Raw genomic sequence first — 57,671 nt, forward strand, 5'->3', positions numbered from 1 at the left:
TACCCGCTGGGACAATTTTTATTATTTATTCTTTAAAAGAAAGAGTATTTCCGTTTTTTCACCAAATAGTACTTGATTACCAGAAGCATGAATAGAAAAATGCATTTCCTGCCTTCGCCTTTCCTTATATAAAACAGGTAATTTGAAATCACTTAATGGTACAACAAACACATCACTCTCTCCCGGTGAAAGGGTTTTACCGAAATAATCCCTTGATTCTCCCCCAACGCCATCACTGGTCCAAACGCTGAGATAGGGATCTTCCCAAGTTTTATTACTTTTATTTTCCACAGTAACCCGTACTTTCCAACCAGCAGGATAGTTTTCTGACCAGTTTTTCCATAGATCAGGCGGAAAATCATATGTTGTTCCCCAATTATTTATTGGAATGTCAAAGTTATCTGTCCATTCACCCAATCGCTCACCATTCATATAATACTTGGCATAAACAGCATTCCCCGTTTTCTCTTCTACGTTCTGGTTTGTATTGGCTATAGGAGCCTTGGTGGTATCATCCGTGATTTTATGCTCCGGTTGCTGGTTCTCGGCTTTGGTACCCTGCTGGGCCGCAGGTATTTTATCCTTTTTCTCATCCAGAATAGGTGCTTTAAGCTGCTCTTTCCCTTCTTGGATTATTTCCTCCACCGCCGGTGGAATGACCCTCTCCTGATGTACATGCTGTCGATACGTCCATAATCCACCCACGACAAGTAATACCGCAAGTATAGCACCAAAAAATTTAAGGACCTTATGCTGATTATGGTAAATCAAGGCATTTTTCAGGTCATTAACGGATTGGTAGCGTTGTTTTACATCCACTGCCACGCATTTATTCAATATGGGTGCTAACCAACCATGATAATTCTCTCCCAGCATTTCCTGAAAGGTAATTCCCAAAGAGTAGATATCACTGCGCTGGTCCGTCTGACCATATCCGTACTGCTCTGGCGGTGCATATCCCTTGGTGCCCAACAAACGGGTATCTTCCTTCTGTTCTTCCTTTACTGTACGGGCTGCATCAAAATCGATTAGACGCAAAAATTCCTGCCCACCAATATTTTGCACAATAATATTGGACGGCTTTATATCCCGATGAATAATACCTTGCTTGTGAAGCAATGCAAGCCCATCACAGAGCTGTAACAACAGCTCCCGGGCAGTGTATTCTGTCAGATATTGTTTGTTTGCCAACAGCTCATCAAAGGAGTCTCCATTAATAAATTCTTCCACTACAACAGTGGATTGATCATCCTCAGCACAATAAATAATCTCTGGCCATATGGATTTTTCCATATTTTTTAAGGTTAAATATGGCAAATTGGCCAGCCTTATTTTCTTAATGACTACAAAATTCCCATAGCTATCTGCTGCCAGCCATACCTCGGCTTTATCTGTCCGGTGAAGCAGGCGCACCTTCTCATACTTACTGGAAATATATTCCTCCGCCAGCTGTACAGCATCCTTATTTTGTTCAGTACCCATGCTTTCACCTTGCTTTCTATGCTAAAATGTATTATCATACCGTCATGGTTATTATATAACATCCATTTGACTGGAGGAACTATGAAAAATAAAAATACTGATTGGCTGGAGCATGAACTTAGTGACGCTCGCAGTGTAGAAAGCTTTTTATCTGAAAATAAAACCGAACTAAAAAATCAAACCCTGTCAGAGCATTTGGAATGGCTGCTAACGGAAAAGGGCTTAAATAAGGCTGAGGTTATTGAGAAATCAGGCTTGGACAAGGTATATGCCTATCATATTTTCGCCGGGCGCAAGAAAAGCTCCCGCAACCGGATTTTATCCCTTGCCCTGGCCATGGAGCTTTCTCCCGATGAAACCCAGCATCTTTTATATTATGCGGGAGTGGAACAGCTATATGTCCGAAACAGCTGGGACAGCGTGATTTGGTATGCCTTGGAAAATAAAATGTCCGTAGTGGAGGTCAATCTTCTTCTGGATAAATTAGGCGAAGATAAGCTTTTACAATAGTTAATAAGAAAAATTCCCCGCAGATTTTCCTGCGGGGATAATTTTTTAATTATCTATTTTTTTAGTTAACGTACTTCCTCTATATTCTCCCGTGGTATGGAATTGATAAACCGGCTTGGAATAGTGTTTTTATTCCGCTCCAGGGCTGAGGTGAGGTACAGCTGCTTCTTGGCTCTGGTGATACCCACGTAGAAGAGGCGGGCCTCCTCATCAAAATAGTTGGCATCAATGGAGAATTTGCTTGGGAAAACGCCCTCCTGCAGGCCGGCGAAGAACACCTGGTCAAATTCCAGCCCCTTGGCCTGATGGACCGTAATAATAGGAATTTTCGGGTGGGAAGCCAGCATTAAATCAAACTCCGTATTGGAAAGGGATGTCAGATTCAAGAGATTCTTCACGCCATCCAGACAGGACAGTGCCTTGTCGTCACGTTCCCGCATAAAACGATAGAGCTGTCTGAGATTCTCCACCTTGCTGTTGGACCGTCCTCCACTGCTATTTCTGGTATCCTCCTGCTGATAGCGTGTCAAAATACCAGTTTCCCGAATAATCTTATTCATCAAATCCTGAGGCCGCATATCGTACATATCCCGCTTATACTCATTAATCTTTTCCGCAAAGGGAGCAAAGACCTTGGAATATTTGGCAAAGAAACGGCGGCGTTCGTCAATGCCCTCAACGATATTGTTGTTCACCGCATAAATAAGGATCTCTCCTGTGGCAGAAATATCATCAAAGGCGTCATGGGTAGATTTATGGCTGACCTTAACAAAATCACCAACAGTAGACAGCTTATGGTTTTCCAGCTTTGGATAAAAGCGGCGGAAAATATCCAATGTATCATAATGGGCCTGACATTGGAGCCCTTCCATCTTCAAGCGTTTAAGCTGGCTGGCCAAAATGGTCAAGTCATAGCCCACATTGTGTCCCACAATTACACTGTCCTTGGCAAAATCAAGAAAGGCCTGCAGGCCAGCCTTAGGGTCCACACCTTCCCTTTGCAGCTGCTCATCGGTAATATGGTGAGTATGCACCGACTGTCCCACAGACTTAGTGGCCTTCAAAAAGAGATTCATTTTATCCAGTACAGCACCAGTCTTATCAATTCTGATGGCGGCTATCTGGACAATTTCATCCTTGGAAGTATCAAGGCCCGTGGATTCCACATCAAATACCACTACATTGCCCTGCTCCAGCTCCCGCCGCAGCATTTCAAAGGGTTCATCGTATTTAATGGTAGACGGATGGACCATATCGCTGGGACGGATACCAAGAGCCAAAGCTTCCTCTGATTGGAGCTTGTCAATAGTTCTGGCACCAATACCCTTGGCATATTCCTTGGCAACCCGACAGATACTGGTGTCATCCCATTCGTTAATCAGCATATTAAATACCGCCAGCACGTCCTTGATTTCCTGCCGACGGAAGAAATGAAACTCATCCACCAGCATAAATTCCAGAGGAAAATCATCAAATACGCCTTTTTGCAGCATCTGATTTTGCATCCGGGTTTCCATAATTTTACTGAAGCAGTTGGACAGCTTTTTATTATATACATTTGATCGGGTTAAAATGCATACTCTGGACAAATTGTCCGGCTTCAGCTTCTGCAGGGTATTATAAATCCAGTCCGCCTCAATGTAGGAATCCCTAAAGGAAGCGTGAACAATCTTATCCCCCGGACTATCGCTCATGGCCAGGGCATCATCAGGAAAAAAGTTACTGACCTTGTCCGGAAACCGCTTTTTCAGGTACTCATAGGAGCTGTCCAGCAGAATTCTGGTGGAGCGGTAATTTTTATTGAACACAATGAGACGTGGCTGATAATCAGCAAAGAATTTGTCAAAGATCAGATCAGGCTGGGAGCCCCGCCACTCATAAATGGTCTGGAAGAAATCGCCGCACATGATGATATTATTCTGGCCGAAAAGTGCTTCCAGCACACTGTATTCAAGGCGGCTGGTGTCCTGCACCTCATCAATGCACCAGAACCTATAGAAGCTGCTCCACCGCTCCCTTACTTCAGGATTTTTCAATAAGTCAAAGGCAATATTGATTAAATCACAAAAATCCATGGCATGGGCCATTCTAAGGGCATTGTCATAGGCATGCACCAGCTGACCGCCTTTGTTCTGGAACTCCATAATAAGGGCCGAGCAGGCCTTCCAGTTAACCCGGGCGGCATCAGAGAACCGCTGCCCCTTTTCCACCAACAATTTATCTATAACCCGCTGATAATCCCCACTGGCATCATCGGTAAAATAGTCATATTCGCCGCGGTATTCTTTCACCAAACCGATTACCTTCTGTATGGCAGCGGCCCAGCCAGTCTGGGCGGCCATAGCAGTTAATTCAGGGGTATTGCGGATTATTTCCAGACAGTCATCCTCATCGTAGATAATGGAATCCGCCGCAATACCGATATCCTGCCGCTTTACCTCCTGACGGATTATCTCATAACAAAAGCCGTGGAAGGTTTTTATGGTGACATCATTGGCGGCCTCTCCCACTACCTCCATAACCCGATTTTTCATTTCGCTGCAGGCCTTGTTGGTAAAGGTAAGGCAGGCTATTTCATGCCCCTCTGCCCTATTTTCTTCTATTATGTGAGCTATTCTATAGGCCAAGGTATTGGTTTTTCCCGTACCGGCCGAGGCTATCAGCAAAATATTGCTGTCCAGCTCATTAACCACCTCAAGCTGCTTTTCATTCAGTTTTTCCCGTTGTTTTTCAGTTTCCTGTCCTGACAAAGCTGAAACCTCCAAAATTCAAATAAAATCCTTAATTAATATTTAAACATAAAAGCAAAAGAAAAACAAATGTATGTTTTAAATAAAAATAAAAGCGGCTGAAAACTGCTGTTTCAGTCGCTTAAAGGATTATGATATTAAATTATCTGCTGCCAAAGGCCCGGCAATGAAGTACTGTACCGGTTACTGCATCAACATGAACCATGTAATCTACCTTATTAACACTGCATATTACATTATACACTGGGTGAAACTCCATCTTTGGAGGAGTAGGCTGGGCATTGGCATCCTGATCCTGCTGAGGAGATGCCGGGAATTGAACCTGCTGAGGCTGAGCCTGCTCTGCTGCCTGATCGTTAGCTGGTGGCTGTGGAGCTCCTGGGAAATTTTGCATCATGCCCATTCCAGGCCCCATGCCAGGACCTCTGCCATAACCCATGCCGGGACCCCTTCCAGGACCAAATTGCGGACCACCCTGCTGGCCATTCATAGCACCGCCCTGTCCGGCATAGTGATGGGGTCCACCGTGATGAGGACCACGATGGTAGCCATTAGGCCCTCTATAGCTATCATCATTATTGTCATTGTTGTCCTTGTCATGATCCCAATATGGACCATGGTCATTTATATCATGATGAGGGCCACAGCCTCTGCCATTATTAGGACCCCAATGACCGCCGAAATGTCCGCCACGGGCCATAAAGTGACCACCAGGACCATCACAGAGCAGAATTTCTCTCCAGGAAACACTGGACTCATCTACTCCCATAGCCGCAGCTGCTGCCGCCTTAACCTGCGATTCATCTACTACTTCCACGTTATTTGCAGCTAATCTCGATTCCACGATTTTGCTGTTGGCCTGGGCTATATTATGGAACCGGTTGATTTCCTGCTGATGACCATACCAGCCGAAACCTCCTACTGCCAGTACACACACTGCCAATGCTGCACCTGCCTTCTTCATGGTGCCTTTAGAAATAATCTTGCTATCCATAGTAAATTCCTCCTTAGAATTTTTCACGTTTTTGTTTTTCTGTATCCCCATCGGGTACACTTGAAGTATAAATCCCAAATCTAAACAAAATATAAACTGAACTTTAACATTTTCATAAATACGGATTTTTACTTGTTTAGATTTTTGTTAGAATTAAGGCGTATACTAGTATTGAAATAATATACTATTGAAATATAAAGAAGGTGTTTCCATGCGATTACGTGATATTTCAGTGCGAAAGCGTTTACTTATAACCAATTTTATGATGGTGTTTATCCCCTTTTGCGTACTGGTAATTATTGGCAGCAGCCTGATGCTGGGCATGCAGCTGATAAACGGCTCCAACCAGGAAAAGATAAACTCCATGTGGCCTGAAAAAGGACCGGCTCCTTCCATACAGTTTGCCATAAGCTCCATAAAGGTAAAGCTGGAGCATGGTAGCGGACCAATGGCTGGTCAGGGTATGGGTATGGGAAGGCACCACGGTCGTGGTATGCACAGGGGTATGAATCAGGGGAATCAAGGCAATCAGGAGAATCAGGAGAATCAGGGCGCCGGACCAAATATGCCCTTTGACAGCAGCGTGGAAAATGATTTGCACGCCCTTGAACAGCTGGGAATCCAAAGTGTTTTGACAAAGGATGGCACTATAGTCTACGTATCCCCGGGGGCAGATCCTCAGGATATTGAACAAAAGGTATCCTCCCGCAGTCAGGGAAGCTCCGTTATGCTCTGGGATGATGATATATTTTTATTTAAGCATCAGTCATCTGATCAACGGATACAAATTTATTCCTACGGCAAGGCACCGATTATTACGCGGGATGCTCCCCCAGTGCCAAACCCACGCCTGTATTGGAGTGACATTATTACCGTAATTATTATAGTGGCTATTATAACAATTATACTGCTGGGATTGTATTTTTCCAGATTGCTTTCAAGACAGATTTTGGAGCCTCTCACTGCTCTCAGAAAAGCCTCAGCGGAAATCCGCCAGGGCAATCTGGATACCCCTATTGATATCCAGACCCAGGACGAATTCGGCGATGCCTGCCGCGATTTTGAAGCCATGCGTCTGGAACTTAAGGCTGCCCGGGAACAGCAGGAAAAGTACGAGGAAAACCGCAAGGAGCTAATTGCCGGCATTTCCCACGACTTGTCCACTCCATTGACCGCCATGAAGGGCTATGCCAGCGGTATTCTTGAGGGTATTGCCAAAACCCCGGAAAAACAGCGTCACTATGTGGAAATGATACTTCAAGGGGCCACCACCATGGAAAAGCTGGTGGATAGCCTGTTCCTCTTTTCCAAGCTGGATTTGGGCCGCATTCCTTTTAATCTCAATAATGTTCCCCTAAAGGATTATTTTACCGATTTTTACAACGAGCAAAAGCCGCTTTTAAAGGAGAAAAATATAAATCTTTCCATGGATATAGACCTGCCTGAGGACAATCATGGGATGGTCTCCATTGACCGAAATCAGTTCCAGCGGGTGGTGGATAATCTTCTCAGCAATAGCCGCAAATATTGCCTTAATGAATCTGTAGATGTAAATATATCTTTAAGGCAGGATGGACAAAATCTCCGTATTGCCTTTACAGATAACGGTCCCGGAGTTGCTGCACAGGATCTGCCAAAGCTCTTTGACAGCTTCTACCGCACCGACCATGCCCGCAGCAATGTAGCTAAGGGAAGTGGCCTGGGACTGGCCATTACCAAGAAAATCATTCTGGGAATGAAGGGCCAAATCTGGGCCGAAGAAACCAGGGGCGGCGGATTAACAATAGTGATATTGCTCCCCCTTGCTGTGGCTGACGTGTAATTAAACCAAGGAGTGACTTACATGAAAAAGATTTTAATTATAGAAGATGACCCAAGTATCGCTGAACTGGAACGGGATTATCTGGAAGCCAGCGATTATCATGTAGATATCGAAGCAGATGGTGCGGCTGGTCTAAAGCGTGCCCTGGCCGAGGATTTCGATCTGCTGATTTTGGACGTGATGCTGCCGGGACAGGACGGCTTTCAGATTTGCCGGGAGCTCCGCAAGGAAAAGGAGCTGCCTATTCTGATGGTATCAGCCCGTCATGAGGATATAGATAAAATCCGTGCATTGGGGCTGGGGGCTGATGATTATGTAATAAAGCCCTTCAGCCCAAGCGAGCTGGTGGCCAGAGTCAAGGCTCATCTGGCCCGCTACCAGCGTCTGACCAAGCTGTCATCGGATACCGCACCAAAAATCCGTACCATTCAAAAGGGTGACCTGGAAATACAGCCTGATACCCACATGGTATATCACAAGGGCCAGGAAATCACCCTGACCAACAAGGAGTTTGAGCTGCTGCTGTTTCTGGCAGAAAACCCGGGCATTGTCTTTAGCAAGGACAAGCTCTTTGACCAGATATGGGGCCTTGACGCCATGGGCGACACCGCCACCGTCATGGTCCACATCAACCGCCTCCGTGAAAAAATCGAGCCCACCCCCTCTGCCCCTATCTATATTGAAACCATCTGGGGTGCCGGCTATAGATTTTGCAACAAATAAAATATCACGCATACAAAAAGGGTTGTATTCATTTACGAATACAACCCTTTTAAAATCTAAATTATTATTTTACTAATCAGTTTTCAGTCTGTACAACGTACTGTCTGTCTTCCTCTTCATCATCTGAGTATTTTGCACCTTCAGTGTGACCTACTACAACACTGCTGAGAGCAAACAGGGCCAGGGAGTTTGGAATAACCATCAGATTATTGAACATGTCAGTCAGCTCCCATACCAGATTGTTGGAGAGGCAGGAGCCCATGAATACGAATACGATAGCCACGAGGGAGAATACCTTTACTGCGGACTTGCCCATGAGGTATTCCACATTAATCTTTGCAAAGAGGTTCCAGCTGAGGATAGTGGAAAATGCGAAGAACAACAGGCTGACAGCAATAAATGCACTACCAAGGCTGCTGCCAAAGAGGCTGCCGAAGGCCAGCTGAGCCATGTTGGTCTTGGATACACCCTCTGCTGCACCGCCGGCCAATACGCCGTCACCGGTATAAAGGGTGGTAACAACTACCAGAGCGGTCATGGTAAGAACAACGAAGGTATCAATGAAAACACCGACCATGGCTACAACGCCCTGATCATGTGGCTTTTTAACATTTGCCAATGCATGAGCATGTGGAGTGGAACCCATACCAGCCTCGTTGGAGAACAGGCCGCGCTTTACGCCCTGGCTGATAGCGGTCTTAATTGCCATACCCCAGCTACCGCCGATGATTGCATCAGGATTGAAGGCATAGAAGAAAATAAGGGAAACTGCTTCAGGAACACGGTCATAATTTGCCAGAAGGATAACTGCACCACCGATAAGATAGAAAACAGCCATAATAGGAACCAGCTTTTCAGTAATTCTGGCAATACGCTTGGTACCACCGAGGAATACGAAGCCGGCCAACAGAGCAATGACAACACCAATACCCCATGCAGGAATACCAAAGGCAGCCTCACTGGTCTCACCAATGGAATTGGACTGAACCATGCAGCCCATGAAGCCAAGGGCAAGGGTAATGGCTACAGCAAAGAAGCCTGCCAGGAACTTACCAAAGGCACCTGGGAAAGCTCTGCGGATGTAGTAAACCGGTCCACCAAGAACTGTGCCGTCTTCCTTAACAACACGGGTCTCCTGGGCCAGTACAGCCTCTGCATAGTTGGTTGCCATGCCAAAGAAGGCAATAATCCACATCCAGAAAATAGCACCAGGACCACCAGTGAGAATTGCACCAGAGGCACCAACTACGTTACCAGTACCAACCTGGGCAGCTACAGCAGTTGCCAATGCCTGGAAGGAGCTCATGCCACCCTTTCCATCCTCACCATGAAGGGAGAAATTGCCAAAGAAACGTCTGAAGCCCTCACCAAGGCAGCGAACCTGAACGAAGCGGGTTCTGATAGTATAATACAGGCCCAAGCCAATTAAAAGAATACAGAGAATGTAATCTGATAAGTAGGTGTTGACCATTTGTACGAGTTCTAATAAGTAGTCCATAATCATATCCTCCAAATATAAAAAGAGTATCCTCCGAAGAAGATACTCTACAAGACAAGCAAATAAATAAACAACACCATATAACTTCTAGAACATTACTGGCATGTCACTCATTATCACTGTCTTTTTGCCTGAGAGATTCAGCTTACACATAAAATGTAAACCTTGCACCTTCGGCACCCAATTTAATGGGATTCTCCAGAGTACCCTCCATCACCAGTCTGCATGGCATTCTGATGACTTCTTCGGATTAATGTAGTTAACATGGTTTAATATACCATTCTTTTTTGTACTTGTCAACAGTATACTTGTATTAAAAATTTAATATTTTTATACACATATTTTCTTTTTTAACGTTTTATCTTAATAAATAAAAATACTGTCTGATTATCATCAGTATAATCATCAGCCCGTACCAGCTCTGCTACTACAGGAACAAACTCCCCGCTTACTATCCTGCGGTACGACACAGAATGATAGCAGTTCCCCTGCTTAAAATGTTCCTTTAGAAAATCTATGTTCAATGCATCCAAATATTTTTGCTGGTCCTTTGGATGAATGTACTCCGCAGTAGCATAGCGTTTTATTTCTACGGAAAAAGTATATCTTGTATCATTAAATTGTTTAAATTCGTTCTCGTCAATATGTATAATCTGGTAGCTGTTGGTGCTTAAATTTAGCTTCAAGACCTTTTCATACATACAGCTGAGGGCGTTATGGGCACTCTGTCTGCCGGTGCGGTCCACACCCTTAAGGGCATAATACTGCTCCTTGTCCCGATACATCCGCTCATCGGCAATCTTGGCAATTTCATAAATATTCTTATCCCCACACTCGGTCATGGTAACGTATCCCATGGATATGGACAGACTTTCCACCAATTTGCCGTGCCAGCTTTCCACATAGCCGTTAAACTGCCCAATAAGCCTTGGAAGATTGGCCGGGGATATGTAAATAACTGCCGCAAACTCATCGCCACCGAGTCTGTACACCCGTCCATACTGTGAAAAGCTCTTTCTGAGGCAATCCGCCACACCGGTAATAAGCTCATCACCGGCATCATGACCCAGTGTATCATTGACAATCTTCAGTCCATTTACATCCACCGAGAGAAAAACCAGATTGTTATGCAGCTTGCCATTGTCGTATTCTATCATATTTTCATTGTACATTTTGCGGTTATACAGCTGAGTAAGGTCATCCACATAAGAGTTATATAGCAGCTGGGATTCCTTGTTTTTCTCATAGTTAATATCGCGAACTGCAAAAATAACCTTGGTAAGGACACCATTTTCATCCACTGTTCCCGGAAAAAGAATGGCCTCCAGCCAGCCAGTATTAATTCCTTCATATTGATAGGTAATGTACTTCTTATCCTGCAGACGGGCTCCCATGGTGCTGATTTCCGTAAATTCCAACATACCAGAAATATATTCCGGCTTTACCAGCATCCGGCTCATATCCTTGACGGAAATGCTTATATTGCCGGCGGAACCCATAATAGTATGGACATGGGCCTCATCCACATATATTTCCTTGTACATTTCTGTCACCAGATCAAAGGAATATATGTAAATATAAAATTTGGACATGGAATCAACAACTGCCAGCTGTTCCCGTAGATTGGTCTCGCAGTCAAAAGACATTTCCATGTTATTATTCACTAAATTATCCATTAATCCATGTGAATTACTCATTTTCATTACCTGTTAAACACCCAAAAACATACTCATCATACGATATACATATTTCGCCTTTTACCCCTGTTTTTCCTGCCTAAAAAACAAAAAAAGGGCTTTTGTTCTAAAGTACTTTCAACAATAATAGATTTTTTCACTCTCCTACGTTATAACTCGGCAAAATGCCTCTTTGCGACGCGAAGCTAGTCCGCTAGGGAAACGATAATTGGAATAATTTTCTCCTTTTAGGAGAAAAATTTGAACAATTGCGTTATAATATTCAAGGACTTTTCTTTAGGAGGAAATAAAGTGGAAAATAAAAAGAGTTTCGGAGCCCTGCTTCCTATTGCAGTTTTTGTGCTCCTTTATCTGGGCCTGGGCATTACCCTGGAGTATGTATTGCAGGTTCCCATGGGCTTTTACAACGTATCAGTTGTGGTTGTATTTATGATTGCCCTGCTGGTGGCGTGCCTTCAGGCTAAAGGCATCAATATGAATGAAAAGCTTAAAATCATGGCCAACAGCATGGCTGATCCCAATATTATCACCATGATTCTCATATTCCTGATGGCTGGCGTATTTGTAGGAGTACTGGGCCGCAGCAGTGCTGAAAGTGTGGCGTATTTCCTGCTTTCCCTCATTCCTGCTGACTATGCCATACCGGTGCTGTTTCTCATCAGTGCCTTTGTATCCTTGGCCATGGGTACCTCTGTGGGAACCATAACCCTCATCACCCCTATTGCCATTGCCATTGGTGGCTGCACCGGCTATCCAATGCCATTGTGCGTGGGTACTGTAATGGGAGGAGCCATGTTTGGCGACAACCTTTCCTTTATCTCTGACACCACCATCGCGGCCTGCAACGGCCAGGGCTGTCAGATGCAGGATAAATTCAAGGCCAACTTTAAAATCGCCGTTCCTGCTGCAATCCTTACTGTGGGTGCTTTATATTTCCTGACTCTGGAGCAGCCTGCTGGAAACCTCAATATTCAGGATTATAACCTTATTCAGATAATTCCATATCTGCTGGTGCTTATTGGCGGCATAATGGGCTTTAATGTATTTGGTGTTTTGCTGGTTGGCATTATCAGCGGCTCCATCCTCATGCTGGGCATGGGAGAGGTTACTCCTTTGGACTATCTGGCCAATATCGGCAAGGGCACCGCAGGAATGTTTGAAACCTCCATGGTGGCCATTCTGGTATCCTGCATTGGCGGGCTTATTGCCTACAACGGCGGCTTTAATGCCCTGCTCTCCACCGTTCATAAGGTGTTCAGCACCAAGAAGGGCGGTATGCTGGGTATCGGCATGCTGGTTGGCTTCATGGATATCGCCACTGCCAACAACACTGTGGCCATCGTTATGACCAACCCTATAGCCAAGCAGATTTCCGAGAGCTTTAAAATTTCCCCGAAGGAATCGGCATCACTGCTGGATACCTTCTCCTGCATTTTCCAGGGCATTCTGCCTTATGGAGCCCAAATGCTGGTGGCATTGTCCATTGCAGCCAGTCTGGGCTGGGAGCTGTCTGCTTTCCATGTTTTGCCATATCTTCTCTATCCATATCTGCTTTTGTTAAGCTCTATTCTCTTTGTTTTCCTGCCAAGTATCGAGGAAGACTGACCAAAAAGAATTAAAATAAAAGTATAAAAAAATAACTCTGCTGTCACCAGTAGCTACTGGAAACAGCAGAGTTTTTAATTTACTTTATTAAGAACAGGAGACTGTTACCATACGAGAATCCGGTTCTCCGGTGCCAGATACATCTTATCCCCCGGCTTAATATCATAGGTTTCATTGAACTTATCGAACTGCTGGAGAATTACATTCACCCGGAGATATGGCAGTGGATGTGGGTCCGTATTGACCGTCAGCTCCGCAAATTCCTTGGTGTAGACACTCTGCCACAGCTTGCCATACTGGTTGAAGAACATCTTGTAATTAAAGTCCGGCTTGTTCTTGGCAATGGACAGCATACACTGCATACCACCAAGATCGGCAATGGTTTCACCCTTGTTGATTTCTCCATTGCAGTGCAGACCATCATATATGGTAATGCTGTTAAGATAATCTATAACCTTTTGGGTTCTGGCCTTAAAGGCCTCTTTGTCCTCCGGGCTCCACCATTCATTTAAGTTACCGTTTTCGTCAAACTGGGAGCCGGTGGTATCAAAGCCGTGAGATATCTCATGGGCAATTATCATGCCGATGCCACCCAGCTTTTCCTCATAGGAATAACCACTGTAGTAGAATACACCATTGAGAATACCCGCCGGAATATTGATGGAATTATCCGCAATATTGTACATGGCATTGACTACATAGCATGGGGTCCAGTCAATTTCCACTTCCCCGTTCATCTTCTTCAGATACTCGCCAATCTCCCACTTCAAGAGGGCATTGCGCACATCAATGAGATTTTTGCACTTATTGAGCTTAATATCCTTCCATTTCTTTGGCTTGTCCGGCATTACCGCCCGTACCTTAAGATTGTCCAGCTTTGTAATGGCCTTTTGACGGGCCTCAGGAGACAAGAAGGTTTCATTTTCCAGCATGGCCTTATAATATGAGGTCACATCAGCGATAATTCCCTCGATATCCTTCTTTTCTTCCTTGGAGCAATAGGCTTCAGCGTACAGATTGGACAACGGTCCTGGCAGGACATTTTTAACGTATTCCACACCAAGAACCCAGTCCGGCACACTGCCCCTGTACCCACGAACTGCCAGACTGTACTCCATGGCAATATCATTGGCGGCGGAGTTAAGCACCTCCATGTTTTCCAGCATGCGGTACACAATAAGGGTATCCTTCATGTCCTGAAGATGCTCCTCATTATAATAGGCAGCCAAGGCCCTGATATAGGCGGGATTTGGTACATTGAAGCGCTCAGCCTGATCAAGACCGTATTTATTTAAGTAGGCCATAATTGGATAGCGGCCCGCCATTTCCCGAAGCTCATCCAAAGTAACCGGATTATTGGTCCGCTGGAGAAAATCTGCCTTGGAAGAATCCTCCCTGGTATACATACTGTCTGCCAATGCATATTCCAGGCGGTACATGGCCTCAATTTTTTTCTTGGCCGTATCCTCATCGTACTTGGCCAGCATCATCATCTTTTTGGCAGCCACATCATTGGCTCCCTTGACCCGCTTGCCAAAGACTGTTAAATTGCTGTATTCTGCCGCATCCCCCAGTGTCAGCCCCATAGGAATTATATTCATGGCATAGTGCTTGGTATCATTCAGGTCCGGCTGCAAATCCGGCTCGCAGAATGCACTGTTGGGCACCTCGTTGCCAATAATATAATTGTCCATATCCTCCAGGGTCTGAATGGCCTCTATGGCATGAACATCATCCATCAATGGCTTGAGACCAATTTTATCACGCTTATTCCAGTCCTTAACCATTCTGTAGACCTTCTGGCAAATAGAGGCATCGTGGCTAAACTGAATAGGTGCTTCCAGCAGGTTGGCAATATTGTAATCCACCTTGCTGTTGACCTCGTTAAACACGTCATAGCTGGAGCTGATGCCGTATTCTCCCATTTGCTTTATCCAGTAATCATTGTTATAGGAATAAAAGTTGTCCTTGGCCGTAAAGCTGGGCACCTCATGCTTCTTATCAATGACACTGACATCCATCCAAGGGTCGCCCCCTTCGGCAATGGGCTTATTGGCGCTGACATATTTTTCATTGGGATCAAAAGTCTTGCCGTCATCCTTTTCCAGAATAACCGTTGTCTGCTTGACATCATCTATCTTTGATGCCTCAGAGACATTGGGCAAAAATACAAATCCACAGGCCAGAACCAAAGCCAACAGCTTTGTCTTTAATTTCATAAGGGCCATATTATCACCTGCCATTTCGATTCAATTAATCAACCCTTGGAGGATTCCTGATTGTAGACATCCTTTAGCAGGGTTTCCTTGCGAAGGTTCAGACACTCACAATGCCTGTCCTCTGCATCCACATTTCTGATGGTTTCCAAAATAATCTCACCAATCATCGGTGCATCGTCATAGAAAATATCAGTCATATCCTGATGGGACCACTTCTTTATGCCCTCACCGTAATTAACGGTAAAGTACAGGCCCGCATAGCAGGCCCCGATTTCACGGGCCAGATAAACCTCAGGACACATGCTCTGTCCCACAATATCCGCATGGCCGTTGAGCATAGCCACCTCGGCGGGGCTTTCAAAATGACGGCCATCTGTCACTGCATAGGTGCCTCTGGTAAAGATACGCCCCGTAAACCGCTTTTTGGTAGCATCAATAAGGGCCTGACGCAGCTCAGGACACAAGGCATCCCGCATTACCAGAAGGTAGCGGCCATCCAGCATTACATCCTTGCGCATGGACATATCCAGATAATCATCAGGCACCATAAAGTCCCGAATATCCAGCAGCTTATTGACGGTACCAACGCCACCCTCGGAAATAATCCGCTTTACGCCGGCTTCACGGAAAACCCAGAACACCTGGCGGGAAGCGTCAGCTCTGGTAACACCACTGCGCCAGCCGTGCATTCTCACGGTCAAAACGTGCTTATTTCCCACAGTAAAGTGGCGAAAAGCAGGACTTTCCCCATAAGGGGTATCAAAATGAAGGTTCTCCGCCACAATCTTTACATCTTCGTCCTTAACATTGGCGGGAAAATCGCTGGACAGGGTCCCGGACCCGCCAACTACGGCATAATCAGCCTTGGGAATCATATTTTCAGCCATATATCAGAACCTCCGTAAAATCTCGTACTTGGTATTGCGCTGGGCCGGCTTGCGGCCAGCTCCCCGTATCATATCCACCATCTTGTTTATGGACATATCATACGCCGTTCCGGCCGCTCTTACAACATTTTCCTCCAGCATAATGCTGCCCAGATCATCGGCACCAAAGCCCAGAGTCAGCTGGCCAATGCGTTCCCCCTGGGTCACCCAGGAGCCCTGAATATGCTTGATATTATCCATATAGAGGCGGCTCATGGCCAGATTTCGCATATAATCCCAGCCGGACACCTTCTCGCCCCCCATTTCCGTATTATGAGGCTGGAAGGTCCAGGATATAAAGGCCCTAAAGCCCCCCGTCTTGTCCTGAAGCTGACGGATTCTCTCAAAATGCTCCACCCGCTGGGCCATGGTTTCACCTAAACCAATAACCATGGTTGCAGTGGATTCCATTCCTATGGAATGGGCACATTCCATAACATGGAGCCAGTCATCAGTCATAATTTTCTTTGGGCTCACCCGTTGACGAACCTCATCCACCAGTATTTCTGCCCCACCACCCGGAAGACTGTCCAGACCGGCAGCCTGCAGACGTTTAAGGCACTCCAAAATGGAAATGCCCTCCTGATAGGCAAAGTGCTGGATTTCCGTGGCTGTAAAGGAATGGATGGTAATATCAAACCGGCTCTTAATGGCCCGCAGCATATCCTCGTAATATTTCAGGCCCAAATCAGGATACAGCCCACCCTGAATCATCAGCTGGGTACCACCCGCATCCACGGTCTCCTGCACCTTGGCCAGAATTTCCTCATTGGTCAGCAGATAAGCATCCTTATGGTCCTTGCGACGGAAAAAGGCACAAAAACGGCACTCATTTTTGCACACATTGGTATAATTAATATTTCGGTCCACAATAAAGGTGACGGTATCATCAAACCGCTTGCGGCGCTCTGCATCAGCCTGACGGCCCAATTCTATAGGGTCACCATGAGTCAGCAGCTCAATGGCTTCCTTGGCTTCCATTCGCATTTACTCCGCCTCCTTTATTGGATTATAGAAGGTATCCCGTTCCACCGGAATCATCCCCGCCTCAGTAATGAGCTTTCTGAGGCGTTCTCTGGTGGTGCCGGTGCCGGTCTTGGCCCCGGCCTCGTGGATAATCTTTTCCTCGCCAATGGTACCGTCCAAATCATCTGCACCAAAGCCCAGGGCCAGCTGAGCCAACGGCGTGGTCAGCATAATCCAGAAGGCCTTCACATGGTCAATATTGTCCAAAATCAGCCGGGACAGAGCTATCATCTTCATATCCTCCCAGGAACCAACCCGCTTCAAATGGCTAAGCTGAGTGTTGGCCGGATGGAACGGAAAGGCAATAAAGGCCTGAAAACCGCCGGTTTCGTCCTGAATATCCCGCAATGTAAAAAGATGTTGCAAACGCTCCTCAATGGTCTCAATATGACCATACATAATGGAGCAGTTAGTCCGAATTCCCAGCTCATGGGCAGCCTTGATGGTTTCAATCCACTGGGCAGTAGTTGCCTTTTTCGGACAGATTTCCTTGCGGACACGGTCATTGAGAATTTCTGCACCGCCTCCTGGCAAGGAGGACAAGCCCGCCTCCTGAAGAATCTGCAGAATCTCCTTCACAGGCTTACCGGTCATCTGGCTGAAATGCACCACCTCAACAGGGGTAAAGGCCTTGATATCCACATCCGGCAGTGCCGCTTTCACCTGACGTACCACATTTAGATAATACTCAAAATCCTTGGTAGGGTGCAAGGCACTGACAATATGAATTTCACCAAGATTTTTCACCTGCTTGGCATCCTCAAGAACCTTGGCAATATCCTCAGCTTCCATCACATAGCCCCGCTTGTCTCCTTCCTCGCACTGAAAGGCACACAAAGGACAGCCAGAGGTACAGATATTTGTCAGATTTATATGTCTGTTTACATTATAATATACGTTTTTTCCGCTTTTCTTTTCCTTCAGCCTTCTGGCGCAGGAGGCCAAAAAGAGCAGGTCATTGTCCTCATACAGGGCCAGGGCATCCTGAAGACTGAGACGTTCCCCGGCTTCAGCCTTGGCTCTGGCTATTCTTATTTCTTCAGTCATTATGATAAATCTCCTTCGACACTGCACTGAAATCAGTCAAAGCGGCGCAAAATATTGAAGTTGCAGTCACAGGCTGCCGGAATGCGGCCTGCATCCCTAATAATCTTAATAATACGGTCCTCACTAAGAGCCGTTGGACTGGTGGCTCCCGCATCATGGAGAATAGTTTCCTTATGAATGGTACCATCTATGTCATTGGCACCAAAGCCCAAAGCAATCTGGGCCACAGGCACCGTCAGCATAACCCAATATGCCTTTATATTTGTAATATTGTCCAGCATCAGACGGGAAATGGCCATGGTTCTGAGGTCATCCCACATGGTGGTCTGCTTGACGCTCTCTCCCAGCTCCGTATTCTTTGGCAGGAACGGGAAGCAGATAAAGGTCTGGAGCCCACCGGTTTCATCCTGCAAATTGCGGAGCTTAATTAAATGGTCCACCCGCTCCTCAATGGTCTCAATATGTCCATAAAGCATGCTGGCATTGGATTTGATACCCAGCCTGTGGGCAGTTTTGGCCACCTCAATCCACTCATCTGCCGTAGCCTTTTTCGGACAGAGCTCAGTTCTGACCCGATCAGATAAAATCTCCGCTCCGCCACCGGCAATGGCCTGAAGGCCTGCAGCCTTTAATTTTTTAAGCACCTCTTCAATACTGAGGCCGGAAATCTTGGCAAAATGGGTTATTTCCACCCCTGTAAAGCCCTTCAGATACAGCTCCGGAAATTCGTCATGCAAGGCCTGCAGACGCTCCAGATAATCCTCAAAGCTCCAGTCAGGGTGCAGACCGCTTACCACATGAAGTCCTGCCAGATTAGGGTCCTTCTTGGCATCCCGTACCACATTCAGGGCCTGCTCCACACTAAAGGCATAGGCCCCCTGGCTGTCCTTATCCTTGCCAAAGGCACAGAATTTGCAGTGAGAGGTACAAATATTAGTCAAATTCACATGACAATTTACATTATAATATACAATATCGCCACACTTCTTTTTACGGACCATATCTGCCATATTGCCCAGCCATGCAATATCGTGGCAATTAAAAAGACGGATTCCGTCCTCTCTGGTCAGCCTCTCTCCCTTCAATATCTTTTGCTCAATATCAGCATATTCATTGGATGCGTACAAAATTATAATCCCTCGGTTTCTCTATATATTTATCATAAAATGTATGATGAATTTTAGCATACGGATTATATTATAACGCAATTGTACAAATTTTCCCATAATATTTTTCTATAATTACAATAACTAAAATTTTCAATAATAATAAATGGATTTCATGATTTTTTTATGAAAAATCCTCTCTATACGGACATTTTCATTTTTAATGTTTCCCAGAAGGACAACTTTGTATTATTCAGTCAGTTTGAAAATTATAAAAAGTTAAGCTATAATTAGCCCTGGATTATTAATTTACAGTGAGTTTAGGAGGTTGAAAAATGTTTCTCGCTGGTATTATTATTGTTATTTTAACTTTTGCGCTTATCATTAAAAAGGTTGAAGCGCGCCTGGTACTCTTCCTGGCCGGTGTTATCATGTGCTTGATTGGTAACATGCCAGAGGATATTATGAAGGCTTTCATGAAGGCCATGACTAATAACTCCCTTGTACCAACTATCTGTACCGTAATGGGTTTCTCTTATGTTATGAAGCTGACCGAATGCGACCAGCATCTGGTACATTCCATTTCCGGAGTATTGAAAAAGGGCCGTATCATTCTGGTTCCTCTTTCCTTCTTCCTGACCTGGTGGATCAGCTTGGCTATCCCTTCTGCAGCAGGTTGCTCTGCAGCTGTTGGTAGTATCCTGATTCCTACCCTGATTGCTGCTGGTGTTCACCCAGCTATGGCTGCTGCCACTGTATTGGCTGGCACCTGGGGTAGTGCTATCAGCCCTGGTAATGCCCACAACCCATTTGTGGCTGACCTGGCTGGCACTGATATGATGACCGTTATCATCAACGAGACCCCTGCTTCCGTTATTGCATCCTTCGCCTGCGTTGCTGTAATGACTGCCTATGCCGTTATTATGAAGGAAGGCGCAAACGAAGAACGTAGCAAGGAGTATATGGCTTCTCTTGAAGATGGTGAAGCTCAGAATATTGGTTCCTTCAAGGTAAATCCTTTAAAGGCTATCGTACCATTGATTCCGCTTGTTCTTTTGATTCTCAGCTCCAAGCAGGTTGCTGTTCTGCCTGAGATGAGCGTTGCTCTCTCCATGATTCTGGGTGTTGTTCTCGGTCTTTTGGTTACCTGGTCCAACGCACAGCAGGTTTGCAAGAACTTCTTCAAGGGCATGGGCGATGCCTATGGCGATGTAATCGGTCTTATCGTCTGCGCCAGCGTGTTCACCACTGGTATGGCTGCTGTTGGTCTGACCAACGCACTGACCGAGATTATGGAAGGCTCCCAGTCTGCAGCCGCTGCTGCCGGCACCTTTGGTCCTTTCTTTATTGCTGTTATCTCCGGTTCCGGCGATGCCGCTGCCTTTGCATTCAATGGTGCAGTTACTCCTAATGCAGAGCAGTTCGGCCTCAGCATTATGAACCTCGGTTCCCTGGCACAGATTGCCGGTGCAATGGGCCGTTCCATGTCCCCAGTGGCTGGTGCTGCCATTATCTGCGCTGGTCTGGCAAAGGTAAACCCTATGGAAGTATCCAAGCGTAACGCACTGCCTTGTCTGGCTGCTGCTATTGCACTGATGCTTTTCTTATAATATAATCTAACTGGTTTAGCTTTCAACGAGGTAGGGCTTTCTCCTTACCTCGTTCTATTTTATTTTATGTAAGGAAGAGGGTATATCCTATGATTAATGAACAACGTGTATTGGACGAGTTTCTGGAATTAGTACAGATTCGTTGTTCTACCCATGATGAACGTGAGGTTGCCGACCTGCTGACAAAGCGTCTGGAAGCACTGGGCGGCACCGTAAAGGAAGATAATGCCGGTGAAAAGCTGGGTGGCAATACCGGTAATCTGGTGGCTGATTTCCCTGGCACCAAGGACGCCCCTACTGTAATGCTCACTGCCCACATGGACTGCGTTGAGCCTTGTGAAGGCGTTAAGCCGGTTATTAAGGACGGAATCATCACCTCCGACGGCACCACTATCCTTGGTGGCGATGACAAGGCCGGTGTGGTTGCCATTCTGGAAACTCTCCGCCAGCTGAAGGAAAACAATATTCCTCACGGTCCTATTCAGGTTGTATTCACCGTAGCCGAGGAAAATGGCGTACATGGTTCCCAGAATCTGGACCAGAGCCTGCTCCACTCTGACTTCGGGTTCACTCTGGACACCCACAACCATCCTGGCTGCATAACCTTTATGGCACCTGGCAAAAATCAGATAAAGATTCACATTGAGGGCAAGGCAAGTCACGCAGGTGTAGACCCAGATGCCGGTATCAATGCCATCTGTGCTGCCGGTCTTCTTATCAGTGATGCTCCACAGGGCCGCATTGATGAGGAAACCACCTGCAACCTTGGCAAAATCTCCGGCGGTTCCGCTACCAATGTTGTGGCAGAATTCTGTGACGTATTCTACGAAAGCCGCAGCCGTGATAAGGCAAAGCTGGACAAGATTACCAAGGATATCTGCGACCACTTCGTAAATGGTGCTGAAAAGACCCGCTGCAAGATTACCGCTGAGGTAAGTCCTGACTACGGCCCATATTGCCACGAAAAGGACTCCCCGGCTATTCAGACAGCAGTAAAAGCAGCTGAAAAGCTTGGTCTGCCTGTAAATCTGGAGGAATCCGGCGGTGGCTCCGATGCCAACCACTTCAACACCTATGGTGTACCAACCGCAGTTCTTGCTGTTGGCATGGAAAAAGCCCATACCAAGGAAGAGTACATCGAAATCAAGGATTTGTATGACTCTGCCCGCTGGGCCCTTGAAATTGTAAAAACTGTAGCTGAAAAGTAAAAAGGCCCCTACGGGGCATAAAAATTGAGGTTAGCCGATTGGTTAACCTCTTTTATTTTGTAATTATATTTTAGAATCATTTTTTCGTTGTAAGCCCAGCTTCTCTACCATTAGGAGAAGAATTTGGATTCACCACAATCTCAACATCCGTTAATACTCCATTAGTATATTTTAAATTCTTTGCCTTTACACCAAGATACTTAGTTTGTGTGTTTCCTGCGTTATCCAAAGCATAATCAGAGAATAAATATCTTTGGGATGATCCTTCCTCCCGCGTTGAAAAACCGAAAATACTCAAGTCATGAGTTTCTCCGTCACCAGAACTACCCCTTGTGGTATAAAAACTATTAGTATCGTCTGTAAATTTAAATGTGCCTAACAAAATTTCATCATTTTTCGTAGTCCCAAGCATTGTCTGTATTTCAGATTTAGTCTTTCCAAGAAGATTATTTCTTATGCTATTCAAATAATCCTTATCCGCAGCCAAACGCTCGCTGTTATCAATAGCTCTTAAGTCCGCTTCACTCATTGATGCCCATCTCTCCTGCTCCGTTTCAACCCCAAGGGCATGAGCTACTCTTGCAAAGGTATTGGCAATGGCATTATCTAGGCCACTGCCCTGCACCGCTATGGCAATACCCAAAATAAATGCCAAAAGCAGAGCATACTCCACTATACCCTGCCCCTTTTGTTTTCTTACATCACGCAAATTCATCAACATAATGAATCACCTCTCTAAGTACATTATGTCTCTCATTTAATACATTCCTGTTACTGTTCTATCGTCACCTAGTACTTTATACTTAATTATAAATTAAAAAAAATTATTCATCAAACCAATTTTAGTTATATAAAAAATTGAGGTTAGCCTATTGGCTAACCTCTTTTGCTTTTTGTGAAATAACATTATTGGTAACTATTTTTAGTAACCGTTACTTCAATATCATTTCCATCATGATTTGCACTTTGTGGATTTACGATTAAATGAACACTCTCTACCTGATTATTGCTATCAAAAGTAAAACCCATTATTTTTATACCGTTACCGGTAGTCCTGCCATTATTATTAAAATCATCTTGAGCATGAGTAAGGGCAAAATCGGAATAGAGATAACGCCTTGTGTTATCGTAATCTGAACTCCCTGTTCCCCAAGCATAGAAATCTCCGGTTTTAGCACTGGTTTCATTAGTATCATGGTTGGTGGATATTAAATTTCCTTGGTCATCCCTTTTCTCCGTCAAGTGTCCTACCAGTACACCCCATTGTGGAATCTTATTGGAATTGATATTATACTTTGATTGTAGCTCAGATGAGGTCAAACCAATAAACTGCTTCCCAATATTGGCCAAAAAATCCCGGTCAGATGCCAACCTTGCCTCAGCAGATGCGGTGTCAGCCAAAAGATCATTGGCATTCATAGTACTCCACTTATCCTTATCTGTCTCAACCCCTAAGGCCTGAGCTACTCTGGAAAATGTATTGGCTATGGCATTATCAATTCCACTGCCCTGCATGGCAATAGCAATAGCCAAAATAAAAGCCAAAAGCAGAGCATACTCCACTATACCCTGCCCCTTTTGTTTTCTTACATTACTTAATCTCCTCAACATAATGAATCACCTCTCTATAAGCATTATGCCGTCAACACACAGATTTGTTACCATATTATCGATGTTATCGAATTTTAACTTAATTATTACCTTTATTATAAGAAAAAAATAGGTGAAAATCCATGTTTTCACCTATTTTAATAATAATTTAATTATATACTGTTGTTTAAACCTTAAACTGTCTTACAGCCTCCTGCAACAGCTCTGCCTGAGCACTAAGCTCTACAGAAGCGGATGCGCTTTCCTCTGCTGTAGCGGAATTGGTCTGAACCACATTGGACACCTGTACCACGCCCTGATTAAGCATTTGCAGGGAAGAATTCTGTTTAACGGAGGCATCTGCAATCTCACTTACCAAAGAAGCGACCTCGCCAACCCCGTCCTTGATGCTCTTAAGGGCATCAGAGGTTTCATTGGCCAGCTGGGTTCCCAGGTTAACCTTGCTAATGGATTCCTCAATAATATCCGTAGTTTCCTTGGCAGCCTTGGCACTTCTGGCAGCCAGATTTCTTACCTCCTCTGCCACCACGGCAAAGCCCTTACCGTGCTGACCGGCTCTGGCGGCCTCTACTGCGGCATTGAGAGCCAAAATATTGGTCTGGAAAGCAATTTCATCTATAACCTTAATTATCTTGGCAATATTATTGGAAGACTGATTAATATCCTCCATAGCCTTCAACATTTCATTCATGCGTCTGTTGCCCATATCAGCCTTGCCGTTGGCATCATTGGTGATTTCATTGGCATGCTCAGCCTTTTGGGCATTCTGTGCTGTCTGGTGGGTGATTTCCTGAATAGTGGCTGACAGCTCCTCCACAGAAGCGGCCTGGGTTGTTGCCCCCTGGGCCAGCATGTTGCCACTGTCAGAAATATTCTTGGAGCCTGCTGCCACCTGAGATGCAGAAACACCTATGCTCTTCATCAGCTCATGCATGGTATTCTTCATCTTGTTTGTATCTATGGCCAGCTGGGCCAGCTCATCGTTGCCAACAGCGGCAATATCCCTGGTAGTAAGATCACCGGCGGCAATTCTTTCCATTGTCTCAGTTACATCATATACCGCATTCATCTTGCGGTTAATGATATAGATGGAAATAGCACCAACTATCAGGAAAAGTACAATGGCAGCCATGGCCATCTTGAAAATAAACTCTCTTTCAAGGGCAATAACAGGAGCGCTTGGAGCACCCACAAAGAGCATACCGATACGCTTGCCACTGCCGTCCACAATTGGCTGATAGCAGGTATAATATGGCACACCAATAACATCGGCCTCCACATTGGCGGTTTCACCCTTGCCCATAACCCTGGCAACGATGTCCTCATTGGCCTTTGTACCAACTGCCCGCTGCCCATCCTTCATAACATTGGTGGATACACGGGTATCATTGTTAAAAATGGTTACTGCTTCCTCACCGGCAAGGTTGTCCAGCTCACTGGTAAGGCCCTCCATCAGGGTGCTGCCTTTGTACAGCTTACCTTCCTTAATATTCCATTCCCCTGGATACTTTACAGCAATAAGCTGCTCCACCCGCTCTGCCACACCGGAAACCTTGCTGATATAAGCATCATCAAAGCCCTTTGCTGAGTTAATATAAGCAAGAATACCCAGCAATACACATGCAACGAGCAAACACCCATCAACAAAAATTACTGCCTGCGTTTTTAGTTTCATACTCTTCCCTCTTTTCAGCGAATTGAGCTTTCTTTCACATTTCACACATGTAAAATTCGCTATCGGCTACAAAATATCCTTTATTGATATTAAATTTTTAATAAAAATACACTTTTAAATTGCAGAAATTTCCGATAATGATATTTTAAATGATATATATTCGCAATTTCCTCATAGGGGTGGTCAAGGGAATCAAAAATTAGTATAATGTAGATACAGACAAAATATTCAATATAGTCTGACTCTTTTTTCTAACCAAAAAAGGGGGTGCATAGGTGAAATTCAAAACTGATGCTATTGGGTATGTGTTTTTGTGGTAGAAGGTGATGAGGAAGTAGACGACCTTCTGGGAGACGTGGAAGACGACCAGTAAGTATCGTCGAAAGTAAGTATTATGTTTTGCCGATTATTAACTGCCGAATTAGTATAATGTAGATGAAATTAAAAAGCAGGATTCCTTTTACAGGAACCCTGCTTTTCTTATGCCCCTATCAAGCCTTTTCGAACATGTCCTTGGTTACACCGCAGATTGGGCAAACCCAGTCATCAGGAATATCCTCAAATGCTGTGCCTGGAGCGATACCGCCGTCCGGATCACCCACCTCAGGATCATAAATGTAACCACATGGTCCGCACTGATACTTATCCATCTTAAACTCTCCTTCCATAAAAAACATCTTTATTATGCATCGCCCCAAATACCTGAAATCCATTTGCTTTCATTTACGAGGCGCAGCTTACGGCTGATTTCAAAAAGCTCATCGGTATCATGCCTAACCTTTTTATCGTTGCCGCTGGCAGACAATCCATAAAAGCGCTTCACCTGCTCCCTGGTGTACTTGTTCTTTATGAGAATGGCCTGACACAAATTGTTAAACAGCAAATTGGTGGTAAAGTACTCCGTATGGGTCTCACGGGCGTAATATCGTGTGAGCTTCAGCATGATATCACTGTACTCAAGGAATGCACCATACAAATCACCAAGGGTCTTAATTTCAAACCAGAATAAATTCCGCAGATGATTGTAGGCCGGTGTAGGCAGATACTCCATCTGCAGGGCATTGCTGTACATCTCGATAAACTCGAAATACTCGTCATTCTTGGAAAGGTACTCATTCAGGGTAACCTCATCCAGTGGCAGTATCTGATATTCCCCGTGGGCAATCTGCTCAATAATACCATGCTTGTAGTTCTTGATATTTTCACTAAGCTCCACAAACTGGTTATCCGCAATCTCCAGCAAGCCTGCAATACGGGAAAATTCACGGCGAATGGCACTAGGAACGCCAAAGGAGCTCTTGTAGCCCAGATCATGCTCTATCTCTGCCCAGGCATGCTGCAGCACCGTTCTGATCTGAATCTCGCAACGAATTTTGCAAAATTCTTCTTTATAGCCATCCTCCGGCTTTAGAGAAATAATATTGTGAAGGGAAAGATAACCAAACTGGGTGGCGCTGAGGGCCTTCCGCTTATCTACAGAATTTTCCTCATCCACCACAAAGGTTTCCCTTAGGGCATCGGAAATTTCATCCACAGTATCATTAAGATAACAGATAATGCGGGCTCCACAAAGATCCGTAATATCATAAATGGACTGGTACTTGCCACTTTTACGGCGGAGCTTGTCTGCCAGACTGTCTACAGTCTTTACACGGTAGCACACTTCCATGGTGAAAAAATTATGCTTCTTTATCATCTCCGTCAGCTTATTGTGGAGAATCTCACCTAATTCATTATAAGTTTCAATGTTTTTTGAGTAAGTCTGAAGTATCTCCTTTTCCTTACTCAGCAAATCACCGTACATAATTATCCCCCAATATTTGCTATGTCATAATATCTTACAACATACCTGCCTGTGTACTATTTCTATATGAATTATAAAAATCCTGCTAAAAATGAAGGACACTTGCAAAATACAAGTGTCCTTATGGATTATTATTTACATATTATAACGCCATTGTTCAAATTTTTCTTCTTTAGAAGAAAAATCTTCCAATTAGCGTTTCCCTAAAGGACTAACTCACTTCGTTCGTGTCGCAACGAGCTGGGAGATATGTTCGTCAGCTGTTGTAATCATCTTAAAGCTCGTTATAAATCCGCAACAGGTTCTTCGTTATCTTTATCATCCTCAACTTGTCCCTTCAGCAGCTCCCTGCCGCAGTGCTTAACCACAAGCACAGCCAAGGTCATAAGAGCCAGGGCCAAGATCAGCTGAAGACCATCCACCATGAATACGAAGTTGCCGGTGCCCAGCTTGGTGTAAATACCCACAACACTGAGAACCAGTGCACTCATGGTTACCAGGAACATGAAGGTCATAGGAACATAAAGCATCCATCCCTTGCGGCCGGTGGTACGAAGGAATACAGCCAAAGCAATAAGCACAAGGGCGGAAAGAAGCTGGTTGGCAGCGCCAAAGAGAGGCCAGATGTTCATGTAGCCGGCCAGGCAAAGGAGATACGCCAATACCAGAGTCACTGAGGTAGCAACGTAATTATTGCTGAAGAACTTGGCAACAGGCCCCTGCTCCTCACCGGCATCAGGAGCGAACAGCTCCTGGAGGGACATACGGCCGATACGGGCAACGGAATCGATAGTGGTCATGGCCAATGCAGATACGCACATGGTCATGAAGCATACAGCCACATGCTGAGGCAGACCGAACATCATGAAGAAACCGCCTACAGCCCCGGCAAAGGTCTGGAAAGGAGTACCCTGTGGCAACACACCACCGGTAGCAGCGGAGCAAACAATTACCAGTGCCACTACACCCAGCAGGGATTCAATAAGCATAGCACCATAGCCAACGCTGAGCATATCCTTTTCATTATTGATAGTCTTGGAGGAAGTACCGGAGGAAACAAGGCTATGGAAACCGGAAACGGCACCACAGGCAATGGTGATAAACAGAATTGGGAACAGGCTCAGACCCTTAACCTCAAAGCCAACAAAGGCCGGCATGTTAATTGTAGGATTGGCAACCAAAACACCGATGATGGCACCTGCCAGCATACCAAGAAGCAGGAAGGAAGACAGATAGTCACGAGGCTGCATAAGAAGCCACATAGGAAGCACAGAAGCAATAAAGCAATAGCCAAATACCACATAACGCCATACAGTGGCATCAAAATACATTGGGAAAGCAATACCGGTAGCCATCATGGCCAGGAACAGTACAAAGCCTACAGCCAGCTTAACTCCCTCTTTTGGCTGGAACTTGCGGATAAAGAAGCCAAAGCCCATGGCCACGAAAATGTACAGCATGGAAATGGAAGCGGCAGAAGCATTCGGAGCAGCCAGGCTGCCATCCTTGGCAAAGCCGTTGAAGGTATTGGCAACAATATCAGCAAAAGCGGCAATTACCAGCAGTGTAAAGAGCCAGCAGAACAGCAGGAACAGGCGGCGGCCAGTCTTGCCCACATACTGCTCAATGAGCATGCCCATGGACTTGCCCTGATTCTTTACGGAAGCGTAAAGAGCTGTAAAATCCTGAACTGCACCAAAGAACACACCACCTACCAGCAGCCAGAGAAGAGCCGGCAGCCAGCCGAACATGGCGGCAATAATCGGGCCGGTAATAGGACCTGCACCGGCAATGGAGGAAAACTGATTGGCAAATACAGTAAACTTGGAGGCTGGAGAATAATCCTTGCCATCCTCAAATTCATGTGCCGGGGTTTTGGCATTAACATCAATTCCCCAGGTCTTTACCAGCCACCGGCCATAGACCAGATAAGCAGTGGCAAAGAACACCATCGCAAAACCAACGACCATTAATCCATTCATAACAATTCCTTCTTTCCCTTAATCTTAAAAAAATATAAGTCCTCACAACACCAAACAAGCAAGATGAAAGCATACCGGCTTTCATCAGCCCTTACACGAAATCTAAAGTTCATCTTCATCTTTCAGATTTGATTCACTAAGATTTCATAGTAAAAAATCCTCCGTCCTCAGTTTCTGAAGACGAAGGATTAACTCCGCGGTACCACTTCTCTTACTGCCCATACAGGCAGTCACTTTATAACAGACCATCATCTGTCCTTTTTGATAACGGTGAAGACACCGGAGAAGCTTACTACAGCCTACACTGGGTTCAGCCCTCTGCTGACAGGTGATAAAATACAGACCACTTTGCTCCACTCACACCATACTGAAGCTCGCTGAAAAGCGTTACATCTGCACTCGCGTCCTGAGTCCTTGCATTTGTGTTGTTTTGTTGTGACATATAGTAACACTATCCTCAGTATAGGTCAAGAAAAATATCAATTTTTGTAATATATTTTTATAAAAAGGGTAAACTGTCAGACAATTGTATGCAAAATATCCTTATTTATAGGACACTATCCGATATAGTCCACCGTAAATGGACATTATTGTCATATTATATGGACTCATCCTTCATGGCTTTAATAATGCGTTTCACTGGCAAAAAATGAAGTATAATACAGCAAATAATCAGATCCGGAACTATAGTTGCAGCATTGTATACAGCTGAGTAAATTACAGGAGATGTCCCCTCAGGTGCATAGGCTCCAAAGAACACAACACCGGAAATAAAATGACACATAAACTTCAGAAAAAAGGCAACTACCGTACCTAAAATTATTCGTTTTTTAAACAGGGCCATCACTGCCATGGCCATATAAGGAAACGGATAGTCAAACAGCACCTGAACAGGGTGATAAAAGTATGGATTCACCATCAGGTTGATAGTGCCGCAAATAAATCCAGCCAACAGGGTAACACGGCTGCCATAGCAGTAGGCCAGCAATATAAGGGGCACCATGGTTCCAATATTCACCTCTCCCCCCTGGGGCATTTTAAAAAAATGTATCTGACCAAGAACTGTGGTCATGGCAATAATCAGGGCTGTACGGGACAACAGCTGGGCTGAAAAATGATTGTCACGGGCTAAAAACATATAAATTCTCCAAACATTAATTATTTAATAAAATCCCCTTCATTATACAATAAATACAATATGTGTAAAACTTATTATTAATTAACTTTTCATAGGACTATTTTACTTCAAATACTGGACTCTTTTCCCTTGCCTACATATTGCAATTTATATAGAATAGAATTGATTAAAAATGTGTTTACGTAAACAGGAGGTAGCTTCGTGGAGAAGATAAAAATTGAAAAAGGACAAACCCTTCATCAGCGTGATGAAGCCGTTGAATTCCTGGATATCGTTCTTACAGGCGAAATAGCCATGACTGACGGCAGCAATACAGAGGTGAGTCTTACCAACGGTTCCATGATAGGTGCCACCTATCAGCCTGGTGAAGCCTTCACCTTTGATTATGTGGCAAAGGATACTACTATTATCCTACGCTTTGACTATGAGTCCGAGGATGATATTGTAACTGCTGTAACCAGCACTCCTGCCGTGGCACCAGCCATTGCAGCAGCCAACATGGAAGCAGTCAGCAATACCCTCAGTGCCCTGTCAGAAGCCACAGATGCAGCTGCTGACCTCTGCAAGGAACTGAAATACAATTACAATGAATATCAGTTTATGTGTGTACAGCTGGGGCAGGCACCTTCAAAGTATCCTCTGCTGGATGTTTTGGCTGCTCCTGAGCCATCTGCAGCTCTTTCCGGCTGGCAGGCAGATATGTGCAACGCCTACTGTGAAAACAAGGAGGCATTGGAAAGCAGCTTCTACCCTGTCAATGTAAATTTCTGCGTTGAAACGGTTATGCGTGCCGCTTCACTGGGACGCTACTTTAAGCAGGAGCTGCTGTCTGTTCTTGGCTTTATTGATACCACCAAATCCACCTCTGCGGACTTCACCACAGAATTCTACAATGTAAAATCCCGTGTTGGCGGTGGCAGCTCCGGTGCCTCTGGTACTGCTCCTGCTATCAAGAATGCCATTGACATGATTCTGGCCTTCTCCGGCGTAGATCCTGATGTAGCTGATAACTTCCGCAAGGACGTTAAGACCTACACTGATATTGAAGATCGTCACTCCCACTCAGACGAAATGCGTCGTCTCCGCAGAAGCCTGTGCGACGGCTTCTACAAGATTTATGAGGAAGCATTCTTCAAGAGCATGGAAACTGACCATCTTCCTGTAGAGGTTCAGATGTTCTTCTACTTTGGCTTTGTGGACGAGGTTATGGCCGGCGAAGCCAATACCGAGTTCCTCTACCGCACAGCAGTTGGCTGGGAGCAGGACCCTAAGGGACGCATTCTCTCCTTCTACGATTGGCTGGTAAAGATTTACAAGGGCGAGGCAATGCCTTCCAAGAACGAATTTGACAGTGACTGGCTGGATTATCTCCGTGAAGAGGTCCGCAACAACAGAATGAGCCAGAAGGAAGCTGACAAGCTGAAGGAAGACGGCCGTGCCAAGGTTAACTACGAAATTCATAACATGTTCATGGGTGCAAACAAGACCACCCATGGCCATCTGGCATCCTTCGTGCCTATGTTTAATTCCCAGGACGTTATCCGTCCTCTGGACAAGTGCCTGCTGACTCCATCCGCAGTACGGGAGTCCTTCCACAAGGTATTGGATATTGACTACAGCCTGTTCTATCGTCCTGCCCTTAAATCCTATCCTGAATTCAAGATTCAGCATTTCATGTACAACACCGAGGTTAAGCCTTATATTATCCTCATGCCGAATATTGGCACCCGTGGCCTTATGTGGCAGGAGGTTGAGGGACCACGCAAGGAAACTCCGGCCCACATGATGCTGTCCATTTTCCACACTGAGGACGTGGATGCTACCGTAGTAAAGATGTGTGCCTTCTTCCGTTGGGAAATGTGCCGCCGCATTATGGGTGTCCGCTACTCTGATATTTCTGAACCATCCCTTACCTCGGAGTACACCAATTATCTCCAGTTCTACCGCAAGAACGGCTATCTTTCCAGCGATGCCAAGGAAGCCATTAAGATGGCACTGCAAAAGGCCCGCAATGATTACAAGGTGGTATTCGTGGCTGACTATGAGAAGTATATTCTCAACGAGGCACAGGGCATGTCCCGTCTCAATAAGGAAGCAAGGGAGATCCTCTTTAAATACTGCACCTTCTCTGCAAAATACCGCGGCCTCCGGGGCAGCACACCACAGTATCAGCAGCTCTGTGAAGCCTTTAAAATACAGCAGGCCAACCGCCTCCACAACCTGGATTTGACTCTCCGCAAGATGAAGAGCATAAAGCCGGATGGAGTTGCGCCTGAGGTTCCTGCTGAAATCGAGTTTGCAAAGCTTTAATTTAATAGGCAGAATAAACACAAAAGCCCGCAGTTATTGACGTAAATATTCAATAACTGTGGGCTTCTTTGTATTATGAGGAATTTCTATTTCAAAAATTCAGGTCCAAAGCTCATGGGCAAGAGCTCCTCCAGAGTCATTTCCTTGTAATCCTCCGTGCTTTTGGCCATAATTACCCTTATATCCGCAGGATTGCCAAATTCCCTCATAACCTGGCGGCAGACACCGCAGGGAGCACAATAGTCCTTAATATCACCATTTGGTCCCCCCACTATGGCCACAGCCACCAGCTTGGCGTTTTTATCCTGGGCAATGGCATGAAAAATGGCATTTCTCTCAGCACATATTCCCGCCGGATAAGAGGCATTTTCCACATTTACCCCAGTATAAACCCTTCCGTCAGACATCAGCAACGCCGCTGACACATGGAAGCCCGAATAAGGTGCATAGGCTCCGGCTATATGATCCATGGCCGTCTGTATCAGCTTTTTTCTGTCAAAATCCACAGCTTTACTCATTGCAACAATACCTCGTTTTCTTCATGAACAGTATTCCTGTTTAAACATTCCCCAAATAAACATAATCCAGATACTCCCGGCAGATATCCTGCAGCAGATGCAGTGTTTCCACAGGTGTTGCCCCGGTTTTTAACTTATAACGGGGAAAATAACGTGATAAATGAAGGGGAATATCCTTCCCCAGCTCAGAAAGCCACTGGGCCTCCTCCCGCATCATGGACGGGTCATCATTAATTTCCGGAATAACAAGGGTGGTTACCTCCACGTGCACACCGGCATCAACTGCTGAGCGGATAGTTGCCTTTGCCGTGGCAAAATCTCCCCCCATCCACTTATAGCCATCTTCAGAAAATACTTTCAAATCGATATTCATGGCATCCACATACGGAAGCAGACTCTCCAAAGGCTCCTGCAATACCTGTCCGTTTGTGACCAGCACCACCTTTTGTCCTGCTGATTTCAGCAAAGGAGCCACATCCATTATATACTCATAGCTCAGAAATGGCTCATTGTAGGTAAAGGCCACCCCGATGCTCCTGGCCTCCCTGGTGGCTTTATGCGCTATATCCACCAGCTTCTCCGGGGACACATAGCCCTGTGATACCTCTATACCATGCTGGGAAATATCATGATTTTGACAGAAGGGACATTTCATGTTGCACCCGAATCCACCCAGTGACAAGATTGTGGAGCCGGCATAAAAATGATATAGTGGCTTCTTTTCAATGGGATCAACAGCCAAGGCGGTAACCTGCCCATAGGACAGGCTGACAATGGCTCCATCAACATTTTTTCTTGTGCCACAGAATCCGGTTTTCCCAGAACTCAAAACACATTTATGGGGACACAGGCCACAAATCAATGAACTGTTCTCACTCATAGCGCATCTTCCTCGTAAAAAGCCGTAACCCTTACTACAAGGGCTACGGCTTTATTTATTATGTCAATTATGCTTACTTCAAATACTGGTCCACATTGGCAGCCTTTAAATATTCGCGGTTAACGAACTTGCTGATATCAAAATCATTTTTCAGCTTGCCAATACCTACCAGGAATTTAATAGTGTCATTTAATCCGGCTATATCCTTATCCTCAATATAAACCGTATAGCTATACTTTGAAATAACCGGTTTGAGCTGCTCCGGCTTAAGGGATAAGTATTTGGCAACCTTATTGAGGGTAGCATCATCCAGCTTTGACAGCTCCTGTACCCCACGGGCATAGTTTTTGATTATGATGGATACCACCTCAGGATGTGACTTTGCGTATTCGGCTCTCGCCACCATGCCATTTACGCCAAGCAGACCAACCTTGGTACCATCACTGATGATACGGCCAATCCCCTTTTCCGCTATACGGGTTGCATTTGGCTCCCAAATAGCCACTGCATCCACTTCTCCTCTGGCCAATACAGCTTCTGCATCACCGGCCATGATATTAACCAGCTTGACATCATCAATAGTCAGGCCACCGGCCTTTAGGAACTTCTGGGTAAGGTTATGACCAGTGGAACCAATAACCGTGGCAATGGTCTTCCCCTTAAATTCCGCAGGAGAAGAAAGCTGATTCCGATTGCCCGCCACAATGGCGTAAGCTGACGGACCCTCACAGGTAATAGCTACCAGCTCATTATTCTGACCACCGGCAATCCCAGATACAACGGGAACATCACCAATAACACCTATATCAGATTTTCCCGAAGCCAAGGAATCATTCATTGGTGGGCCGGACTCAAAATCCTGCCATTTTACAGTCAACCCCTGTGCCTTAAGGTCCTCCTCTATCCAGCCCTTTTCCTTGGCTACAAATAAAGGAACAAAGGCGGCAGATGGCTGAATGGCAATATTTACGGTTTTGGACGGATCAACTGCCGATTCAGAGCCACAGCCCGCAAAAAGACCGCCTGCAACAGCAACTGATGCGGCCAAAGCAACTGAAACCAGCATATTTATTTTTTTCCTGATATCAAATAACATCTTAAACCAGTCCCTTTGTATTGTTTAGTTAATAATTATAATACCCCATCTGCCCGGGTGACTGTCAAGACCTGATTATAGCAATGCAATAAGCGAATTATAAAAACGGCCCGGCAGAGTCTTTTGTCAAACTCCGACAGGCCGTTTCCACATTATTGCTTATCTCTTATTATTGATGGCCAGTCCTTGCCAATGTCGGAATAACCAAACCATTTCTTTGAGGCATCCCAGGTGAACTGGTAGCGGGAAGATCTTGGATGTGGTATATATGCATTTTCAAAGGCCAGGACCAAATTTCCATTCTTCAAAACAACGATATATGGGAAGGTTCCTGGTTCATGAGCATAGTTCTGGCTGTCAATATAGGTCACAATCTTCTGGGCATCCGGAGAATATCCATACATATATGCACGTTCAATAGACTGAACTACGTAATATAACTCGCTGTTGCTGGTATTCTTGATTACACGGAATGTATATCCGTTAGTTACTTCAGGATAATATTGTTCAGATATTCTGGTGTCATTAAGCCATACAATAAGATGCATTCTCTTGTCACTGCCAGTTTGCCACAGCTTACGCATCTGGAACTTAAGCGTACCATACGGAGTACTGAATGTATCTGAAACCGCATCATTATCTCTCATATTTTCCGTAAAATTCTCTGCATCATATATCACCTGATAGGTTTCAGCAGCAAAACACACGGCTGTACAGGTCATCACCAACAGACTAAGTACAGCAACAAACAATTTTCTCATTTTTTTACCTCCCTAGTGCAATTATCAAATATCGGATACATAAAAAATTTCTTCAGGCACCATCCCCCCGCCAAAAATCATCCTTAAGCATCATATAATAGTATTTTTTCAAAACGTAATGAAATATCAAAAAGATATACACTATATGGAGATATAATTCTACATATAATTCCACATTCCTGCTTTATTATTGTCTGTTTACCTTCATCTACATGCATTTTTTCCCATTTTATAACATTATTTTTTGAGTTAGTAAAAGGATTTAACTACAGTAATAAAGAATATAACTTAACCAAAAGATATTATTTGGCTAGTACTCTGGGAGGTGCCAAAAGTGCGTTGTATACATAGGGAAATATTAGAATACCTTAACATAAAAATGCTGTTTTGCCTTACATTTCTGCTGGCCTGTTTTGTCGCCGGGTCAAGGATTATGTCCGTATTGCCTGCAGAAGCTAATAATGAAAAGGTTATCCGGGTGGGATATTATGAAGAGACCGGTTTCCAGATGGGTTCCGGTGACAATGTCGTAAAAAGCGGCTATGCCTACGATTATTTGCAGCGCCTTAAATTATTAAACTCATGGAAATATGAATATGTATACGGTACCTATGGTGAGCTGTATGATAAGCTGCTGAAGGGAGAAATCGACTTTTTGGCAGGACTGGCCCATACTCCGGACCGTGAGGCGGTTATCAATTTTCCTGATGCACCTATGGGCTACATTCAGTATTTGTTCTTCAAGCGTTCTTCCGATGATTCTGTTACATCGGATCCCAACTCCTTTACCGGCAAAAAAATTGCAGCTCTTACCGGTGCCCAATATAATCTTGCCGTAAAATTTCTGAAAGACCACAATATTAATGCAGATATCATCCAATATACAGACATCAAGGAACGGGACGATGCACTGAAAAAAGGCCTCGTAGATATAATGATTGCCGAGGGATATAATTCCTTTAAAAATATGGGAATTGAGAATTGTCTGGAGGCAGGCTACTCTGATTATTATTTAGCGGTCAATAAGGCCCGCCCTGATATTTTGGCGGAGGTTGATAAATCCCAGCACAGATTATACAGGGAAAGTCCTGATTTTATCGCTGACCTCACCAACAAGTGGTTTAAACGGACCTCCTTTACCACCACCCTGTCCAAGGTTGAGCAGAAATGGCTGGCGGAGCATGACAGCATTACCGTGGGCTATTTAAATGACTATCTCCCGTACTGCACCACTGACAGCGACGGCAACGTGACGGGTGTTGTGAAGGATATTGTTCCTGAAATATTCAACTCTCTGGGCTTTTCCAAAATTAAAATATCCTACAAGGGCTATGACAACGTCACCGATCTCAATAAAGCCCTCCACGACCACGATGTGGATGTAATATTCCCGGTTGTATCCAATTACTGGATTTCTGAAGTACATGATATAGTGCCAAGTGTTCCGGCCGTAAGCTCCTACTTTAATGTTTTATACGCAGGGGAATATCCGAACCTGGCCAAATCCAAAATAGCCGTATCAGAGCGCAACGGCATAATGGATGATTACAGATCTGTATATTACCCAAATAGTGAATTCACATATTACAAAAATGCCTATGACTGCCTTGACGCGGTTTTAAAGGGCGAAGCTGATGCAGTATTTGTCAGCGACCTTAGAACAGAATATCTACTGCGCAGCCGTGAACGCTATAAGGATTTGAATACAGCCCAGCTTTTGCACGAGGGAACCTTGGGCTTTGCCGGTTTGCGGTCAAATAATGAGGGAATGCAGGTGTTAAATCATGGCCTCAGCCTCATCGACAAGGATTTTGCACTTTCCCATGCCTACAATTACATGCCAAAAAATGAGATTTCCGTTGCAGACTTTTTCCGCAAGCATATCTGGATTCCTATTGCCATAGTGAGCCTGTTCTTCCTGACCGTTATCTTCTTTATGTCAAGAGAAAGCAAGAAGAAAAGCGCATATCTCCGCACCACTGAGGAACAGCGGCAAAAGCTGGCAGACCAGGTGGAGGAAATTTCTGTCCTCAACGAAGAGCTTACAGCCATGAACGAAGAGCTGCAGGCCCGTGAGGCCCTTCTTGAAGAGCTGTCAGAGGAAAAGGATTTCCAGCTGGCCAAAACCAAAATACTTAACAAACAGCTTCAGGACCAGCAGGCTGAGCTTCAGGAGGCCAGGGATGCAGCCAACAAGGCCAACGATGCCAAGACCGCCTTCCTGTTCAATATGAGCCACGATATCCGCACCCCACTCAATGCCATTATCGGCTTTACTGAGCTGGAGGAAAGATCCTCAGAGAGCACCATCAAGAATAAGCAATATCGAAAGAAAATCAAGATGGCCAGCCACCAGCTGCTGGATATTCTGAACAATGTTCTGGAAATGTCCCGCATCGAAAGCAAAAAGCTGGTTATTGAAGAAGGCCTGACTGATGCTGTTGAACTGTTTGAGTCCTGCCTGGCAATTTTTGAAGGGGAAATGAAAAACAAGGACCAGCATTTTACCAGCTCCTGTGACATCAAGCATAAATACCTTTATATTGACCGGACCCATGTGGCAGAAGTTATCATGAACATCTTCAGCAATTCCGTAAAATATACCCCTGAGGGTGGCGATATCTTTGCCGGTGTAAGGGAGCTGCCTGGCAAGAACGACGGTGAGTGTATTATGGAATTTACCGTTCGTGATAACGGTATAGGTATGTCCGAGGAATTTGTAAGCCAAATCTTTGAACAGTTCTCCCGTGCCCGCACCACCTCCCAAAGCGGTATTCAGGGTACCGGCCTGGGTATGGCCATCGTAAAGAGCATGATAGACATAATGGGCGGTACTATTGAAGTCAAGAGTAAGCTGGGAGAAGGAACTGAAATGACCTTCAGGCTCCCGCATAGAATTGGCGAAGCACCTCAGGAGGCTGATGGCAGCAATGTTCATCCGGAGGTTCTGGATTTCAGCGGAAAACGGATTTTGATGGCCGAGGACAATGAGCTGAATGCAGAAATTGCCATGACCCTGCTGGAGGACAGCGGCTTTGCCGTAGAAAGGGCCAAGGACGGTCTGGAATGCATCGAAATGTTGAAAGAGCATGATGCCAACTATTATGATATTATCCTTATGGATGTTCAGATGCCAAATCTCAATGGCTACGACACTACACAACAAATAAGGAAAATGGAAGATCCGGTCAAGGCCAATATCCCTATAGTAGCCATGACAGCCAACGCCTTCAAGGAAGACCAGCAGCGGGCATTGGATATTGGCATGAACGGTCATCTGGCCAAGCCAATTGACATCAGCAAGGTCTTCGGTACTCTAAAGGAAATTTTACTGGACAAAGACGAAAAATAGGCAGATACCACGAAAAAAGGCTCCGAAATCGGAGCCTTTTCATTATGTCTTTTTACTTTAAAAATTCAGGGCCGAAGCTCATGGGAAGAAGCTCCGCCAAGGTCATTTCCTTAAAATCTTCCGTGGATTTTCCTATAGCTCCCTTTGCTGATTGTCCGATAATGAAAATCAAAGGGCTCATTTCATTTACTTGACATAATATATACTCCCCTCAACAATAATACATCTGCATAAAATTATACCGCGAAACGACTTAATTCATAAACTAAAATTTTAGTTGCAAAAATATCGTTTGTCATCTAAAATGATGCATATACAACAAAACTCGAAGGGCGGAAAATTGGATGTTATCTTTTAAAGACATTCCCTGCTATTATCTTAAGCTCCGTTGGGCTGAGATGCTCAGCAGAGATTTTTATAACAAAAGAATGAAGGATTGTGGCATCACCGGCAGGCAGTTCACTCTGCTTTTCATCATAAAATACAATGGTGGCAGCTCCCTAAGCGAATTGGGCGATATGATGAATTTGGACAGATCCACTATTAACCGCTCCATTCAGCCCTTACTGAAAAAAGGCTTGCTGGAGGATCGCAAAACGGATGGTCAACGCAACAGCAGTATCTGGCTTACGGAACATGGTGAAGATGTCTTTAACGAATCATCAAAATCCTGGAATAAGGCTCAGGAGGATTTTGCAAAGCTATTCACCAAAGAGGAGCTGGAAAAATTCGACTCAACTCTGGAATTATTAAAGCGATTAGAGGATGATTAATTTTATAAGGTATTTGATGTATATGCACCAAATACCACAAATCAACACATTATTTAAAAAGGAGCTTTATATATGCAACGTTTATTTTTTTTGGATAATCTAAAAGCCTTCGTGGTCAATTGGATGATTTTACTGCATATAGCTTTATGCTATATCGTTATGCCACTTCCCTGGTGGTATGTCCTTGATCCCCAGCCAAGCGTCGGCTTAAATTATTTTGTAATGGTTACCGACATGGTTATTATGCCAATAATGTTTTTTATATCAGGATATTTTGCCATCCGCTCACTGGCCAAGAAAACTGGCAAGGAGTTCTGGATGCCAAAGTGGACCCGTATAGGTATACCATGGCTCATCGGTATATTGATTATCGCTCCACTTACCAGCATTATCATGCCATATAGCCGTGGTCTCTGCAATGACATTTGGACGGCTCTTACAAAATATTACTGGTATGATGCAGCTACTGGCGGTGCCGGCGAATTCTTTAATCAGGTTCCATTCTGGTATCTTGGAATGTTGCTGATGCTCTACGCTATTGCTTATTTCATTGTTAAAATTCGTCCATCGTATGCTCAGCAGAAAGCTCCTAGTTCTCCAAAAATTTGGTTATTCCTGGGACTTACCCTGTTTACATTCATAAACGGCATGGTCATTGATATGATTACCGGTGACGAATATCTGTGGGTAAATTTTTTCTATATTCTTAAGGTTCAGGTTAGCCGTGTCTTATTGTATGTCCTCTACTTCTTCCTCGGTATTCACGCTTGGCGTCGCCACTGGTTTGAGGAAGGCTGCTATGTTCCTTCTGCCGCCAAGTGGACTCCATTGTTTATCATCTCCGCTGCCTTCATTGACTGGTCCTTCATTCACAGCCCAGCCATCGTAAGCAGTCCATTGGAATTTCTCTTTTATATTTCCATTAGTCATGCCATGTTGCTTACTTCCAGTGTCTTTGCCCTGTTAGGCATATTCTACCGCTTCTGTAATTTCACCAACAATACTCTGGGAAATCTGGCGTCTACCTCATACACCATGTATTTCTGCCATACAATTTTCATCTTCTGGCCATCTCTGTATATGATGAATATGAATATTCATGCCTTCTATAAATTCATCATTGCCGTCATTATTACTTGGCCAATAACCTTTATCTGCGGCAAGCTGCTGCTTAATTCTTCATTGTTTGCCGGCAGCAAAAAGGCAAAGGTTACTTCTCCTGAAAACAATCCTATATTAGCATCATCCAAATAATTTTAATATTACTGCCAATTAGGGCAGCTTAAAAACAAAAGTCCTATAACTATTGCAATTACTCTTGCATACGTTGGAAGACCAGCAGCGGGCATTGGATATGGGTATGAACGGTCATCTGGCCAAGCCAATTGACATCAGCAAGGTCTTCGGTACTCTAAAGGAAATTTTACTGGACAAAGACGAAAAATAGGCAGATACCACGAAAAAAGGCTCCGAAATTTCGGAGCCTTTTACTTATGCTTCTCAATAAATTGCTCTAAATTTAATGAAACTACCACATTCTTCGTAAGGTGACTGCCAGCATAACATCCTTGTCATGAGAGCCCTTTTGCAGCATGGCATCCCCCGCCAGAGTCCAGCCCGGAGCAAATTCGGTTTCACCACTCATAGACAAAATAAAGTGGGTTTTATCCAGCTGCCCCCGCATTTCATAGGTGGACAGATCATCGCCAATGTAGCCGTAGGTGAGCCTCGGATCTGCTCCGCAAAAGGCGTGCTTTACCCCCAGACGAAGTCCGTAGCTGCCATTATGCAGATACCGCTTGAATTCCACTCCAATGCCGCCTGCTCCATAGGTGTTGGTTTTATTGTTCACCCGCTGGCCGAATATACCTGCCCCCTGCTCACTGTAGCCATCCTGCCACAGCCATGACAGCTGAACATTGGCATAAGGGATTACATGCCAGGCCTTCATCTGATGGGCGTTTAAATCGTATGTATACTCACCACCCAGCTCCAAAATCCGGCTGCCATAATCCGCAGCTGCCTGAAGATTTAAGCCACCCAATTGACGGGTAAGATCATTGTCCAGCCAGCCATAATCCAGATAGATATAGCCGGCGTGCGGCCCCTGGCTATAGCCGCCGTACAGCCCCAGTCTGGTATCTTTTAAATTGTTGTGGGCATAATCATCTGCAAAGGAAGTATTGCCATGGCTGATGAATGCCCCAGCCCGCCAGCTTGGTCCATAGGCACGATCCCATCCCATGGCCAGGGTGGTACCCTGATAATAGCTGCTGTTACTGCCCTCTCCCCAGTTTCGCATGACCTTAAACCAAAAATCATTGTCCACCGGCTGGTCCAGCTTCAAGGACAGAGAGGTATCACCGGCGGATAAGTCACCGGCCAGCTCGGCCCTTGGCATGGTCACGTTTGTATTTCGCAGGGCAAAGGCTTCAGACAGCCGGGAGGAAATAATATGGCTGGCCATTACATTACTTTGAGCCAGAGCCATTGTGTAGGCTGCCGTATTGGCTCCCAAAGCTGATAAGGTCGTCTTGGCGGCAGCGACATCCATGGCAAACAATGGACGCATATCATTACGCCGATTATCGCCGTTGGCCGTAAGGGCAGCACACATATTTGACATGGCCGCAAAGGACTGATTTACAGTGAAGTCGGTGGTGCCAAGATTATTTGCGGCGGCTGCGGATACCTTTAAGGTGGTTCCCCGTACTACACCGGATGTATTCAGCATGGCAGAACCGGGATAAGGATTATCCGGTGGGTTGGTGATTTTCCCTTCAATGGCTGAGGCCGTAAGCACATCCCATGTTTCGCCCGGCAGTATATTATTTGCTGATACCGTAGAGCCGGTTATATTTGCAGTTCCATCTACCGCAAATTTGCTGTTTCCCCGTGCTGTCCACTGGCTTATAAGCGTGCCCGAGGAAACCAGCCCATTCATTTTCAGCTCCCCGTTGCCGTTATTATCACCGGCCACAGCGGTATTGCGATTATATAATGTGCCGCCAATAACCCCTTTGCCGGCTATTATGCCATGGTCAATGCTGTAGGCATCACCGATGACGGAACCATTTATTGCCAGAGTGCCCTCCTTGGCAATACTGGCCCCCTGATAGGTGTTGTTCCCTGTCAGGGTCAGCTGTCCGGCACCGGATTTGATAAGTCCTACCGGCAAATTGAGAAGACCACTATCCCTGGCCCACTTATTGTAAAAATCTATGTAAGAGCTTACGAAGGCAGTTCCGATTACTTTTTCACCGGAGCTATGGTGAGTCCGGTCCAGCCAGTTGGTTTTGTAATAATTATAGCGATTTTGCAAATCCTTCTCCGGGCTGTCGGCCGCAATAAGCCCTACCCGAATTTCCTTTATGTTGTTGGACCAGACCGTATTATACCCGGCCGTGTCAATATGATATAGGGCCTGCTTTGCAGAACTGCCGCCAATGGTATATTCACTACTCATATCCCTCTTGTCAAGCCGCCGGGCATTAAGGGCACCAGGCCCTTTTATTGCCTTGCCGGCATCAACAACCCCCTGGCCGATCAGGTCTTCCATAGGCGTATTGTAAAAATCACAGATAGGAAGATTGTCAACAAACCACTGAGCCTCATCAGCGGTGAAATTATTACAAAGCCCTTCGTAACAATCCTGCTTCTGCTGAGCCAAGGACCGTTTCTTTCCATCGAAATAAAAGACATTCAATGCATCCGGCAGATGGAAATCACCCATGTAGGTCACGGCGTAACCCAGCCGGGAGGTGACATTTGAGTTGGCCGTAGACAGCAGCACATCCCCGATTTGCTTGGCGTTCATATAGGGAAAGACCTGCTGTATTAACACGGCAGTGCCAGAGGCAAATGGGGCGGCCATGGATGTGCCGTTAGAGGTGACGTTCAATTCACCATCAAAGGCATAGTTTGAATTTGCCGAAGTGATTCCGGTACCAGGCGCCACAATTGTGGCATCTTCATTGAACGCGGCCCCGTTACTGTAATAAGGTACAATACAGTCCCCCTCAATCCCTCCATAGTTGGTCTGCTTCAGTAATTTTGTGTTCTCCAGCGCCGCAACGGAAACTGAATTGGTGGGTACACTTTTGCCAGCCATCCAGTGCGCCAGATTGGTAGTCACAGGAGTTGGCAATCCATAGTTGGTGTTGGCAAAGATAATCAGCTTGTCACTTTCCTTGGCGGAATTGATAAATTTGTATAAAATATCATCTTCAAAGATTTCCACATATGCCTTAACGGTATTTATATTGTTTAACTCGGACAGGACCAGTGGGGAATATCCAACTCCCCAGGAACAGTTAATTACCTTTACATCCTTATTTTTCAGGAAAGGAACAATCCAGTCAGCGGCGCCTTTTCCCCCCTGCCAGCTGTAGTTACTATAAAATGGATAACCCATTAATTCCGCCTCGTAAGCAACCCCATGCATGCCCAGATTATTTTTGCTGGCCGCAGCGATACCAGCTGTATGGGTACCATGAGAACTAAAGTACCAATATCCCTCATCGTTCAAGGTGTATTTCCGGCCATCTTTGTCAGTATAAATCGGATAAAAATCATTAACATTATAGCTGTTTTGTTTGTCATTGAACTCCGGTGAGGTGAAATTTATGGGCATATCACTTATACCGACGGTAAGTCCATTGCCTGTAAGTCCCTGGTCGTAAGCCTCAGCTGCATTGATAATATCCAGGCCGTTGCTGGCAAAATATTCCGGTGTTTCAAAGTCAGCCGGGGCGGCGGCAGCTGATTGGCCAAGGGAAATCCATGCCAGCACGGAAGCCACCAGCTTTATATTTCTATGTGCTTTTTTAGTTTTATATAATCCACACATAAAAAACACTCCTTCTGCCCAAAGACCTTCTTTTTCGATTATCCTTCGACAAATAAATGCCAACTCCTTTAATATGTCCCTAAAATGGCGAAAAAAAACGGAGTTATTCCCGAAAAATGACTCCGTTTTTTATTAAATTATTTATTCATGGTAGCAGCATTAGTAACAGCATGAGCAAGATCCAGGGCTCCGCTGGCAACGGTAATACCACCTGCCACGGCACCTACTCCGGTACAGCACATCACTGTCCCAATAGCCACAGAAGCTACACCACTAACTGTGCTCACTATAAGCTTTGTACACTTTTTGGCTGATTCGCTTATCGGAAGCTTATCTACCACAAAGTTTACGCCCTTTCCAATAAAGGAAAAGATAGCACCCAATGGACCTCCGCCAGCAACCTGATCCAATTCTTCCTCTGTAAGCTGAACCTTTGCAGGCTTTTTCCCCATGAATATCTTCTCATGGAAGTCCTTCAGGAAAAGGTTGGCGTAAACCATACGGAATTCATCAAATTCTTCCCTTGTGTAGTTGCCTGGAACTGCTGACATTGCGGATGTAAAGGCCTTCTCATTATCATAGACACTCATTACTGCCTCGAACAAGCCCATGTCCTCACTTAGCCTTTCAGCCAATTTTTTAATGTCCCTGTTCTGAAAAACCTTTTCGGCACGCTCTTCAGGAATCTCCTGAATCATCTTCGCCAGCTTTTCGCCATCAATTGTATTCTTAATGATCTGAACTTTATTTTGATTCAATCCTGCCATTTTAATCGCCTCCCAATTATCATCTTTGCCTATATATACGGATATTAATAAATTCTATTACAAATAATTTGGAAGTAAAAATTTACCCGGCATTTGGACCATGGAAGGCGCCCATAATTATTGGTCTTTAGGCCAGTTATTTTTTCGAGGACAATATTATATAATGTACACAGAGAGAGGATATATAAAAAAGGGGGGGCGTTCTTTGGTAAATTACGAAGAATATTATGCACTGGGTGAACAGATACATGACACCCTGATTGAAATCCGCGGGCTTGAAAATGAAATGATCGAGCTGAATAAAATGCTGGACAGCATAAGTCATAAGCTTGGCGCTGTGGATTTATTCAACATGACAGTTAAACAATAACACAAATGACACTCTGCATGCAGAGTGTCATTTTTTATGTTTCCAGTAATATAATAATTTTTATAATAATTTTCGGGAAAATCCCCACAAAAGAAGGTGAATTATGGCCATCTCACGAAATATGAAAAATCAAATCAATTTCAAATGAAAGAAGTGAAATTCTATGCCAGTTAAACTCATTGCTGATTTGCACACCCATACACTTGCCAGCGGTCATGCCTATGGCACCATACGGGAAAATGCCCAGGCTGCCTCTGAAAAGCAGCTTAAAATTCTTGGTACTACAGAGCACGGTCCCGGCATACCGGGGACATGTGATCCCTTCTATTTCTGCAATCTAAAAGTGATTCCGAAGAAATTATTTGATGTTCATATGCTGTTTGGCTGTGAGGTAAATGTTCTCGTTGACGGAAAACTTGGATTGGAGCAAAGGTGGCTTAATAAGCTTGACTATGCCATAGTCGGTATACATGGATTATGCTACACCGATGCAGGAAAAGCACAAAACACCCGCAACCTAATAAATTGCATGAAGCATCCAAAGGTGAAAATAGTCTCTCACCCGGATGATGACCACACTCCCCTCAACTACGAGGAGCTTGTTCCTGCAGCAAAGGAATACGGTGTGGCATTAGAGCTAAACAACAGCTCCCTCTTAAAAAAAGAAGTACGGTTAAATTGCTATGAAAACTATACCACCATGCTGCAGCTTTGCGAAAAACACAATGTTCCCATAGTAATTGACTCTGATGCCCATGACCCTTCCGGTGTTGGGAATTTTGCCCTGGCAACTAAATTTATTGAGGAAATAGGCTTCCCGGATTCCCTCATATTGAATGCGGATGAAAGACGGGTTATTGATTTTATCAATACTTAACCTTCCATATATTTCATCATGCCCGCTGCCGCCTTCTTGGCCTCGTGGATTGCGGCTACTACAGTATTTGAGCCATGCACCACATCTCCTGCGGAAAATACTCCCTCGCAGGTAGTCATGCAGTTTTCATCAATTACCAGCAGTCCCCTGTCGTTTCCTTCCAGGCCCTCAGTCGTGAGAATGAGCTTGTTTTTCGGAGCCTGGCTGACCGCAATTATTACAGAGTCGGCCTCTACCTGCTCCAGCTCCTCCTCGTATCCAGTTACATTGTCATTTTCATCAAACTTTGCTACACGGAATACCGGACCACTCTGCGTAATTTTCTCAATTGCCCGGCCAAACACAAACTCTGCCCCATCCAGGCGGGTAAATTCCACCTCGTTTTCGCTGGCGGCAATCCGCTTGCTTCTGGCGTATAAGGTTACGTGCTCCGAGCCATGACGAAGTGCTGTTCTGGCCACATCCATGGCCACATTTCCCATGCCGATGATAGCCACATTGTTCCCCAGCTGATATACCGACGGATTTCCCAAATAAGAAATACCATAGTGAACATTCGCCAAGGTTTCTCCTTCAATTCCAAGCATCTTAGGGCGCCATACTCCGGTGCCCACAAAAATGGAAGCATATCCATCACGCTTCAAATTCTCAATGGTAATTGATTCACCAATGGCAGTATTTGGACGGAAACGGATACCCATCTGCTGCATGACGTTCTTGTATCTTTCCAGAATTTGTTTGTTCAGGCGGAAATCCGGTATGCCGTACTGCAGCATACCACCGATTTTGTCATTATCGTAAAAAATCGTAACATTATATCCATGCTTGGCAAGAATAATAGCCACAGTCATGCCGGAAGGCCCCGCACCAATAACAGCAACCTGCTTGCCGTTATTTTCTGCAACGCCTTTTTTCTTCAGTCTGTCCAGATAGGAATCGGAAATAAAGCGCTCTATCTCATAGAATATTATAGGGCTTCCCTTTTTGCCCAATACGCAATGGCCCGTACATTGTGCCTCATGATCACAAACTATAGAGCATACAAGGGACAGCGGATTATTTTCAAACAATGTTTCCCCGGCTTCCAGCAGGCGATTTTCCTTAAAAGCCTGGACTACCTGAGGGATATTCGTATGTGCCGGACATCCCTCCATGCACATTGGTTTCTTACATTGCAAACATCTTTCTGCTTCTTTAACAATAAAGAGGCTCATATTGTTCATCCTCCATTAAATTAAGTGAAAAAATATTTTTCTAAGCCTAAGCCATCTTAGTATACACTTTTTCGCAATCATAAACAATATGGAAGATTTTTATCATTATCGACGAACGGACTTGTACATTGTGGAAACAAATTTCTTAAAATCATCCTGCCTTACTTCCTTGCCAGTGATGGAATAGCTGAATTTGCCGTCATTCCAGTAAACTGCACCAGACTTGGTATCGATGAAAGCAAAGTGCATTTCAATGCCCTCAACGGTTTCCTCATACCACTTGTCAGTATATACACCACTGATATCCGGTGAACCTGGATCCAAAGGAGCCGTCCTTAAATTAAATTTGCGGCCTTTGGAGTCGGTATAGCGCAAATCAATGATATTATCACTGATAACATAGCACTCGTCCAGCCTGCACATCACCCCCGGCGGCATAGTCAAGGCACTAAATCCCGCCTGTTTCTCACAGCTGAGAATTGACGGACACATAACCATAGGGTTAGGCATGGCGTAGGATGTTGCACTCAACATCAAAATTGCTGCCATCACAGGAAAAATTTTCTTAATTATGTACATATTGGGTTCCTCCTCATAAACAGATGAATTATATTTTAATTATACATTGAAAATTTATTTCACGCATATTTATTATTCAAAAATGGTGCCTCATTTCCTATTTACTTTAGAACCATTAAATATGATAATTATATTTATCAACTATTAAATTTATGAAAAGGATATGCTGCTATGATTTCTTCAACTTTAAGTGAAACTCTCAATTATGCCCGGACAACAGAGACCAACACCTTTACGCCTAACGAAATAAAGGCTATCAGGCTCGAAAATAATCTGACACCAAATTTATTGGCAAAGGTTTTATGTGTAAGCAATAAAACAGTTGAAGCATGGGAAGCTGGTCAATACAGGCCAAACCTCTCATCCTGCAGACTTTTAAAGTTATTGTCCATGAAAGCAATATCTCTGGCTATCCTTAAATAAGCAACAAAAGGAGCTGCTTTAGCAGCTCCTTTTTATTTTGCCCGTAAACAACCACCACTTCTGCAACCATATTCTTAATGGTTGGCACCCTGTTCTGTCAAAACTCATTTTTAATTTTTTAAAATTTAATATTACAAAGCCCTATTCAGTTGGCGTACATCTGCCTTCCGAATAGGGCTTAAAAATTGCTGATACTATTTTTTTATTGAATTAATTTTACCGCTTAGGCTGGTATACAACCTTCTCCCCATTAACGAAGTCGTGAAGAACCTTCTCCCCTGCTTCCGTCTCGATATTTCCGTACACTGTAATGCCACGTTTTATCATCTTTGACTATACCCTTCTTACATAACGAGGCCCTTCCTCGCCCATGATTCCATTAAGGACAAAACCACATTTTGCCAGGACATGCTGTGAAGCTATGTTATCCAGCTCTGTTTCAGCCTCTACACGCGATACTCCATCCTGCTTCATGGCCCAGTCAACAACAGCATTGACTGCTTCCGTAGCATACCCCTGGCCCTGAAATTCAGCATCTATACCATATCCAATTTCCACTGAGCCATCTTCATTGAGACCTTTGAATGACAAATTTCCGACCTGCACTCCATCATGGCGTGTCACCAGCCAAATTGCATACCATTCTCCCTGCCCAGGATGGTCAAGATAGCCATCCAGCATTTCATTGTAGGCCTTTTTGAGCTCCTCGCTGATCTGTACCTCAATAATCTGCTCCATTTCTGCCAGTGATGCTACATATATCCTTAAACGTTCTGTTTCTAATTCTATACGATTCATCTACCCACCTGTTCCAACACGCCGCATATTAAACTCTATTTTTTATTATATCTCTAAGTAGTCTTTAATCAACGATTTATCTTGTGACTCAGAAGAATTTTTACTAAAAAACGCCCCGGCTCTGGTGAATAATCCAAAGCCGGGGTGCCTGGGTAGCATTGAAAATATTTACATAAAAAGAGTCTCAGCACAAGCCAAGACCCTTTCATCAATCTTTTGTTACTTCAATAGTTCTGCCAAATCTTCCTCTGGTGTTGTTATTGGCGCGATACCATAGTTTTCTACCAAATAATTGAGAATATTAGGGGAAACAAAGGCCGGCAGTGATGGTCCAAGCTTAATATTCCTTATTCCCAAATGCAGCAGTGTAAGTAAAATACATACTGCCTTCTGCTCATACCACGACAATACGAAGGATAATGGCAACTCGTTTACGCCACAGCCAAAGGCCTTGGATAATGCCACGGCCACCTGAATGGCTCCATAGGCATCGTTACACTGTCCCATATCCATTAAACGAGGCAAGCCACCTATTTCACCCAAATTAAGATCATTAAAACGATACTTGCCACAGGCCAAGGTCAACACAATGCTGTCCTTTGGTGTCATTTTAACAAATTCTGTATAGTAGTTTCTGCCCGGCTTGGCGCCATCGCAGCCCGCTACCAAGAAGAAATGCTTTAACGCACCGTTTTTAACTGCCTCTACCACTGTATCTGCATGGGAAAGGATTGCACTATGACCAAATCCAGTAGTCACTTCTCTACCACCATTAATACCGGTAAATTCAGTATCTTCTGCAAATCCTCCCAAAGATAATGCCTTTTCAATAACCGGGGTAAAGTCCTTGTTTTCGTCAATATGAACTGCCCCTGGGAAAGCAACTACCTCAGTAGTAAATACTCTATCCTCATAGCTCTTTTTCGGTGGCATCAGGCAGTTGGTGGTATATAAAATAGGGGCTGGAAGATTATCAAATTCCTTCTGCTGATTTTGCCATGCAGTACCAAAGTTCCCCTTTAAATGCGGGAATTTTTTCAATTTAGGATAAGCATGGGCTGGCAACATTTCTCCATGTGTGTAGATATTAATACCCTTTCCTTCAGTCTGTTCCAAAAGAAGCTGCAAGTCCTTCAAATCATGACCCGTAACTACAATGAACGGCCCCTTTTCCACACTAAGGGAAACAGTGGTTGGCTCTGGTGTACCATAGGTTTCCGTATTGGCCTTATCCAGCAGAGCCATACATTTAAGGTTAATTTCTCCCACCCTTAAAACTACTGGAAGCAGGGTGTCTACATCTTCACCATAGCCAATCATAAACAGGGCTTCACAGAAGAATTTATTGATTTCCTCGTTGGTATACCCCAATACATTGGCATGATAGGCATAGGCTGCCATCCCCCGAATACCAAATAAAATTAGGGACTTAAGAGAGCGAATATCCTCATTGGCAGTCCATAAATCATCCATATTGAATTCGTTGTTTTTCCCACACGGTGAAATGCAGGCAGCACAATCCGGAACCAATCTGTTCTGCTGCTCACGAACTCGGCCAATCATTTTTTTCAGAGCATCATTATCAAAGCTGACATTGGTAATGGTAGTAAATAACCCTTCAATTATCACATTATAAATATCGGCATCAGCTTCCCCATGACTATCTACTGCTCTGGCCAAGCCAATCATTGCACCGGTCAATTCATCCTGTAACTTGGCAGTATCAGATTTCTTGCCACATACGCCAGATTTTCCGGTACAGCCAACACAGCCAGCTGTCTGCTCACACTGAAAACAAAACATTTCATTACTCATCGTACAATATCCCCCTTGCAAATACACACATTTAATAACACTTAATTCGATAAAATTATGTTTACAAGGATAAATATAATGCAGTTTTTATAACATGTATGTTGTAATTCTAACAAAATTTAAAAATCCAACACAGCATAAGAATGTTGAAAAGCATGGCTCTCCAAAGGATCATCAACCTATTCCAGTACCCAAAAGATAATTACCACTTATAAAATAGACCTGACTCAATAGATTAGAGCCAGGCCAATTTTTGTGAAATGATTAGACTATAAATCACCAATGCTTCAGCATGTACTGTACCAGGCTGGCGGAATTTTTTGCCGCCAGATTTGTAAATTCCTCAAAACTCATAATACCAATTTACGCCCCCCAACCGCATTTACCACGCAATCTATTCAGTTACCACTTCGCCATGCCAGTCTTTTATTCCTCCAAACTCGATGATATTTTTGTAGCCCATGTCGGCAAGTTTCTGAGCGGATTCTTTGCTACGTCGACCACTACGGCAATAGACGAAAATCTTCTGCTCCTTGTCGGGAAGAAGTGCTGGTGCCTCTTTGGTGATAACTTCATTAGGGATACAAATGGCCTTGGGGATATGCCCCTCGGCGTATTCTTTTTGGGTTCGTACATCCAGAATAATATAGTTGGATTCCGTTTCCATCATCTGACGAGCCTGGTCAGAGGAAACCTGACGATAGGCAGCTTTCCCTGTCGAAGCAGAATTTGCTCCCCCACATCCGCAAAAGAATATCATAATTATCACCATCGCCAATAAAAATATTCTCTTCATCAAGAATTCCTCCCAGTCTGTAAATTTAAGACATCAGCCTCACTCGTGTGGTTAGCGATCTTCACTATAATTGTACCATTACTACATTCGTTTAGAAAACAGATAAAAATCACCCTCAAAAGCAGTCAGCAACCTATAATAGTAAAACTTAAAAGATCAACTTGTTATGACATAAGTTTTTCAGCAGTTTCACTATGCTGCGCATTTACAACGATATACAAATTATTCAAAATAAACCTCCCAAAACAATAAAACAGGCCTCCAAAATTAATTGGAAGCCTGCACTCTTAAGCTATCATTATTATCCTGCTACTGGACCGTTGGAGCCGCCAACGATAATGCAGAAGGCTACTTTGCCGTCCTTTTTGGTCCTGCCGAAGCCTACGCCAATATAGGCACAGGCATTGACACCGTTGCGGCTTTTAGTATTCTTAGGCACTCCGCCTGCCACCTGCTCCAGCTCATCCTCGGAAAGAGACATTTCATTCAGCTGGTCATGCTCATATTCCTTTAATTCCTCAAGGGTAAATGGCAGGCCAACTTCCTTGGCCAGCGGCAAAACAATTGCCTCTGCTGCTTTTTCACGGACAGCCATATCATCAGCCGATGCATCATTTTCCTCAGCAAAAGCCTTGTCCAGTGCATTGAGCTTTTCAGCCAGAGCGGTGTCCTGGGCCAGCTTGTCATAAAACTTTGCTACATTTTCCTTTGCCATGATGTTTTCCTCCCTTATTTCATGTTAATGATATTATCTTCTTGTTCCTTATATCCCCATGATGGTCAAAGTGTTATATCGATTTAATTGATTTACTTCTAAGTGACATACCAAGTTTTTAGAGTGTTGGGGATTTTCTCCAGAACAATAAAACAGGCCTCCAAAATATAATCTAATTTTTTGTAATAATATAGGCATTTAGTCGTATATATAGACAAGAAGAGATAATAAAACACAAACAGAAAGGAGTGCTTGAAAATGAAAAAGATGGAAATTACTTTAAAGGATATGCAGACCATAGCAGGCGGAACCGGACCTCTCAACTATCCATACGGTTCATGTGATCCTCCTATGAAGGAGACCGGACCTCTGGGAACTGGACCTCTGGGAACCGGACCTCTCAACTCTTGTGATCCTCCTATGAAGGAGACCGGGCCTCTGGGAACTGGACCTCTAAACTAAGTTGCCCCTGGTAACAACTCGGCAATCCTTATATATGGCCCACTTTAAAAGTCGTGGATGCTTAAAAGCTGGTGCCACAATATTCCACTCATCCAAGAAGCCGCTCTAACAAGGCGGCTTCTTTTTTTCATTCAATTTATAAACGCCCAATGCACAATTACTTACACTATATTCCGGTTACATAGGGGCTGCAGCGACGCGAAGCTAGTCCCTTCGGGGCTGCAGCCCCTTTTAATTTTGGGCATAATAATAGCCCTGATATATATTGATATCAAGGCTGAAATTGTTTAGTTGAATACCTCTCTATTGTATTGAATAATGGATACCAAAGCTTTCAGCTACTTTAACAACACCTGTTCAATAATCTGTGCCGCAGCTTTGGCCATGGCATCACCGTTATGGCCAACTCCGGGAACTGTAACTAACTGCCAGTTAAATGTCGCTCCGATTCTGGCAGCTTCACTGGAACCCTGATAAAAGAAATGCTGCCCCCTTTCAAAACGAGTAAATCCCTGGGCATCGGCTTCCGGGGTCTGGCGGAGATTTTCATTCCTTTTTGTATCAGCATCACCCAAAAGAATTACCATAGGCTTGGCAAAGGCCATTGCCAAATCTGACTCTGACATTGGAACACCACCCAATCCATAAGGAAATCTTACATTTGCATTTGGCATAGTGTACCAACCTGCATTAGCTGGCATAATAAGATCGGCCTCAGTTGCACCACCAAACAGGGCATAACGATGAACCATTTGGGCGCCGGCCGAATGACCAAAAACAGCCACTGAACTGTTCTCTGCTCCCATTCTTGCCTTCACATCACGAATAATCTTGTCGATTACTGGAAATACCCACTTATCCTTTGGCTGCAAATGCCCCTTGCCATTGGTTTTATCCATGATATTGCCCGTATTGTAATACCGAGAACCCGGATATTTTTCCTCAGTAAATTCAGGGCAAACAATAAACAGGCCATCTTTTTCAGCCAGACTTTCCCAGCCAGCACGATAATCATCAGCATTGCGGTTCATACCATGAAAAACAAATACAATAGGCCGTCCTGCTGTCCAGCTGGCTGCCCGATAACAATATATTGAAATAGGAGCATTGGTCGCCCCCGTGGATTCCTCCATATCATATACCGACTCACCCACAGGCATCTCCCGTGCTTCTGTCGCTAAAGAAGGTATTGCCAAGATAATTAACAGTGCAAAAAGAATTGAGATTGTTTTTTTCATTATTAGTAGCCTCCGTTTCTCATTTGTATCACTACCCGACTTTTCGACAATGGCCTTCTCCATTAGTGATTTACTAAAAAATATATCAGCTGCGTAATCTTGTCAATAGAATTTGATACAAGGTAGTACCCACAAATATAGCTATTTACTATTTTTTCAAAATGATTTTCTTTGCCGCCACTTTCAACCAAGCATAGTGCCAAATAAAATGAAGAACGAGCCCACCAATCATGACAAAAGCTGGTGCCACAATATCCCACTCATCCAAGAAGCCGCTCTAACAAGGCGGCTTCTTTTTTTCATTCAATTTATAAGAGAGCAGCCATATTATGTCTACATAAAGTAAGGCTCCCTTACTACCGATAATGGCAGTGTGGGAGCCTTTGATATAGTTAACTTCCCTTTATTGATTTGGCATTTCAAATAGCTCCAATACCACTCCATCTGGCAACTGCACCCATTTTTCGGGCTTTCCCGGAATAGAATTCACCTTTTCATAAGCAAGCATTTTAGCCATGGTGTTCTTAAAATCCTGCACCCGTATCCCCAAATGATGAGCTTTACCTACCCCTGAATTGTCATCAGAAGCAATCAGCTGAATGCCTCCATCCAACCAGACCTGCTGCAATACACCCTCATTCTCCCGCCGACGGGTTATGGTCATCCCCAATATTTCCTCAAAAAATTTAATATGCCATTCAATATCCGTCACTGTAATGGCCACGTGATCGATATACGCATGCTTATTCACCAGGAATGCACCTCCTCACACCGATATATATTATATATATTGGTCTATACTTTAAACTTACTCATTGCATATTTAAATATATTTCTTTACTGCTTTCTTCATTTTTATCATAACATCAATAAGCCATTCAAATTGCCCAGCCCATTGTGTTTTGTCATCATAATTGACATTTTTCTTTATTAGAACGCGGCTGGCCTTTTTGTTAGGTAATTCAAGCCACTCTAGCTCCATTCCAATTTCTTGCTCAATTTGTTCTTTATTTTTAAACAGAGTATAGAATAATGACTTATCATCATTTATATAGATTTCTACATCCAATTCGTTTCTTTTCTGAATTTGTAACACAGCAAGATGGTACGCTGATGATCCAATGGTAAAGTCCATCCAATGGTCAGTAGATGGTTTTCTCCGATTAAAATTCTTTGAAAAATCAGCATTTTGAAAAACATAATCCTGAAAGGCTACCCAATATTCATATCTCCTTTGCTTAGTTGGATTAGAAGCATCGTTCTTTTTAATCTCTTTGGCCCAATCATTTGGCCTTTCTACTATATCAAACTTCACGGCCGGCTTAGAGTTACCAATACGATATAGTTTAATTTCGCACAGGAAAAAGCCTATTTCTTCATCCGTGTGACTATTCAACCATTCAACAGCTGCCTTGTGTTCTTCACGGGCTTTCTTCACCAACCAAATAATTATATTGGCAGACTTACCAGAAGCGTATGTTATCAACTTGCCCAAATGATCGTGATTTGTATCCTCCAGCTGGTTCTCAATGATAATTTTTCGGTCAGTCCCAGTTTCATTGGCAAATATATCAACATTAAAATCACCAACCGAGGACTCTGTTTCATCTACAGTAATATCTATGCCTAAAGTGTCGGAAAGAAGGGAAATATTTTCATCCTGGGCCAACCATGGAGTAAAGTCATTTGCTTCATGTGGCCATACTGTACGCAAGTCTTTAATTTCTTCAAGTAAGCTTAATTCCGCCATAAGGATATCCTCCCAATATAACAACACTAATCAACTTTGTTTATTCGATATTAAAACAAAATATTCCTGCTCTATTTCCACTGGAGAAAACACTTCAAGGGTGACATTTTATGGTGAAAAAATTATAATTTAGTAAATACAATTAAACTGTGTTCTTATATATGGAGGAAAATATATGGCTCCTCAAGCTAATGATCCTATTACACAAATGAACGAAATATTCAACTCACCAGAAACTATAGATTTTTTTAAACAACTATATTCACTAAAAGCACAATGGTCAAATAACTTAGCCAATATTCAATCCGAACTATTGAAAAATAAGGATTTTATGAATTTATGTCAGCAAATAAATTCATTATCTATAGACTACTCATTATTTATAATCAATATTCATTCCCAAATAGCAAAAAGTCCTGAACTAAAGAGTTTGCAACAGGCCCTCATCAATGCACAACCTTTATTACAACAGATACGAGATATTGATATAGTATTATATAACCTACTAACTACACCACCCAAACATACGACACAAAAGGCTATTAGAAAGGTTAATTATAAAAAGTCACAAACTATTATGATTAAATCTAAAATAGTCGCCAAAAGGATAACTCATAATTGGTTAAATACGACACCAACCGAAATTGAATCCCTCCTATCTCCTTTTTATGCACTTATAGGCACAATGGACAACCCTACATTGGTACTCTTAATTATTATTTTATTGAAGGTTGTCTATATCAGTGTAAAAAGTCCCCAGGATATTTCAGACACTCTACATACGTAACAAACATAATATATAAAATAACGTAGATAAAACAAAAAGCAGAGTCTTAAATTGGCTCCGCTTTTTGTTTTACCTTAATCACTTATTCGACTTCTTTAAATTACAATC

At 44.1% G+C, this 57,671-nt stretch carries 49 protein-coding genes and 1 riboswitch (1 of these 50 running past the window's edge); of the genes, 16 read left to right on the forward strand and 33 right to left on the reverse strand.

The features are described from left to right. Positions 1 to 21: 21 nt before the first annotated feature. On the reverse strand, positions 22 to 1,482 hold the full coding sequence (locus D081_RS05730; protein WP_085023167.1) for a serine/threonine-protein kinase: 1,461 nt from the start codon (positions 1,480 to 1,482) through the stop codon (positions 22 to 24). Positions 1,483 to 1,563: 81 nt separating this feature from the next. Between D081_RS05730 and D081_RS05735 the strand changes: the two genes are divergently transcribed. Further along, positions 1,564 to 1,992 carry a helix-turn-helix domain-containing protein gene (locus tag D081_RS05735; protein ID WP_085023168.1) on the forward strand — a complete coding sequence of 143 codons (429 nt, stop codon included), beginning with the start codon at positions 1,564 to 1,566 and terminating at the stop codon, positions 1,990 to 1,992. A 65-nt stretch (positions 1,993 to 2,057) separates the two neighbouring features. On the opposite strand, the gene D081_RS05740 is transcribed toward D081_RS05735, so the two are convergent. Beyond that, positions 2,058 to 4,742, reverse strand: coding sequence for a 3'-5' exonuclease (locus D081_RS05740; protein WP_143272141.1), 2,685 nt, complete (start codon positions 4,740 to 4,742; stop codon positions 2,058 to 2,060). Between the two features lie 142 nt (positions 4,743 to 4,884). Next, positions 4,885 to 5,736, reverse strand: coding sequence for a hypothetical protein (locus D081_RS05745; RefSeq protein ID WP_085023170.1), 852 nt, complete (start codon positions 5,734 to 5,736; stop codon positions 4,885 to 4,887). Positions 5,737 to 5,947: 211 nt separating this feature from the next. Here D081_RS05745 and D081_RS05750 point away from each other — a divergent pair, with 211 nt between their 5' ends. Next, positions 5,948 to 7,558: a cell wall metabolism sensor histidine kinase WalK gene (locus D081_RS05750; protein WP_085023171.1), complete on the forward strand. Its 1,611-nt coding sequence runs from the start codon at positions 5,948 to 5,950 to the stop codon at positions 7,556 to 7,558. 21 nt (positions 7,559 to 7,579) lie between these two features. After that, on the forward strand, positions 7,580 to 8,281 hold the full coding sequence (locus D081_RS05755; RefSeq protein WP_085023172.1) for a response regulator transcription factor: 702 nt from the start codon (positions 7,580 to 7,582) through the stop codon (positions 8,279 to 8,281). 76 nt (positions 8,282 to 8,357) lie between these two features. On the opposite strand, the gene D081_RS05760 is transcribed toward D081_RS05755, so the two are convergent. Next, positions 8,358 to 9,779, reverse strand: a complete 1,422-nt coding sequence (locus D081_RS05760) for a sodium:alanine symporter family protein (RefSeq protein ID WP_085023173.1) — start codon at positions 9,777 to 9,779, stop codon at positions 8,358 to 8,360. Between the two features lie 109 nt (positions 9,780 to 9,888). Continuing rightward, positions 9,889 to 9,991, reverse strand: a riboswitch (glycine riboswitch). A gap of 138 nt (positions 9,992 to 10,129) precedes the next feature. Next, on the reverse strand, positions 10,130 to 11,476 hold the full coding sequence (locus tag D081_RS05765) for a GGDEF domain-containing protein (RefSeq protein WP_233127436.1): 1,347 nt from the start codon (positions 11,474 to 11,476) through the stop codon (positions 10,130 to 10,132). Positions 11,477 to 11,767: 291 nt separating this feature from the next. Here D081_RS05765 and D081_RS05770 point away from each other — a divergent pair, with 291 nt between their 5' ends. Continuing rightward, on the forward strand, positions 11,768 to 13,081 hold the full coding sequence (locus D081_RS05770; RefSeq protein WP_198941963.1) for a Na+/H+ antiporter NhaC family protein: 1,314 nt from the start codon (positions 11,768 to 11,770) through the stop codon (positions 13,079 to 13,081). A gap of 104 nt (positions 13,082 to 13,185) precedes the next feature. On the opposite strand, the gene D081_RS05775 is transcribed toward D081_RS05770, so the two are convergent. Genes D081_RS05775 through mqnE (D081_RS05795) form a run of 5 tightly spaced genes read right to left on the reverse strand, consistent with a single transcriptional unit; the run spans position 13,186 to position 19,426 of the window. Further along, entirely contained in the window at positions 13,186 to 15,309 is a 2,124-nt protein-coding gene (locus D081_RS05775) for a M13 family metallopeptidase (protein ID WP_233127437.1), read from the reverse strand. A 29-nt stretch (positions 15,310 to 15,338) separates the two neighbouring features. Then, on the reverse strand, positions 15,339 to 16,187 hold the full coding sequence (locus tag D081_RS05780) for an MTAP family purine nucleoside phosphorylase (protein WP_085023176.1): 849 nt from the start codon (positions 16,185 to 16,187) through the stop codon (positions 15,339 to 15,341). Between the two features lie 3 nt (positions 16,188 to 16,190). Next, a complete protein-coding gene (mqnC, locus tag D081_RS05785; protein ID WP_085023177.1) occupies positions 16,191 to 17,213 on the reverse strand; it encodes a cyclic dehypoxanthinyl futalosine synthase in 1,023 nt (340 codons plus the stop codon). Beyond that, entirely contained in the window at positions 17,214 to 18,299 is a 1,086-nt protein-coding gene (gene mqnE, locus D081_RS05790) for an aminofutalosine synthase MqnE (RefSeq protein WP_085023178.1), read from the reverse strand. It abuts the gene before it with no gap. A 32-nt stretch (positions 18,300 to 18,331) separates the two neighbouring features. Continuing rightward, positions 18,332 to 19,426, reverse strand: a complete 1,095-nt coding sequence (gene mqnE / locus D081_RS05795) for an aminofutalosine synthase MqnE (RefSeq protein ID WP_085023179.1) — start codon at positions 19,424 to 19,426, stop codon at positions 18,332 to 18,334. Positions 19,427 to 19,740: 314 nt separating this feature from the next. Here mqnE (D081_RS05795) and dcuC point away from each other — a divergent pair, with 314 nt between their 5' ends. Together dcuC and D081_RS05805 are read left to right on the forward strand one after the other, a co-directional pair. Beyond that, positions 19,741 to 21,015, forward strand: coding sequence for a C4-dicarboxylate transporter DcuC (gene dcuC / locus D081_RS05800; RefSeq protein WP_085023180.1), 1,275 nt, complete (start codon positions 19,741 to 19,743; stop codon positions 21,013 to 21,015). An 89-nt stretch (positions 21,016 to 21,104) separates the two neighbouring features. Then, entirely contained in the window at positions 21,105 to 22,223 is a 1,119-nt protein-coding gene (locus D081_RS05805) for a M20/M25/M40 family metallo-hydrolase (RefSeq protein ID WP_085023181.1), read from the forward strand. A gap of 76 nt (positions 22,224 to 22,299) precedes the next feature. Here the strand turns inward: D081_RS05805 and D081_RS05810 are convergent, their stop codons facing one another. From D081_RS05810 to thiT, 7 genes are all read right to left on the reverse strand, one after another. Further along, on the reverse strand, positions 22,300 to 22,944 hold the full coding sequence (locus D081_RS05810; protein ID WP_085023182.1) for a Flp family type IVb pilin: 645 nt from the start codon (positions 22,942 to 22,944) through the stop codon (positions 22,300 to 22,302). A gap of 185 nt (positions 22,945 to 23,129) precedes the next feature. Then, positions 23,130 to 23,786, reverse strand: coding sequence for a Flp family type IVb pilin (locus tag D081_RS05815; protein WP_085023183.1), 657 nt, complete (start codon positions 23,784 to 23,786; stop codon positions 23,130 to 23,132). A gap of 214 nt (positions 23,787 to 24,000) precedes the next feature. Then, positions 24,001 to 25,509 carry a methyl-accepting chemotaxis protein gene (locus D081_RS05820; RefSeq protein ID WP_085023184.1) on the reverse strand — a complete coding sequence of 503 codons (1,509 nt, stop codon included), beginning with the start codon at positions 25,507 to 25,509 and terminating at the stop codon, positions 24,001 to 24,003. A 491-nt stretch (positions 25,510 to 26,000) separates the two neighbouring features. Continuing rightward, complete coding sequence (gene rd, locus D081_RS05825; protein WP_085023185.1) at positions 26,001 to 26,159, reverse strand: rubredoxin; 159 nt, start codon at positions 26,157 to 26,159, stop codon at positions 26,001 to 26,003. A 32-nt stretch (positions 26,160 to 26,191) separates the two neighbouring features. After that, a complete protein-coding gene (locus tag D081_RS05830) occupies positions 26,192 to 27,313 on the reverse strand; it encodes a GTP pyrophosphokinase family protein (protein ID WP_085023186.1) in 1,122 nt (373 codons plus the stop codon). Between the two features lie 284 nt (positions 27,314 to 27,597). Next, positions 27,598 to 29,295: a carbon starvation protein A gene (locus D081_RS05835; RefSeq protein WP_085023187.1), complete on the reverse strand. Its 1,698-nt coding sequence runs from the start codon at positions 29,293 to 29,295 to the stop codon at positions 27,598 to 27,600. A gap of 598 nt (positions 29,296 to 29,893) precedes the next feature. Then, positions 29,894 to 30,433 carry an energy-coupled thiamine transporter ThiT gene (gene thiT, locus D081_RS05840; RefSeq protein ID WP_085023188.1) on the reverse strand — a complete coding sequence of 180 codons (540 nt, stop codon included), beginning with the start codon at positions 30,431 to 30,433 and terminating at the stop codon, positions 29,894 to 29,896. Positions 30,434 to 30,634: 201 nt separating this feature from the next. Between thiT and D081_RS05845 the strand changes: the two genes are divergently transcribed. After that, on the forward strand, positions 30,635 to 32,743 hold the full coding sequence (locus D081_RS05845; protein ID WP_085023189.1) for a cyclic nucleotide-binding domain-containing protein: 2,109 nt from the start codon (positions 30,635 to 30,637) through the stop codon (positions 32,741 to 32,743). An 86-nt stretch (positions 32,744 to 32,829) separates the two neighbouring features. Here the strand turns inward: D081_RS05845 and cdd are convergent, their stop codons facing one another. From cdd to D081_RS05865, 4 genes are all read right to left on the reverse strand, one after another. Further along, positions 32,830 to 33,261, reverse strand: a complete 432-nt coding sequence (gene cdd / locus D081_RS05850) for a cytidine deaminase (protein WP_085023190.1) — start codon at positions 33,259 to 33,261, stop codon at positions 32,830 to 32,832. A gap of 40 nt (positions 33,262 to 33,301) precedes the next feature. Further along, positions 33,302 to 34,141, reverse strand: a complete 840-nt coding sequence (gene amrS / locus D081_RS05855; RefSeq protein ID WP_085023191.1) for an AmmeMemoRadiSam system radical SAM enzyme — start codon at positions 34,139 to 34,141, stop codon at positions 33,302 to 33,304. Between the two features lie 73 nt (positions 34,142 to 34,214). Beyond that, positions 34,215 to 35,207, reverse strand: a complete 993-nt coding sequence (locus D081_RS05860; RefSeq protein WP_158087572.1) for an ABC transporter substrate-binding protein — start codon at positions 35,205 to 35,207, stop codon at positions 34,215 to 34,217. A 182-nt stretch (positions 35,208 to 35,389) separates the two neighbouring features. After that, complete coding sequence (locus D081_RS05865; RefSeq protein ID WP_085023193.1) at positions 35,390 to 35,998, reverse strand: hypothetical protein; 609 nt, start codon at positions 35,996 to 35,998, stop codon at positions 35,390 to 35,392. A 334-nt stretch (positions 35,999 to 36,332) separates the two neighbouring features. On the opposite strand from D081_RS05865, the gene D081_RS05870 reads away from it, so the two are divergent. From D081_RS05870 to D081_RS12920, 4 genes are all read left to right on the forward strand, one after another. Continuing rightward, positions 36,333 to 39,350, forward strand: a complete 3,018-nt coding sequence (locus D081_RS05870; protein ID WP_085023194.1) for a transporter substrate-binding domain-containing protein — start codon at positions 36,333 to 36,335, stop codon at positions 39,348 to 39,350. 344 nt (positions 39,351 to 39,694) lie between these two features. Further along, entirely contained in the window at positions 39,695 to 40,123 is a 429-nt protein-coding gene (locus tag D081_RS05875; RefSeq protein WP_085023195.1) for a MarR family winged helix-turn-helix transcriptional regulator, read from the forward strand. Between the two features lie 72 nt (positions 40,124 to 40,195). Next, positions 40,196 to 41,377, forward strand: coding sequence for an acyltransferase family protein (locus D081_RS05880; RefSeq protein WP_085023196.1), 1,182 nt, complete (start codon positions 40,196 to 40,198; stop codon positions 41,375 to 41,377). Between the two features lie 52 nt (positions 41,378 to 41,429). Continuing rightward, entirely contained in the window at positions 41,430 to 41,570 is a 141-nt protein-coding gene (locus tag D081_RS12920) for a response regulator (protein ID WP_143272142.1), read from the forward strand. An 81-nt stretch (positions 41,571 to 41,651) separates the two neighbouring features. Here D081_RS12920 and D081_RS05885 read toward each other — a convergent pair whose 3' ends face one another. Together D081_RS05885 and D081_RS05890 are read right to left on the reverse strand one after the other, a co-directional pair. Then, on the reverse strand, positions 41,652 to 44,972 hold the full coding sequence (locus D081_RS05885; RefSeq protein ID WP_085023197.1) for an autotransporter domain-containing protein: 3,321 nt from the start codon (positions 44,970 to 44,972) through the stop codon (positions 41,652 to 41,654). Positions 44,973 to 45,109: 137 nt separating this feature from the next. After that, on the reverse strand, positions 45,110 to 45,739 hold the full coding sequence (locus D081_RS05890) for a hypothetical protein (protein ID WP_085023199.1): 630 nt from the start codon (positions 45,737 to 45,739) through the stop codon (positions 45,110 to 45,112). 205 nt (positions 45,740 to 45,944) lie between these two features. Between D081_RS05890 and D081_RS12620 the strand changes: the two genes are divergently transcribed. Beyond that, positions 45,945 to 46,109 (forward strand): hypothetical protein, encoded by a 165-nt coding sequence (locus D081_RS12620; protein ID WP_158087574.1) that lies wholly within the window; start codon positions 45,945 to 45,947, stop codon positions 46,107 to 46,109. Positions 46,110 to 46,272: 163 nt separating this feature from the next. Then, positions 46,273 to 46,986 (forward strand): phosphatase, encoded by a 714-nt coding sequence (locus tag D081_RS05895; RefSeq protein ID WP_085023200.1) that lies wholly within the window; start codon positions 46,273 to 46,275, stop codon positions 46,984 to 46,986. Here D081_RS05895 and D081_RS05900 read toward each other — a convergent pair. Further along, complete coding sequence (locus D081_RS05900) at positions 46,983 to 48,200, reverse strand: FAD-dependent oxidoreductase (protein ID WP_085023202.1); 1,218 nt, start codon at positions 48,198 to 48,200, stop codon at positions 46,983 to 46,985. The genes D081_RS05895 and D081_RS05900 overlap by 4 nt on opposite strands. 105 nt (positions 48,201 to 48,305) lie before the next feature. Further along, on the reverse strand, positions 48,306 to 48,779 hold the full coding sequence (locus D081_RS05905; RefSeq protein WP_085023204.1) for a hypothetical protein: 474 nt from the start codon (positions 48,777 to 48,779) through the stop codon (positions 48,306 to 48,308). Positions 48,780 to 48,950: 171 nt separating this feature from the next. Between D081_RS05905 and D081_RS05910 the strand changes: the two genes are divergently transcribed. Continuing rightward, positions 48,951 to 49,202, forward strand: coding sequence for a DNA-binding transcriptional regulator (locus tag D081_RS05910; protein WP_085023206.1), 252 nt, complete (start codon positions 48,951 to 48,953; stop codon positions 49,200 to 49,202). A gap of 333 nt (positions 49,203 to 49,535) precedes the next feature. Here D081_RS05910 and D081_RS05915 read toward each other — a convergent pair whose 3' ends face one another. The 4 genes from D081_RS05915 to D081_RS05930 form a co-directional block, all read right to left on the reverse strand. Next, complete coding sequence (locus D081_RS05915; protein ID WP_085023207.1) at positions 49,536 to 50,000, reverse strand: GNAT family N-acetyltransferase; 465 nt, start codon at positions 49,998 to 50,000, stop codon at positions 49,536 to 49,538. A gap of 219 nt (positions 50,001 to 50,219) precedes the next feature. Continuing rightward, positions 50,220 to 51,815, reverse strand: a complete 1,596-nt coding sequence (gene hcp / locus D081_RS05920; RefSeq protein ID WP_085023209.1) for a hydroxylamine reductase — start codon at positions 51,813 to 51,815, stop codon at positions 50,220 to 50,222. A gap of 394 nt (positions 51,816 to 52,209) precedes the next feature. Beyond that, the gene (locus tag D081_RS05925; protein ID WP_085023211.1) at positions 52,210 to 52,611 is read right to left on the reverse strand and encodes a rhodanese-like domain-containing protein; all 402 of its coding nucleotides are present in this window, start codon (positions 52,609 to 52,611) and stop codon (positions 52,210 to 52,212) included. Positions 52,612 to 52,912: 301 nt separating this feature from the next. Further along, positions 52,913 to 53,326 (reverse strand): Nif11-like leader peptide family natural product precursor, encoded by a 414-nt coding sequence (locus tag D081_RS05930; protein WP_085023213.1) that lies wholly within the window; start codon positions 53,324 to 53,326, stop codon positions 52,913 to 52,915. A 258-nt stretch (positions 53,327 to 53,584) separates the two neighbouring features. On the opposite strand from D081_RS05930, the gene D081_RS05935 reads away from it, so the two are divergent. Continuing rightward, positions 53,585 to 53,788 (forward strand): hypothetical protein, encoded by a 204-nt coding sequence (locus D081_RS05935; protein ID WP_085023215.1) that lies wholly within the window; start codon positions 53,585 to 53,587, stop codon positions 53,786 to 53,788. A gap of 338 nt (positions 53,789 to 54,126) precedes the next feature. On the opposite strand, the gene D081_RS05940 is transcribed toward D081_RS05935, so the two are convergent. The 3 genes from D081_RS05940 to D081_RS05950 all read right to left on the reverse strand — a co-directional run bounded on the left by D081_RS05940 (position 54,127) and on the right by D081_RS05950 (position 56,776). Next, positions 54,127 to 55,026: a hypothetical protein gene (locus tag D081_RS05940; protein WP_085023217.1), complete on the reverse strand. Its 900-nt coding sequence runs from the start codon at positions 55,024 to 55,026 to the stop codon at positions 54,127 to 54,129. A 403-nt stretch (positions 55,027 to 55,429) separates the two neighbouring features. Beyond that, positions 55,430 to 55,777 carry a VOC family protein gene (locus tag D081_RS05945; RefSeq protein ID WP_085023219.1) on the reverse strand — a complete coding sequence of 116 codons (348 nt, stop codon included), beginning with the start codon at positions 55,775 to 55,777 and terminating at the stop codon, positions 55,430 to 55,432. Between the two features lie 72 nt (positions 55,778 to 55,849). Further along, the gene (locus D081_RS05950; RefSeq protein ID WP_085023221.1) at positions 55,850 to 56,776 is read right to left on the reverse strand and encodes a DUF4268 domain-containing protein; all 927 of its coding nucleotides are present in this window, start codon (positions 56,774 to 56,776) and stop codon (positions 55,850 to 55,852) included. Between the two features lie 175 nt (positions 56,777 to 56,951). On the opposite strand from D081_RS05950, the gene D081_RS05955 reads away from it, so the two are divergent. Further along, entirely contained in the window at positions 56,952 to 57,563 is a 612-nt protein-coding gene (locus D081_RS05955; RefSeq protein WP_085023223.1) for a hypothetical protein, read from the forward strand. Positions 57,564 to 57,641: 78 nt separating this feature from the next. Here D081_RS05955 and D081_RS13095 read toward each other — a convergent pair whose 3' ends face one another. Next, positions 57,642 to 57,671, reverse strand: the final stretch of a protein-coding gene (locus tag D081_RS13095; protein ID WP_143272143.1) for an HNH endonuclease. The gene runs 66 nt beyond the window's last position; only the last 30 of its 96 coding nucleotides appear in the window; the start codon falls outside the window, past its right edge; it ends in the stop codon at positions 57,642 to 57,644.

Source organism: Anaerovibrio sp. JC8, assembly GCF_002100115.1.
GTDB lineage: Bacteria > Bacillota > Negativicutes > Selenomonadales > Selenomonadaceae > Anaerovibrio.

What these genes read in the sequence shown, in the direction of transcription:
- D081_RS05730 (WP_085023167.1), bottom strand. Translation starts at nt 1,482, where the DNA reads ATGGGTACTGAACAAAATAAGGATGCTGTACAGCTGGCGGAGGAATAT.
- D081_RS05735 (WP_085023168.1), top strand. Translation starts at nt 1,564, where the DNA reads ATGAAAAATAAAAATACTGATTGGCTGGAGCATGAACTTAGTGACGCT.
- D081_RS05745 (WP_085023170.1), bottom strand. Translation starts at nt 5,736, where the DNA reads ATGGATAGCAAGATTATTTCTAAAGGCACCATGAAGAAGGCAGGTGCA.
- D081_RS05750 (WP_085023171.1), top strand. Translation starts at nt 5,948, where the DNA reads ATGCGATTACGTGATATTTCAGTGCGAAAGCGTTTACTTATAACCAAT.
- D081_RS05755 (WP_085023172.1), top strand. Translation starts at nt 7,580, where the DNA reads ATGAAAAAGATTTTAATTATAGAAGATGACCCAAGTATCGCTGAACTG.
- D081_RS05760 (WP_085023173.1), bottom strand. Translation starts at nt 9,779, where the DNA reads ATGGACTACTTATTAGAACTCGTACAAATGGTCAACACCTACTTATCA.
- D081_RS05765 (WP_233127436.1), bottom strand. Translation starts at nt 11,476, where the DNA reads ATGAGTAATTCACATGGATTAATGGATAATTTAGTGAATAATAACATG.
- D081_RS05775 (WP_233127437.1), bottom strand. Translation starts at nt 15,309, where the DNA reads ATGGCCCTTATGAAATTAAAGACAAAGCTGTTGGCTTTGGTTCTGGCC.
- D081_RS05780 (WP_085023176.1), bottom strand. Translation starts at nt 16,187, where the DNA reads ATGGCTGAAAATATGATTCCCAAGGCTGATTATGCCGTAGTTGGCGGG.
- mqnC (WP_085023177.1), bottom strand. Translation starts at nt 17,213, where the DNA reads ATGCGAATGGAAGCCAAGGAAGCCATTGAGCTGCTGACTCATGGTGAC.
- mqnE (WP_085023178.1), bottom strand. Translation starts at nt 18,299, where the DNA reads ATGACTGAAGAAATAAGAATAGCCAGAGCCAAGGCTGAAGCCGGGGAA.
- dcuC (WP_085023180.1), top strand. Translation starts at nt 19,741, where the DNA reads ATGTTTCTCGCTGGTATTATTATTGTTATTTTAACTTTTGCGCTTATC.
- D081_RS05805 (WP_085023181.1), top strand. Translation starts at nt 21,105, where the DNA reads ATGATTAATGAACAACGTGTATTGGACGAGTTTCTGGAATTAGTACAG.
- D081_RS05810 (WP_085023182.1), bottom strand. Translation starts at nt 22,944, where the DNA reads ATGTTGATGAATTTGCGTGATGTAAGAAAACAAAAGGGGCAGGGTATA.
- D081_RS05820 (WP_085023184.1), bottom strand. Translation starts at nt 25,509, where the DNA reads ATGAAACTAAAAACGCAGGCAGTAATTTTTGTTGATGGGTGTTTGCTC.
- rd (WP_085023185.1), bottom strand. Translation starts at nt 26,159, where the DNA reads ATGGATAAGTATCAGTGCGGACCATGTGGTTACATTTATGATCCTGAG.
- D081_RS05830 (WP_085023186.1), bottom strand. Translation starts at nt 27,313, where the DNA reads ATGTACGGTGATTTGCTGAGTAAGGAAAAGGAGATACTTCAGACTTAC.
- D081_RS05835 (WP_085023187.1), bottom strand. Translation starts at nt 29,295, where the DNA reads ATGAATGGATTAATGGTCGTTGGTTTTGCGATGGTGTTCTTTGCCACT.
- thiT (WP_085023188.1), bottom strand. Translation starts at nt 30,433, where the DNA reads ATGTTTTTAGCCCGTGACAATCATTTTTCAGCCCAGCTGTTGTCCCGT.
- cdd (WP_085023190.1), bottom strand. Translation starts at nt 33,261, where the DNA reads ATGAGTAAAGCTGTGGATTTTGACAGAAAAAAGCTGATACAGACGGCC.
- amrS (WP_085023191.1), bottom strand. Translation starts at nt 34,141, where the DNA reads ATGAGTGAGAACAGTTCATTGATTTGTGGCCTGTGTCCCCATAAATGT.
- D081_RS05860 (WP_158087572.1), bottom strand. Translation starts at nt 35,207, where the DNA reads ATGCTGGTTTCAGTTGCTTTGGCCGCATCAGTTGCTGTTGCAGGCGGT.
- D081_RS05865 (WP_085023193.1), bottom strand. Translation starts at nt 35,998, where the DNA reads ATGAGAAAATTGTTTGTTGCTGTACTTAGTCTGTTGGTGATGACCTGT.
- D081_RS05875 (WP_085023195.1), top strand. Translation starts at nt 39,695, where the DNA reads ATGTTATCTTTTAAAGACATTCCCTGCTATTATCTTAAGCTCCGTTGG.
- D081_RS05880 (WP_085023196.1), top strand. Translation starts at nt 40,196, where the DNA reads ATGCAACGTTTATTTTTTTTGGATAATCTAAAAGCCTTCGTGGTCAAT.
- D081_RS05885 (WP_085023197.1), bottom strand. Translation starts at nt 44,972, where the DNA reads ATGTGTGGATTATATAAAACTAAAAAAGCACATAGAAATATAAAGCTG.
- D081_RS05890 (WP_085023199.1), bottom strand. Translation starts at nt 45,739, where the DNA reads ATGGCAGGATTGAATCAAAATAAAGTTCAGATCATTAAGAATACAATT.
- D081_RS05895 (WP_085023200.1), top strand. Translation starts at nt 46,273, where the DNA reads ATGCCAGTTAAACTCATTGCTGATTTGCACACCCATACACTTGCCAGC.
- D081_RS05900 (WP_085023202.1), bottom strand. Translation starts at nt 48,200, where the DNA reads ATGAGCCTCTTTATTGTTAAAGAAGCAGAAAGATGTTTGCAATGTAAG.
- D081_RS05905 (WP_085023204.1), bottom strand. Translation starts at nt 48,779, where the DNA reads ATGTACATAATTAAGAAAATTTTTCCTGTGATGGCAGCAATTTTGATG.
- D081_RS05910 (WP_085023206.1), top strand. Translation starts at nt 48,951, where the DNA reads ATGATTTCTTCAACTTTAAGTGAAACTCTCAATTATGCCCGGACAACA.
- D081_RS05915 (WP_085023207.1), bottom strand. Translation starts at nt 50,000, where the DNA reads ATGAATCGTATAGAATTAGAAACAGAACGTTTAAGGATATATGTAGCA.
- hcp (WP_085023209.1), bottom strand. Translation starts at nt 51,815, where the DNA reads ATGAGTAATGAAATGTTTTGTTTTCAGTGTGAGCAGACAGCTGGCTGT.
- D081_RS05925 (WP_085023211.1), bottom strand. Translation starts at nt 52,611, where the DNA reads ATGAAGAGAATATTTTTATTGGCGATGGTGATAATTATGATATTCTTT.
- D081_RS05930 (WP_085023213.1), bottom strand. Translation starts at nt 53,326, where the DNA reads ATGGCAAAGGAAAATGTAGCAAAGTTTTATGACAAGCTGGCCCAGGAC.
- D081_RS05935 (WP_085023215.1), top strand. Translation starts at nt 53,585, where the DNA reads ATGAAAAAGATGGAAATTACTTTAAAGGATATGCAGACCATAGCAGGC.
- D081_RS05940 (WP_085023217.1), bottom strand. Translation starts at nt 55,026, where the DNA reads ATGAAAAAAACAATCTCAATTCTTTTTGCACTGTTAATTATCTTGGCA.
- D081_RS05950 (WP_085023221.1), bottom strand. Translation starts at nt 56,776, where the DNA reads ATGGCGGAATTAAGCTTACTTGAAGAAATTAAAGACTTGCGTACAGTA.
- D081_RS05955 (WP_085023223.1), top strand. Translation starts at nt 56,952, where the DNA reads ATGGCTCCTCAAGCTAATGATCCTATTACACAAATGAACGAAATATTC.